The sequence below is a fragment of the Salinarimonas soli genome (genome assembly GCF_008386575.1).
GTDB lineage: Bacteria > Pseudomonadota > Alphaproteobacteria > Rhizobiales > Beijerinckiaceae > Salinarimonas_A > Salinarimonas_A soli.
On sequence record NZ_VUOA01000027.1, the window covers coordinates 1 to 55,470 of the forward strand.

The window sequence follows — 55,470 nt, forward strand, 5'->3', positions numbered from 1 at the left end:
GCCCGGCTCGACCGTGCGACTGACCAGTTCCGGCGGCGACGTCCAAGAGGTGCCGCATGCGTGCCGGGGCGACCCGGACGGGGCCGGACCATCGATCCGGGCCCCCCGTGGACGCCGCTGGGCTTAAGCTCACGGCCGACTGCCCCATCGAGCCCGCGGCGTCCCGCGCCCCCTCGATCCTCTCTCGCCCGCCCTCCGGCAGACGGCCGGACAGGACGGGCCGCCCCCGGGGCGCGATGCGGCGCGTCCGCTCCCCATGGGAGAGGAGAGTCCCCACCCTTCCAATCCGTCATCCCACGCTTTATCTATCTCCCGCCCCGCACACGGAGCGACAGGTTCCCCGCCATGCCCATGGACGCCCGCGAGATCGAGAACATGATCAAGGCCGCGCTGCCCGACGCGACCGTTGAGATCCGGGACCTGGCCGGCGACGGCGACCATTACGCCGCGACGGTCACCTCGTCCGCGTTCAAGGGCAAGAGCCGCGTCCAGCAGCACCAGATGGTCTACGGCGCGCTCCAGGGCCGCATGGGCGGCGTGCTGCATGCCCTTGCGCTGACCACCGTCGCCGCCGACACTTGAGACACGAGACCCGGCGCCTTGACCGCCGCGGCCCCAGGAGAATCCCATGACCGACGCCAAGACCCGCATCGAATCGGAAGTCACCTCCAACGACGTGGTGCTCTTCATGAAGGGCACGCCGCAGTTCCCCATGTGCGGGTTCTCCGGCCAGGTGACGCAGATCCTGAACTATCTCGGCGTGAACTATAAGGGCGTGAACGTCCTCGAGGACGCCGACATCCGCCAGGGCATCAAGGACTACGCCAACTGGCCGACCATCCCGCAGCTCTACGTGAAGGGCGAGTTCGTCGGCGGCTGCGACATCACCCGCGAGATGTTCCAGTCGGGCGAGCTCCAGCAGATGCTCACCGAAAAGGGCATCGCGGTGAAGCAGAGCGCCTGAGGCGGCGGGGAGCCCCTGGCTCCCCTATCATCCCCGGCGGGAGCGCGCTTGTCGCGCGGAGGGGAAGCCGCCTCCGGCCGGGGATGACAGCCCCAACATCCACACCCCCTGCACTCATACCGATTTGCGCCCCCTCCCCGATCGTGGTGCAATCGCGATATCGAGTGATGCCGGCAACGATCCGGTGACGCGTCCAGAACAACAATCGGCGCGTGTTTGGGGGCCTAACCGATGTCCGACGCGACCGTCGTGCCGTTCCGCAGCCGTCAGCCGGCCATCGCGCCGCATCGGCATCCGCGCTACCTCATGGACCAGGTCTACGCCTCCGGCTCGATGCCGATCCCCGCGGACGACCGGCAGAACAAGATCGTCGCGGCCCTGCTCCAGGGCATGGGGCTCGTGCTCATCGACGAGATCCAGCCCGACGGCTCCGCCGTGCGGCTCGGGCCCGGCGAGGCGCGGGTCACCAAGGCGCGCGGGCCCTGGCGGGTGGTGAAGCCCGAGACCGGCGCGGGCGCCGAGGGCGAGCCGGACGGGGCGGCCGCGGGCGCCACCGCTTGAGGCTTGACCGCGCACGATCCGGGGCTAGACCTGTCGTCGAACGGGATACCAGGGCTCGAGGGGAGCGCCGACGTGACGCCTGAGATCGCCAATGTCGTGTGGGCCGGGGGCGCCATGGCGTGGTGCGCTCTGCGCTTTCCCTTCGAGCGCCAGGCGAACCGCGTGCCGGTCGCCCGCTCGGAGCGGTGCGTGCGCGAGGGCGTGCTCCTGGCCGGCGCCATGATCGGCTTCGGCGTCGTGCCCTTCGTCCACGCGGCGTTCGGCGCCTTCCCTTTCGCCAACTACCCCTTCCATCCCCTGGCAGCCTGGCTCGGCATCGCCGTGTTCCTGGGCTCCCTCGCCCTGTTTTATCTCACGCACCGGGAGCTTGGCGCCAATTGGTCGATCTCGCTCGAGGTGCGCGAGCGGCATGCCCTCGTGACCCACGGGGTCTATGCCCGGGTCCGGCACCCGATGTACGCCGCGTTCTGGCTCTGGGCCGTGGCGCAGGCGCTCCTCCTGCCAAACTGGATCGCGGGACCGGCCGGCCTCGTGGGCTTCGCGATCCTGTTCGCGGGCAGGGTCGCCCACGAGGAGCGCCTGATGATCGAGGCCTTCGGCGACGAGTACCGCGCCTACATGGCCCGGTCCTGGCGCCTCATTCCCGGCGTGTACTAGCCGGACGGCGCATCGCCACCGACCCCTCGCCATAGGATCCCCCCGCCGGGCCCGTGATCGCGAACCCCTGGCGGGCCCAGAACGGGGCGGAGCCCGGCACCGCGACGAGGGCGAGCGGCAGGCCCATGGCGTCGGCGACCGCCGCGAGCCGCGCGACCGCCGCCGATCCCGCGCCCCCTCCCCTCGCCTCCGGCATGAGCGCCACGTCGTGGATGTAATAGACCTCGGGCCGAGCCGGCAGGGCGCCGAGGAGCGTGTCGAGAGGGGGCGGATGCAGGCCCCAGGGGTGGCTCAACGCATAGCCCCGGATGCCCGCCCCCAGCACGAGGCAGCCCCGCGGCCACAGCGCCAGCCGCTCGGCGAATACCGCGTCGCCCTCGGGATGCCTGGGATGCACCGCCACCGCGATGCGCGACACGGCGGGGAGGTCGGCGGGGGTCATGGGGCGCCAGGTCACGGCGGCGCCGCCTCGTCCCACGCGACGGGGAGAGGAGAACGACGGGCTCGCGCGTTCACTCCCCGGCGGGCTCCCGCCCGAGCGAGGCGCGGATGAGGCGCAGCGCGTCGGCGCCGCCCCAATCGGCGGCGCCCTTGAGCGTGCCGAGCTCGCAGCCCGCTCCGTCGACGAGGATCGTCGTGGGGAGGCCGACCACGTGGCCCGTGCGCTGGAGCGTCTGGAGGATCTTGGCCTGGGGGTCGGCATAATAGCCGAGGCGGCTCACCCCGTTTTCCTGGAGCCAGGTCTTCGGCCGTTCCAGGTTGCGGGTGTCGATGTTGACCGCCACCACCTCGAAATCCGCGCCGCCGGCATCCGCCTGGAGCTTGTCCAGGGCCGGCATCTCGTGCCGGCATGGCGCGCACCAGGTGGCCCACAGGTTCACGAGCACCGTCTTGCCCTTGAAGTCGGCCAGGGTCACGGGCTTGCCCTGCGGGTCGAGGAAGGCCACCTCGGGAGCGGGCTTCGGGGTCGCGAGAATGGACAAGGCCGCCACCTCGCCCCGGACCAACGGCGCGATTTTCTTCGCGGTCGCCATGGAAGCGCGGCATTCGCCCGCGACGGCGTTGCCGGATACCGGCCCGTTCCCGTATAGGGCGAGCGCGCCCAGGCCAAGGGCACCGAGGGCGACGGCTCCGATGAGGAGCGGCCGGCGGGAGCGGGCGGGCGTGTCGGTCATGGGCAGGAACGGAACAGCCAGATGAGCAATCGGATGTGGGGCGGACGGTTCGCGAGCGGGCCCGCCGCGATCATGGAGGAGATCAACGCCTCCATCGACTTCGACAAGCGCCTCGCGTCCCAGGACATCCGGGGCTCCCTGGCGCATGCCGAGATGCTGGGGAAGACGGGTATCCTCGACAAGAGCGATGTGGAGGCGATCCAGGGCGGGCTCAAGGCCGTCCAGGCCGAAATCGAAGCCGGGAGCTTCACGTTTTCGCGTGCGCTCGAGGACATCCACATGAACGTGGAATCCCGCCTCAAGGACCTCGTGGGACCTGCGGCCGGGCGGCTGCACACGGCGCGCTCGCGCAACGACCAGGTCGCCACCGACATGAAGCTTTGGGTGCGCGACACCATCGACGGCCTCGACGAGCAGCTCGCCGACCTGCAGCTGGCGCTCGCCGAAAAGGCGCTCGAATTCGCGGGCGCCGTGATGCCGGGCTTCACCCATCTGCAATCGGCCCAGCCCGTCACCTTCGGCCACCACCTGCTGGCTTACGTCGAGATGGTCGCCCGCGACCGGGGCCGCCTCGCCGACGCCAGGCGGCGCCTCAACGAGTGCCCGCTGGGCGCCGCGGCGCTCGCCGGCACCTCGTTCCCGATCGATCGCGCCTTCACGGCGGGGCTGCTGGGCTTCGACCGGCCGACCGCGAACTCGCTCGATTCCGTCTCGGACCGCGACTTCGCCCTGGAGACCCTCTCGGCCGCCGCGATCTGCGCCGTGCACCTCTCCCGATTCGCGGAGGAGATCGTGCTGTGGACCTCGGCGCAGTTCGGCTTCGTGCGCCTCTCGGATGCCTTCTCCACCGGCTCGTCCATCATGCCGCAGAAGCGCAACCCGGACGCGGCCGAGCTCGTGCGCGGCAAGTCCGGGCGCATCCTCGGCGCCCTCATGGGGCTCCTCGTGGTGATGAAGGGGCTGCCGCTGACCTATTCCAAGGACATGCAGGAGGACAAGGAGGGCGTGTTCGACGCGCTCCAGAGCCTGTCGCTCTGCATCGCGGCCATGAGCGGCATGGTGCGGGACATGGAGCCCGACGTGAAGCGCCTCAAGCGCTGGGCGGGCGCGGGCTACGCCACCGCCACCGACCTCGCCGACTGGCTGGTGCGCGTGCTGGAGATGCCGTTCCGCGACGCCCACCACGTCACGGGCCGCCTCGTGGGGCTCGCCAGCGCCCGCGACATCGGCCTGGAGAAGCTCACCTTGGCCGAGATGCAGGAGGTCGAGCCCCGCATCACCGACGAGGTCTTCGCGGTGCTCGGCGTCGAGCGCTCGGTCAAGAGCCGCACGAGCTACGGCGGCACCGCGCCGGCCAATGTGCGCGGGCAGGCGAAGCGGTGGATCGGGCGGCTCCAGAAGGAGGCGAAGGCGCGAGGGTGACGGGGGCTCCCGGGCCGGCGCATGGTCGCGGCAGGCCGTTCGGGGACCCAGCGCAAGGATCCGCGGCGAAGCCGCTCCTTACCACATGACGAAGGGCCGTCCATGACCCCCGCCACCAAGGCCACGGCGCTGCTCGTCGCGAACGGGGCCGTGATCGCCACCAACACGATCCTGGCGCGCGGGGCGGCGGAGGCGGGCGTGGCGCCGCTGCTCTACGCATTTGCGAGCGCCTGCGGCGCCGCGCTGGCGCTCGGCGCGTTCCGGGCGACGCGAGGGCCGGTTTCCATCCCGTCGCCCGTCGCTCGGTACGGAGCGCTCGCCGGGCTCCTGTCGGTGGCCGTGCCGCAGGCGCTCATCTACAGCGCCTCGGCCTACGTGAGCGCCGGCATCGCATCGCTCGCCTACGCCTTCCCGACGCCGCTCACCTTCGCGCTCGCCGCCCTCGTCGGCGTGGAGCGGGCGACGCCGGGGCGGGCGGCGGGCATCGGCATCGCGTTCGCCGGCGCCGTGATGCTCGCCGTGTCGCGGACGACGGGGCTGTCGGGCGACGCGCTCTGGGTCGGGCTCGCCATGCTGGCCCCCGTCTCCATCGCCTGCGGCAACATCTACCGCCAGCGCTTCTGGCCGCCGGGCGCGCAGCCCCTCGACCTCGCCTTCGCTATGTCGGCGGGCGGCGCCCTCTGGCTCCTGCTGGCGCTCGTGCCGGCGGGCGGCCTCGCCCTCCCCTCCCCCATCGGCGCGGGCTACCTGGCGCTCGCCGCCCTCGTCGCCACGGGGGGCAACGTGATCTATTTCGAGCTGCAACGCACGGGCGGCATCGTGTCGTTCAGCCAGATCGGCTATGTCGGCGCCGTCCTGGGGCTTCTGGGCGGCGTCGTGCTGCTCGGCGAGCGCTATGCGGCGCTCACCTGGATCGCGGCCGGCGTGATCGCGGCGGGCGTCGCGATCTCCGAGGTGATGAAGCGGCGGGAGGCTTAAGCACCCATGGATCGCCAGCGGCGCTTGCGGCGCGGCAGGGGCTCCATGCGCTCCAGGATGAAGCAGTCCTCGATCTCCCAGCCATGCTCGGGGCGGATTCCCGTCTCGGCCCGGCGGACCCGGCCGTACTCGGTGGAATCGCGCAGGGTGAGCACGGTGGGGCCGATGACCCGCACGCAGGTCCAGTGCGGCTCGTAGCGGGTGTTGGGCGCGTCGTCGTCGCCGAAGCCCACCACCAGGGCCGCGTCCTGGCGGTCGCCCAGCTCGCCCGCGAGCCTGTCCCAGAAAGCCTGCGCCTTGTCGCCGCCTGCCGGGTGCAGGCCGCGCCAGCGCCAGGCCGGCCAGTCATGCTCCTGGGTCCAGCGCAGGGCCGAGGGCAGCATGATCTCCATCTGGGCGCGGTCGGTGCCCTCGCGGATGATCGTGTTGATGTCGGTGGGCAGCTCGCCGGCCATGCGGGCGACGAGCACGGCCGCGTTCGTCTCCGACATGTGCTCGGGGAAGATCAGCGCGAGGGCGTTGGCGATGGTGTAGAGACCGCACAAGCCTTCGTCGTGCTGCTTGAAGCGGATGAGGTCGAGCCGCACCGGTTGATGTCTCCCTGTCTGCGGCGCGCTTAACCCGGCAGGGCCCGGCGCGCAATCTCATGTGAGGGCCCCGATGTGGCGCCCGCGCCTCTCGCGTCCCGCATCGGCTTGTGATTAAGGTGCGGGACGATCCGGAGTGCCGTATGACCCTGCCCCTTTCGCCCGCCGGCCGCGCTCTCATGGTGGCCGGAGCCCTGCTCGTCGCCCTGTCGGCCTGCGGCCGCCGCGGCCCGCTGGAGCCGCCTCCGGTCGCGGCCGTGCCCGCGGCGGCCCCAGGAACGGTCGCGGCCCAGACGCAGGCCGAGGTGGCGGAGGAAGGGCCCGACACGATCCTGCCGAGCGTCTCGCCCACGCCGCCGGCCTCCTCGCGCCAGCAGAAGCGCGGTTTCACCATCCCGAAGGACCCCTTCATCCTCGATCCGCTGCTCTGAGGTCAGCCCGGGCCGCCATGCACCACTTCACCTATCGCGACGGCGTCATGCACGCCGAGAACGTCGATCTCGTGGCGATCGCCGACGAGGTCGGCACGCCGTTCTATTGCTACTCGACGGCCACCTTCGTCCGGCACTACCGCGTCTTCGCCGACGCCTTCGCCGACATGGACGCCCTCGTCTGCTACGCCATGAAGGCGAACTCCAACCAGGCCGTGCTCGCGACGCTGGCGCGCCAGGGCGCCGGCATGGACATCGTCTCCGAGGGCGAGCTGCGCCGGGCCCTCGCGGCGGGCGTGCCCGGCGAGCGGATCGTGTTCTCAGGGGTCGCCAAGACCCGGCCCGAGATGGCGCTCGCCCTCGATGCCGGTATCCTGTGCTTCAACGTGGAATCCGAGCCGGAGCTGGAAGCCCTGTCCGAGGTCGCGGCCTCGAAGGGCGTGCACGCGCCGATCTCGATCCGCGTCAACCCGGACGTGGATGCCAAGACCCACGCCAAGATCTCCACGGGCAAGTCCGAGAACAAGTTCGGGATCCCGATCTCCCGGGCCCGCGAGGTCTACGGCCGGGCGGCGGCCCTGCCGGGCCTGCGGGTCACGGGCGTCGACATGCATATCGGCAGCCAGATCACGGCGCTCGATCCGTTCGACAACGCCACGCAGCTCCTCGTGGAGCTTGCCCGCGACCTCATGGGGGCGGGCCACCGCCTCGATCACATCGATCTCGGCGGCGGCCTAGGCGTCCCCTACCGCGAGGACAACGAGCCGCCGCCGCGCCCCGAGCGTTACGCCGAGGTGATCAAGCGCCACACGCGGGATCTGGGGCTCAAGCTCGTCTTCGAGGTCGGGCGCCTGATCGCCGGCAATGCGGGCGTGCTCGTCACCCGCGTGGTCTACGTGAAGCACGGCGAGGGTCGCACTTTCGTCATCGTGGACGCGGGGATGAACGACCTCATCCGTCCGACGCTCTACGAGGCCTATCACGACATCAGGCCCGTCCTGGAGGCGCGGCTCACGGGCGCGCGGCAGACGGCGGACGTGGTGGGACCCGTGTGCGAGAGCGGCGACTATCTGGCGCTCGGCCGGGACATGCCCGTCGCGGCGCCCGGCGACCTCCTCGCGGTGATGACAGGCGGGGCTTACGGGGCCGTCCAGGCCACGACCTACAATTCCCGGCTCCTCGTGCCCGAGGTGATGGTCGACGGCGACCGCTACGCGCTGGTGCGTCCGCGCCCCTCCTATGATGAGCTCATCGGGCTCGACCGGGTGCCGGACTGGCTCGCCTGAGAGGCTGGCCCGGAAGGGGGGCTAACCCTCCCCTCCCTCGTCCTGAGGTGCCCTGCGGAGCAGGGCCTCGAAGGGCGCTCCAGGGATCTCCCTCCGGCTCACGAATGTGTTGCGTGCTTCGAGACGCGCTCTTCGAGCGCTCCTCAGCATGAGGAGGTGGGAGACCACTGGTTTCCTGTGGTACCCCCTCACGCCCGGCCCCTCTCCCCATGGAAGAGGGGGGCACCCCGGATCCCCGCTCGCCCGCACCCGGGTCTCAGCCGCCGTTCTTCGGCGGCTCCGTGGCCGTGGTGGGCTCGGCGGCAGGCGCGGTCTCGGCCGAGGCGGGCTTCGGATCCTCCTCGAGGCCCCCCTCCAGCTTGCGGACGATCTTCGTCAGCTCCTCGGGCTCGGGGTTCGAATCGCGGGCGTGCTGCCACTGGAAGCGAGCCTCGAGCCGGCGCCCGACCCGCCAATAGGCGTCGCCGAGGTGGTCGTTGACCACGGGATCGCCGGGCTTGAGCTCCACGGCCCGCTCCAGCTCCCGCACGGCGTCCTCGTAGCGTCCGAGCCGGTAATAGCCCCAGCCGAGGCTGTCGATGATCATGCCGTCGCGGGGCGAGAGCTCCACGGCGCGCTTGAGGAGCTTGAAGGCCTCCTCGATGTTCGTGCCCATGTCGACCCAGGAATAGCCGAGATAGTTCAGCACCTGGGCGCGGCCGTTCGCCTGGGACTCGGGCACGAGCTCCAGGGCTTTCTGGAGGTCGGCCTCGGCCTTCGGCCATTGCTTGGCCCGCTCCAGCGCGCTGCCGCGGAAGTAGAACAGCGTCCAGTGGCTGCGGTCGGGGGTGCCGATCTTGTCGATGGCGCGGGTATAGACGTCGGCTGCCTCGGCGTAGAGCTTGCGCGAGCGCAGCACGTTGCCGAGCGCGATGATGGCGTCGACGTCGTCGGGACGCTCGCCGATGAGGCGCTCGAGGTGCCGCGTGGCCTCCTCGCTGCGGCCCATCTGCTCCATGTTGACGCCCATCTGCATCTCGGCATTGGCATAGATGGGCGAGGATTTGGGCACGCGGGCGAAGATCTCGTTGGCGCGGTCGATGCGCTTCAAGCGCTCGAACACGTCGCCGAGCGTCACGAGGGCAAGCGCGTGCTCCGGGTCGAGGTGGAGCGCGAGGCGCAGGTAGATGACGGCCGGCAGCTCGTCGCCTTGGTTGTTGCCCGCCGCGCCAAGGCCGTAGAGCACCTCCGCCGCGCCCTGCTGGACGTCGGTGACGATGGGGTCGAGGGGCTTGTCCGCCTTGAGGCGGGCGATCGCGTCGCGCACGATGGGATGGCGGGGCACCACGCCGTCGAAGGCCTCGTAGGCGGCGAGCGCCGCGTCGGGGCGACCGCGGCGGGCCTCGTTGCGGCCGAAGGCGTCCACGAGGCGCAGGGTGTTGCGCTCGGCCTCGTAGGCGGCCTTCAGGCGCCGGTCGGCCTCGGCGCCGTTGCCGAGGAAGGCCGCGATCAGGCCTGCATGGTAGTCGCGGAAGATGTTGAAGGCGCGCTCGCCCCGCAGCTTGTCGAGCGCCTCGCCCGCCTTCTGGGCGTCACGGGCACCCGCGAAGGACCAGGCTGAGAGGAGCGTCGCGGTGAGATCAGCCGCACGGCCGCGGTTGCCCTTGGAGAGGAAGCCGCGGGCGCTCTGGTAGCGCTTGAGGCGCAGCTCGCGCACGCCAAGCGTCAGGTTCGCGAGGCCGTTGTTGGGATCGCGGGCGAGGATCCGCTCCGCGGCCCGGAACGCCTCCGGCATGGCGCCGTCGGCGAGGAACGACACGAATGCGCGCTCCAGCAGCTCCTTGTTGCGCGGGTCGGCCTTGACGGCCTCGCGATAGAAGGTGGCGGCGGCGCTCGTGTCGCGGGAGGCACCCGCGATATAGGCGGAGAGGAAATTGCCCTCGAGGCTGTCGGCGGGCTGCAGCGGCTCCGACTCGGCGGGGGCGGACGCCTCGCGGGCCGAGAGGGCGGGCGAGGCCAGTACCGTGGCGGCCGAGAGCGCGATGGCGGCGAGGAGGCGCGCAGCCCGCTTGGGGGATGAGGACGACAAGGATCTCGGCTCCGCAATCAATGGGTGCCGGCCCGGCCGGCAACGCCCCTCATTAACCTAATCGGGCCCCGTTCGCCTAGCCGCCCCCCTCGTGAAAGGTTGCCGCAAGGGCCGCGACGGCGCCCGCCCTACTCGGCCGCCACCGACACCGGCGCGCGGGGCGCCACGCCGCGGAAGCCTGCCTCTTCCAGCACCTCGGGCATCGGCCCGCCGGTCGCCCAGTCGAGGAGTTCGACGGTGTGGACGATGGGGATGTCCGTTCCAAGGCCGATCTGTGTCGCGCAGCCGATATTCCCGGTGGCGATGAGATCGGGCCGGGTGCGCTCGATATTGGCAACCTTGCGCGCGCGCAGCTGCCCCGCGATCTCGGGCTGGAGGATGTTGTAGACGCCCGCCGAGCCGCAGCAGATGTGCCCCTCGGGCACGTCCTTCACGGTGAAGCCCGCCTTCTTGAGCAGCGTCTTCGGCTCGGTGCGGATCTGCTGCCCGTGCTGCATGGAGCAGGCCGAGTGGTAGGCGACCGTGAGGTCGATCTCCCGCACGGGGTCCATGAGCTTGAGGCTCGTCATGTACTCGGTGACGTCCTTCACGATGGAGGAGACCCGCTTGGCCTTCTCGGCATAGGCGGCGTCCTCGCGCAGCATGAAGCCGTAATCCTTGATCGTGGTGCCGCAGCCCGACGCCGTGATCACGATCGCGTCAAGGCCCTCGCCGTCCATCTCGCGGATCCAGGCGTCGATGTTGCGCTTGGCGAAGGCGTGGCTCTGCTCGTCGCGCCCCATGTGGTGGACGAGCGCCCCGCAGCAGCCCTCCCCCTTCGGCTGCACCACCTCGATCCCGTGCCGGTTGAGGAGGCGCACGGCGGCCTCGTTGAAGCCGGGCTTGAGGACGGGCTGGGCGCAGCCCGACAGGATGGCGACGCGCGCCCGGCGCGGCCCCTCGGGCCGGAACGTGCCCGGCTTGTCGAAGGGCGAGCGCCCGGGCGAGGAGGATGGCGCCAGCTCCAGCATGGCCTTGAAGCGGTTGCCGACATGGGGGATCTGCCCCACCAAGCCCTTGAACGGCTTGCCCAGGAAGGCTCCGAGGATCGCGAGGCGGAAGCGGTTGGGATAGGGCAGGATCCGGGCCAGGATCTCGCGGACCAGCCGGTCGTGCCAGGGCCGCTTGTGCGTCTCCTCGATATAGGCGCGGGCATGGTCGACGAGGTGCATATAGTGCACCCCCGACGGACAGGTGGTCATGCAGGACAGGCAGGAGAGGCAGCGGTCGATGTGCCGCACGATCTCCGGCGTGGCAGGTTTCCCGCCCTCCAGCATGTCCTTCATGAGGTAGATGCGCCCGCGCGGGCTGTCGAGCTCGTCGCCGAGCAGCAGATAGGTCGGGCAGGTGGCGGTGCAGAACCCGCAATGCACGCAGGTCCGCAGGATTTTCTCGGATTCCTGCATCGCGGCGTGCTGGAGCTGCTCGGGGGCGAAGTTGGTTTTCATCGGTGTGTTCCAGGACCTGAGCGGGCCGTCGTGACGTCGTACGAAGTGTGGAATGACGCGATTATCACCCGCCTCCCCCCTGCCAGGTCCGCACCGCATCCAGGGGCCACAGCAGCATGAGGACGTTGAGGGCGAGCCCGTCCCGCACCGTCCAGCCGACGAAGACCTCCATGGCGAGCGCCAGCCCCACCGTCACCGCGACGGGGAGCCGCGCGGCGAGGAGGAAGCCTGCGGTCATCGCAGCCATGTCGGAGACGGAGTTGAGCACGCTGTCGCCGAAATAGTCGAGGGCGATCGTGGCCTCGCGGTAACGCCCGATCACGGCATCCGTGTTCTCGGTGATCTCCCAGGCCCCCTCGACGACGAGGGCCATGACGAGCCCCCATCCGAAGGGGATGCGCCGGCCGGCGAGGCGGCCGAGGCCCCAGACCGCACCGTAGAACAGGAAGCCGTGGATCACGTGCGAGGGCGTGTACCAGTCGGTGAGGTGCTGCGAGTTCTCCGAGGACTGCACCACGCCGTGCCAGAGCTTCACGACGCCGCATTTGCAGATCGGCTCGCGTCCCATGGCGAGCAGGATCAGCGCCGTCGCGAGGACGACGCCGAACGCCGCGACCGTCCAGCCAAGCCGGGCTGGTGCGGGCAGGTCGGCCTGGCGTGGGGCGGTCTCAGACGCCTGCATGCATCCGCCCCGGATTGAACACGCCCGCCGGATCGAGGCTCGCCTTGATGCCCATGCTCACCCGCATGAGCGGCTCGCTCAGGGGCTGGAACACGTCGACCGCCGCCCGCACCTCCATGGGCGCGCGGATCAGCGTCGCGTGACCGCCAGCGCGCGCCACGGCAGCACGGATGGCGGCCGCGCCCGCGTCGCCCGTGGCGGGGGTGGACAGCCAGATCAGGCCGCCGCTCCAGTCGTAGTACCAGCGCGCGTCGAGGGCGCCCGCGATCGCCTCGACGAGGCCCGGCCCCATGGTCGGCGCGGTCGAGATGCGCCACACCGCGCGGTCGCGGGGCTCCGCGAGCGGCGCCCCGTCGCGGATGCCCCGCCACAGGTCGGCGGCGGCCTCGCCCTCGATGACGTCCGGCGTGCCGAAACCCTTCAGCACGCGGCGCAGCTGGCCCAAGCGATAGTCGATCGCGGTGGAGAAGCCCTCGATCCGGATGAGCGTGCGCTCGCCGGGCAGATGCGCGGCACCCGTCACCTCGAACGGCGAGGCGGCGGCGGTGCAAAGCGCCTCGACGGCGCGGGCGTCGGACAGCCCTGGAAGGCTCAAGGTCGCGATGCGCTCGGGGCGGGGTTGCACCTTGAAGGTGACCTCGGTGAGGAAGCCCAGCGTTCCCCAGGAGCCCGCCATGAGCTTCACGAGGTCGAGGCCGGTGACGTTCTTCATCACCCGTCCGCCGGATTTGATCGCCTCCGCCCGCCCGTTCACGAAGCGCACGCCGATGAGGCTGTCGCGGGCCGCGCCCGAGAGGATCCGCCTCGGCCCCGAGATGTTGCCCGCCGCCACCGCGCCGATGGTGGGCTCGCCCGTGGTGCCGAGGAGCACCCGGTGGTCCATGGGCTCGAAGGAGAGCTCCTGGCCGCGCTCGGCGAGCGTCGCGACGACCTCGCGCAGCGGCGTGCCGGCCCGCGCCCCGATGACGAGCTCGGCGGGCTCGTAGAGCGTGACCCCCGTGAGGCCGGCCGAGGACAGGTTCGCCTCGGCTTGGGCCGGGCGCCCGAGATCGGTCTTGGTGCCCCCGCCCTGGAGGGTCAGCGGCGTGCGCCGCCCGGCGGCGTCGGCGACGACCTGGCAGGCTTCGGGCTCGGTGGTGGGAGTGTGGAGGGTCATGGCCTGCGTCGTTGCCGGGCGGCGTGGAGAACACGCACGATCCGTACGGTGCCCGACGGGCGGATCGTGTAGAAGAGCAGATAGGGCAGGCCCGGAATGACGATCCAGCGCAATCCCGGGAAGGTCGTGGCGCGCTTGCCGCTTTCCGGAAAATCGGCGAGGCCGGCGGCAGCCGCCTCGACCCGCCTTGCGATCCGGTCGGCCGCCGCGGGATCGTTGTCCGCAACGTGCGCCACAATGGCGGCGACCTGGTCGGCCGCGCGCCGGCTGAACTCGACCCTCATGGCAGGCGATAGCGGTCGAACAGAGCCTTCATCTCGTGGTCGGGGACCGGTTCTTCCCGTTCGGCCTCGCGCAAGGCTTCTTCCAGGTCGGCAATCTCCTCGTCCGTCAGGTCGAGGGCCGCCAGATCCTGCTCCTCCATGCGCAGGAGTACCGCCGCCGCGTCGGCCTGTCGTTCCGGCGGCCAGGTCCGAACGCGGTCCAGAATGTCGTCGATCTGCTCCTTTGTCATGTCGACCATCGCGTCCCCCTCACGCCACCCGCCCGTCGAGCGGGAAGACCTTCGCCGGGTTCATGAGCCAGGCCGGGTCGAACACGCCGCGCACGCGCATCTGCTGGTGGAGGTCCTCGTCGGTGAACTGGCAGCGCATGAGGTCGCGCTTCTCGATGCCGACCCCGTGCTCGCCCGTGAGGCAGCCGCCCACCTCGACGCAGAGTCGCAGGATGTCCTCGCCCGCAGCCTCCGCCTTCTCCATCTCGCCGGGCTTGTTGATGTCGAAGAGCACGAGGGGATGCAGGTTGCCGTCGCCGGCGTGGAAGACGTTGGCGACGCCCAGGCCGTAGCCCTTCACGATCTCGTCGATGCGGCTGAGGACGTGGGGCAGCTGGCCGGTCGGGATGGTGCCGTCCATGCAGATATAGTCGGAGATGCGGCCCGTGGCGCCGAAGGCCGACTTGCGCCCCTTCCAGATCGCGGCCGCCTCGGCCTCGGAGGCCGCCACCTTCACGGCGCGCGGGTTGAAGGGCTTCGCGATCTCGACGATGCGGCCGAGCATGTCGTCGATCTCCTCGTCGGACCCCTCCACCTCGATGATGAGCATCGCCTCGACGTCGAGGGGATAGCCGGCATGGGCGAAAGCCTCGCAAATCTTGATCGCGGGGCGGTCCATGTATTCGAGGGCGACGGGGATGATGCCGGCGCCGATGATCGCGGCGACGCAGGCGCCCGCGTCCTCCACCGAGTCGAAGCCCATCAAGGCCGGGCGCGCCCCCTCGGCTGCCCGCAGGATCCGCACCACGGCCTCCGTCACCACGCCGAGCTGCCCTTCCGAGCCGCAGACGAGGCCCAGCAGGTCGTAGCCCTCGCTGTCGAGATGCTCGCCGCCGATCTGCACCACCGTGCCGTCGAGGAGCACCAGGGTGACGCCGAGCAGGTTGTTGGTGGTGACGCCGTATTTCAGGCAATGGGCGCCGCCGGAATTCATCGCGATGTTGCCGGCGATCGTGCAGGCGAGCTGGCTCGACGGGTCGGGGGCGTAGAAAAAGCCCTCGTGCGCCACCGCCTGGCTGATCGCGAGGTTCGTGATCCCGGACTGGACCCGCGCCGTGCGGTTCATGAAGTCCACCGCGATCATCCGGTTCATCTTGGCGACGCCTAGGATGATGGCGTCCTCCTGGGGGATCGCGCCGCCGGCGAGCGACGTGCCGGCGCCCCTGGGCACCACCTTCACGCCGTGCTCGTGGCAGAACCGCAGCACCGCCGAGACCTCCTCGGTGGTCGAGGGCAGCACCACGGCGAGCGGCATGCGCCGGTAGGCGGTGAGCGCGTCGGTCTCGAAGGCGCGGCGCTCGTCCTCGGTGACGATGAGCGCCTCCGGGTGCACCAGCCGGGCAAGGCCCGCGATGATCTCGTCGCGGCGGGCCAGGACGGCCTCGTCGGGAACCGGGAATGCGATCGACATGGCGGAGCCCCTTCCTGGGTTCGATCCCCTTATGTAGTGCGAAAGTTCGCCCCTGTGCAGGCCGCTTGAAGGGGTTAGATTGTTTCCCAATCGGCAATAATGGAGCCGCCTTTGGACCGATTGGGGGATCTCGACGTGTTCGCCCGCGTCGTCGCGATGCGGGGGATGTCGGCGGCCGGGCGCGAGCTCGGCCTCTCGCCCGCCGTGGTCTCGAAGCGGATCCGGCGGCTGGAGGAGCGGCTCGGCGTCCGCCTCCTCCAGCGCACCACCCGGCAGGTGGCGCTCACGGAGGCCGGCCAGGGCTTCTACGAGCGTGTGGTGGCGATCCTGGCCAGCGTCGAGGAGGCGGAGGGCTGGGCGGCGCAAGGGTCCGCGACGGTTCGGGGCACGCTGCGGGTCTCGGCGCCGACCTCGTTCGGACGCCTGCACGTGGCGCCCCACCTCAAGGCGTTCTTCGATCTCCATCCCGGTGTCGGGGTGGAGCTGGTCCTGTCGGATGCCTTCGTCGACATCGTGGGCGAGGGCTTCGACGTGGCGCTGCGCATCGCCGATCTTTCGGATTCGAGCCTCGTCGCAAGGCGACTTGCGCCCAACCACCGGGTCCTGTGCGCCGCGCCCGCCTATCTGGAGCGGGCCGGCACCCCCCTCACGGTGGCCGACCTCGCCTCCCATACGCTGGTCGCCCACAATGCCAGCGAATGGCGCCTGGAGGGGCCCGACGGGCCCGAGACAGTGCGGGTCGGGGGGCCGCTGCGCACCAATTCGAGCGAGGTGGTGCGTGAGGCGGTGCTAGCGGGCCTCGGCGTCGCGCTGCGCTCCACCTGGGACGTAGGCCCCGATCTCAGGGCCGGCCGCCTCGTCCGCGTCCTACCGCGCCACGCCGGTTCCGCTCGCGTCGCGGTGCACGCTGTCTTCCCCAGCCGCCGCCACCTCGAACCGAAGGTCCGCGCCTTCATCGACTTCCTCGGCGGCCTCTACGGCCAGACGCCGCCCTGGGACGAGGGGTTGCGGCTGTAACGCTGCGCCTGCTCCCTTCTCCCGTGGAGAGCGGGGAGCTCCTCAGGCCACGCCCGCCCGCAGCAGGTCCAGCACGTGCACGAGGCCCACGGGCCGCCGGCCGTCGATCACGATCAGCGCTCCCTTCTTCTGGGTCTCGATGATGTCGAGCGCCGCGCCGAGCAGGGTGTCGGGCGGGACGGTGGTGGGCGTGCGGGTCATCACCTCCTCGACGCGGCGCGCCAGGAGATCGCCGCCCATGTGGCGGCGCAGGTCGCCGTCGGTGACGATGCCGGCGAGTTCGCCGCCCTCGTCCACCACGACGACGCAGCCGAAGCCCGTCTCGCTCTGGCGCACGATCGCCTCGGCCATGGGTGTGCCGATCGCCACGAGAGGCAGGCGCTCGCCCGTGTGCATCACGTCCCGCACCTGCTTGAGCAGGGCGCCGAGCTTGCCGCCGGGGTGATAGGTCCGGAACTCGTGGGCCGAGAAGCCCCGGCGCTCCAGGAGCGCCACGGCGAGCGCGTCGCCGAGCGCCAGCTGCATCGTGGTGGAGGTGGTGGGAGCGAGCCCGTTGGGGCAGGCCTCGCGGGCGCGGGGCAGCGCAAGGCACACGTCCGCGGCGCGCCCGAGCGTCGAGGTTTCCGAGGACGTGACGGCGACGAGGCCGACCCGGAAGCGCTTGGCGTAGGCCGTGATGTCGGACAGTTCCGAGGTCTCCCCCGACCAGGAGAGCGCGACGACGACGTCGTCCCGGTGGATCATGCCGAGATCCCCGTGGCTCGCCTCGCCCGGATGGACGAAGTAGGCGGGCGTGCCGGTGGAGGCGAGCGTCGCCGTGAGCTTGCGGCCGACATGGCCCGACTTGCCCATGCCGCTCACGATCACGCGTCCGGTCGCACCGGCGATGAGCTCGACCGCCGCCTCGAACGGGGCCGCGAGCGGGCCCTCCAGGGCGCTCATCAGGGCCGACAGGCCGTCGCGCTCGGTCTCGAGCGTGCGGAGGGCGGAGGCGACGGCCCCGGTGGGCTCGGCCGTCTTGAGCGAGAGCAGCGTCATGCGCGGCGTTTACCACGGCCGATGCGGGGACGCGACCCGGATCGGGAATCGCCCGCATGGGCGTGCCTAGGTTTTGGCCCGCAGCGACGGTCCGCCCCCCCCTCATGCTGAGGAGCCCGCGCCAGCGGGCGTCTCGAAGCACGCAGGACGCTGCCACAGCCGTCCGGAGATCCCTGGAACGCCCTTCGAGGCTCGCTCCGCTCGCGCCTCAGGACGAGGTGGTGGGTGTTCAGAACCACACCCCGAGGCCCCGCCGATCCGGCCCCGTTGACGGGCCGTTAACCGCGCTCGTTGTAGATCCGTTAACCACGCCCGCAAGGGCCCCTATCCTGGACGACGGCGTGATCACCCGGAGGTCGACGACCCTGCCCCCGTGCCTGCGGCTCCTGCTCGGGGCCGGCCTGGTGCTGGGCGCACCAGGAGCCGTCGGGGCGCAGGAGGGAGGCCTCGGCCTGCGGGCGGGAACGGCGCCGACACCGGTCGCATCCGAGCTGCCGCGCGGCGCGGGCCCCGTCCGCAAGGGACGCCCCCCGCAGCTGCGCCGCACCCGTCCCGCCACCAGCGCCGTGACCCGCCCGCCGCTCCGGGGCAGCGTCGCCCGCGACGTGGAGGCCGCCGTGCAGCCCTCCCTCGTGGGCCTGCCGGACCGTCCGGCTCCCGCGGCGCCGTCCCTCCGCCGCAAGGCGCCGGAGGAGGACCCGTGGGCCCCCTTGGGATGGCGGATGGGCGGCCTCACGATCCTCCCGGGGATCGAGCAGTCGATCGGCTACGACACGAACCCGAACCGCGTCGACACGGGCGCGAAGGGCTCGGCCGTCCACCGCACCGAGGCCGAGGTTCGCCTGCGCAGCGACTGGTCCCGGCATGCGCTGACGGGCGCCCTGCGCGGCTCCTACAGCGCCTATCCGGGGGTCGACGGCGCCAACAGGCCCGAGGGAGAGGGTGTGCTCGCCCTGCGTCTCGACGCCCTGCGCGACACCCAGATCGACCTGGAGAGCCGCTTTCGCCTCGACACCCAGCGCCCCGGCAGCCCCGAGCTCGGCGCCGAGGTGCGCAACCGGCCGATCGTCGCGACGCTCGGGGCCTCGGCGGGCGTGACGGAGCGCTTCAACCGGCTGTCGATCGGCCTGCGCGGGAGCGTCGACCGCTTCGTCTACGAGGACGCCCGGCTCACCAGCGGCACGACCCTCGACCAGGGCGACCGCGAGCTGACGCAGGGCACGCTCCGCCTGCGCGGCTCCTACGAGCCCACCCCGGGCCTCATCCCCTTCGTCGAGGCGAGCGTCGACACGCGGGTCCACGACCGGAGCGTCGACCGCTCGGGGCTGCGCCGGGACTCGACAGGCCTCACGGCCCGCGTCGGCACCACCTTCGAGATGACGCGCACGCTCACCGGCGAGGTGGCGGCCGGGTACCAGGCGCGCGACTACGAGGACCCGCGCCTGCGGGAGCTGCGCGGCCCCGTCGGCGAGGCCGCCCTGATCTGGGCCGCGAGCCCCCTCACCACGGTGCGGCTGCGGGGCGCGGCGCTCCTGGAGGAGACCACGATCCCCTCGGCGAGCGGCGCCGTCACGGCGCGGGGGACCCTGGAGGTGCAGCACGACCTGCGGCGGAACCTGAGCGTCACGATCGGCGGGACCCTCGCCGAGACCGACTACGACGGCATCCGCCTGCGGGAGGAGACCCGCGCGGGCAGCGTGCGGGTCGATTACAAGCTCACGCGCTCCGTCGCGCTCCGCGCAAGCTTCACGCACGAGCGGCTCACGAGCACGAGCCCCGGCTCGGACTATACGGCCAACGTCTACCTGGTGGGGCTGCGCTTCCAGCCCTGAGGCGTCGTGGCGCCGCAAAGAGCGCGAGCCGTCACAGGGTCGGGCTCGTCACGCCCTTCATCAGCACGGGTCCCGTGGGCTTCCCCGTGGGCGAGCCCCGCTCGGGCTCAAGGGAGATCGCGAAGACCTGGTTGGCGCCGGGGCGCGGCAGGGAGCGCAGGTCGAGGCGCACGGTCCGGGCGCGGTCGAGCACGCCCACCGAGACGAGTCCCTGGCCCGGATCGGAGATCGTCCAGACTTCCAGCGAGCGTCCCCGGGGCACGTCCACCGCCTGCAGCGGGATGAGCTCCGCCCGCCCGTCCGCGAAGGCGTTCACGACGGCCGCGGGCTCGTTCGCGTTCCCGAGCAGTACCGCGACATAGACCGGACGCTCGACGCGGCCGAGATAGGCCGGCAGCCCCAGGGCGAGCAGCAGAGCCGCGAAGGCGCCCGCCAGACCCGCCGCGCGCCAGAAGGCGAGGCTTCGCCAGAGCGCCTTGAAGGCGTTGACCCGGTCCGTCACCAGGGGAGCCGGGATGGGAGCGGCGGCGGCTTGCGGCGTCGCCGCCGCCGGGGCGGGCGCGTCGAGCCCCGTCTCGATGCGTGCCCACAGGTCGGGCGGGGGTGCGAGGGGCGCCGCGAGCGCGTCGAGCTCGCCGAGCTGCCCGCGCCAGGAGGCGACCGCGCGGCCGAACGCGTCGTCCGTCTCGATGAGGCGCTCGGCTCGCGCGGCCTCGTGGCCCTCGGCGAGGCCGAGGACATATTCGCCCGCCAGGCGGTCGAGATCGGGATCGAGCCGCGTCATCCGAGGCACTCCCGCAGGGTGACGAGGCTCCGGCGGATCCAGGACTTGGCGGTGCCGAGCGGCACCCCCATGCGGCCTGCGAGCTCCCCGTGCGACAGGCCGTGGACATAGGCCAGCACGATGGCTTGGCGACGATCGGTCTCGAGCCGCCCGAGGCAGCGCTTGAGGGCGCCCGCATCGGAGAGCTTCCCCACCAGAACCTCCGGGTCGTCGTCCTCGCTCGCGAGGGCCATAGGCTCGAAATCGTCGACGAGGTCGGTGCGGCTCTCGCCGCGAAGGATGTTGAGGGCCCTGTTGCGCAGGACGGCGTAGATCCAGGTGCGGCCGTCGCCGCGGGTCGGGTCGAAGCTCGCGGCCTTGCGCCAGATCTGGACGAAGGCGTCCTGCACGGCCTCCTCGGCGAGCGCGCGGCGCCGAAGGAGGCGCATGGCGATGCCGAGCATGCGCGCGGCTTCCCGGTCGTAGATCGCCCGCAAGGCCGCGCGATCGCCACCCGCGCAGCGGCGCAGGGTCTCGTTCACATCGAAGGCGATGTCGTCCTGCCCCAGGGCGTGCGTCTGCACGATCGGCTCTCCGCTCCAGGAGAACATACACGCCGGCGCCCCCTTTGGATGACGCCGCGTCAACTTTTTTCGCGGGGGCTGCATCCGCCCGCCCTGCCGACGGGTATCCGCGGCGTCGGCCCCTCAGGGCCACGCTTACGGAGGAACCCCATGAAGCCCGTCACCCTCGCCGCTCTCGCCGCCGGCCTCACCCTCGCAGGCGCCGCACAGGCCCAGACCGTCGCGGCACTCGTCGGCGGCAATACCCTCGCGATCGTCGACGTCGCCAAGCGCAAGGTGGAGCGCACCGTGATGGTGTCCGGCCTGTCCGGCAGCCTCGTCGGCATCGACGTGCGCCCTGCGGACGGGATGCTCTACGGGCTCGCCGAGGACGGCACGGTGGTGACGATCGATCCCTTGAGCGGCAAGGCGACCGCCAAGTCCAAGCTCGAGACCATGCTGGCCCCCGGCATCGCCGCGACGGTCGACTTCAATCCCGCGGCCGACCGGCTGCGCGTCATCGGCGCCGACGGCACCAACCTGCGGGCCAACGTCGACGACGGCAAGGTCACGAAGGACGGGACGCTCAAGTTCGCCGACGGCGACACGATGAAGGACAAGACGCCCAAGGTGGTGGCGGGCGCCTATACCAACTCCACGAAGGGCGCCAAGGAGACGGTGCTCTACGACATCGACGCGGCCGGCGCGCTGCTGCGGCAGGCGCCCCCGAACGACGGCATCCTCAACACGATCGGCATGCTGGGCGTCTCCGCGGAGCGGGCGGCCTTCGACATCGCCCCGGACGGCAACGGCGGCAACGTCGCCTTCCTGATGGCCGGCCAGACCCTCTACCGGGTGGACCTCGCCTCCGGCCGGGCGACCGAGGCTGCCCGCATCGAGGGCGCGGGCGACGTGCGCGACGTCGCCGTGATGCCGAGCGCCATGTGATCCCCCAGGCGGGTGCGAGGAGAGGTCCCCCTGTGGGGGGGACCTCGCTTCAGGCCGCTTAGAGGTAGGGTCGCCGCCAGCTTGACGCCCTCGGGCAAGTTGTCCCGGTGGGCACACAGGAGCCCGCCGCCGTTGCGCGGGGTGAGGCCCGCGATCTCGCCGAGGCAGATTTCACTCCCGGAAAACGGGTCGAGACGATGGATGTCCGGCCCTTTCGCACGTCGCAAAGCCCGTGACGCCTCGCGGCGGGCGAGGTTCCGGGACCAGCACCGCCGGAGCGCGCGGGAGCGCGCCGTCAGAGCCAGGAGCGCCCGTGGCGGGGCGCGGGGACGCCGAGATGCCGTGCCACGGTGGCCCCGATATCGGCGAGGCTGGAACGTCCGCCGAGCGCGCCACGGGGCGTGTCGCGGCCGAAGGCGAGGATGGGCGTGTGCTCGCGGGTATGGTCCGTGCCGCGCCAGGTCGGGTCGTTGCCGTGGTCGGCCGTGACGACCGCAAGATCCCCGGCCCCGAGCACCTCCCAGATCTCGGGAATGCGCGCGTCGAACGCCTCGAGCGCCGCCGCATAGCCCGGCACGTCGCGGCGATGGCCGAATTCCGTGTCGAAGTCGACGAGGTTGACGAAGACGAGGCCGCCGTCGGGCAGGGCGCGGAATGCCTCCAGCGCCGCGTCGAGGCAGGCGTCGTTGCCATGCGGCTTGATCTCCCGACCCGTGGCGCGGTGGGCGAAGATGTCGCCGATCTTGCCCACGGTCGTCACCGCGCGGCCCTCGCGGGCCAGGATATCGAGCAGCGTGTCCTCGGGCGGCGGCGTGGCGTAGTCGCGCCGGTTCGCCGTGCGGGTGAAGCCTGTGCCCTCGTCGCCCACGAAGGGCCGTGCGATGACGCGGCCGATGCGCAGGGGATCGCACAGGCGCCGCGCCGTGAGGCACAGGTCGTAGAGGCGGTCGAGCCCGAACGCCTCCTCATGGGCCGCGATCTGGAGGACGCTGTCGGCGGAGGTGTAGCAGATCGGCCGGCCCGTCCGCACGTGCTCGGCCCCGAACGCCTCGATGATCGCGGTGCCCGAGGCGTGACGGTCGCCGAGGATCCCCGGCAGGCCCGCCTCTCGGATCAGGGCCTCCGTGAGCTCGGGCGGGAAGGCCGGTCGGCTGTCGGGGAAATAGCCCCAGTCGAAGGCGACGGGCAGGCCCAAGATCTCCCAATGGCCCGACGGCGTATCCTTGCCCCGCGACGTCTCGATGCCGTAGCCGTAGGCGGCGGCTGGCTCGCCGATGGGGTCAAGATTCGGCGGCATGCGCCCGGTCGAGGCCTCGCAGGCGCGTCCCAGCCCGAGCGCCACGAGGTTGGGCAGGTGGAGCATGCCCTCCCGCAGGCCGACCCGGTCCCCCTCCCCCCGGGCGCAGGCCTCGGCGATGTGGCCGAGCGTGTCGGCGCCGGTATCCCCATAGGCCGCCGCATCGCTTGCGCCGCCGATGCCGACGGAATCGAGAACGATCAGGATTGCGCGGGGCATGGAAGGCTTCCTTCTTGCGTCATGGCAGGGCCGGTCGCCGGGAGGCGCACGCTGGCGCGGCCGGGTGAGCCGTCGCTTCCCTCCCCCGTCGCGCCGGGGGAGAGGAACCGGATCCGTCGACGAAACGCAACCCTACTCCCTGACCACGCCCGCGTCCGCCGCTTCCAGGTTGAAGGCCGCGGCGAAGAGAGCGCGGGTATAATCCGTCCGCGGGCGGGCGAAGATGTCCTCGGCCGCACCCTCCTCGACGACCTGGCCGTTCTGCATGACGATGACGTGGTTGGCGAGCGCCCGCACCACCTTCAGGTCGTGGCTGATGAACATGTAGGCGAGCCGCCGCCGTCGCTGGAGCTCGCGCAGGAGGTCGACGATCTGCGCCTGGACCGACATGTCGAGGGCCGAGGTCGGCTCGTCGAGCATCACGAATTGCGGCTCCAGGGCCATGGCGCGGGCGATCGCCACGCGCTGGCGCTGGCCGCCGGAGAACTCGTGCGGGTAGCGGTCCATGGCGGCCGGGTCGAGGCCGACATCCTCCAGGGCGCGGGCCACGATCCGCCGGCGCTCGGGATAGGACAGGCCGCGTTGCTGCACGAGCAGCCCCTCCGCCACGATGTCGGCGATGGACATGCGGGGCGAGAGCGAGCCGTAGGGGTCCTGGAACACCACCTGCATGGTCTTGCGCAGGGGGCGGATGGCGTTCGCCTTCAGGGAATCGATGCGGTTGCCGAGGAACACGATGGGTCCCTGCGAGGAGATGAGGCGCAGGATGGCGAGGCCAAGCGTGGTCTTGCCGGAGCCCGACTCGCCCACGACCCCCACGGTCTCGCCCTCGCGGACGCGGATCGAGACACCGTCCACCGCCTTCACGTGGTCGACCGTGCGCTGGAAGAAGCCGCGCTTGATGGGAAACCACACCTTCACGGGGCCCGCCTCCACCACCACGGGAGCCCCCTCCGGCACGGGCTCGGGGCGCCCCTTCGGCTCGGCAGCGAGGAGGCGCTGGGTATAGGCGTGGCGCGGATCGCGGAACACGTCCTCGACGGCGCCCTCCTCGACGATCCGGCCCTTCAGCATCACGCAGACCCGGTCGGCGATCTTGCGCACGATGCCGAGATCATGAGTGATGAAGAGCATCGCCATGCCGAGCCGCGCCTGGAGCTCCTGGAGGAGCTTGAGGATCTGAGCCTGGACGGTGACGTCGAGGGCGGTGGTGGGCTCGTCGACGATGAGGAGCTCGGGCTCGTTGGCGAGCGCCATGGCGATCATCACGCGCTGGCGCTGGCCGCCCGAGAGCTGGTGCGGATAGGCGTCGAGGCGGCTTTCGGCGTTGCGGATGCCGACGAGATCGAGAAGCTCCAGGGTGCGGGTGCGCGCGGCCCGGCCCGTGAGGCCCTTGTGCAGGGAGAGGATCTCGCCGATCTGCCGCTCGATGGGATGGAGCGGATTCAGCGACGTCATGGGCTCCTGGAACACCATGGTGATATCGTCGCCCCGCACCCGGCGCATGTCGTCCTCGGTGGCCCTCACGAGGTCGCGGCCCTTGAACAGCACCTCGCCCGAGGGATGGTGCGCCGCCGGATAGGGCAGGAGCTTCAGGACCGAGAGCGCCGTCACCGACTTGCCCGACCCGGACTCGCCCACGAGCGCCAGGGTTTCCCCTTTGGCGATGTCGAAGGAGACGCGGTCGACGGCAAGCGTGTCCGCGCCGGCCTGGCGGAAGGCGACGGAGAGGTCGCGGACGGAGAGGAGGGGGGTGTCGGTCATCGTGTTGAGCCCTCCACCGTGACAAGACGCGGGTGGTCCAGTTCTCTGGGCAGTCGCAAGCGCGTGTCCTCCGGGACGACGTGATGGCAGTCCATGGCGAGCGCCGTCGCGACGTGGATGGCGTCCATCGGTTTTAGCCGAAGGCGTGCTCTCAACTCTGCCGTGATCCGGAGGATGTCCCGGGTCACGGGAACGACGATGATCGGGCTCGCCGGGGACAGCATGCGCTCGTAACCGGCAACGACGTCGGCGGCTTGAACGTCGATCGGCTTGACGAGCACCTCGGCTAAGGTCAACTCGCTCGTGACGGCCGTCACGGTGCCGTCATCGATGGCTTCGAGCAGCTCGTCGAGCAGCGCGCTCCAGCGATTTGGCCTTTCCCGCGAGTAGATGACGACGTTCGCATCCAGGTACAGACGGGTGCCACGGAAGCTTTCCCACCTCACTCGTCGTCTCGCATCGCGCGGATGTGGTCCACCACCTCCCGCCCGTCGCCATGGACCTTGCGGAGCCGCCCCTCCGGTTCGGCCAGACGGATGAGGGGGCGCTCCCGGCGCTCCGTTTCCAGCCGCTCCCGAACGGACCTGAACTGTTCGATCAGGTCGGCATACGTGCCGCCAAGACCGTTCGACACCGGTTCAGCCTCGGTCGGCTGCTCGACGATGACCGTCGCGGGCCGGGAAGGATCCAGAGAATCCCGCAGATCCTTGGGCAGCTGCTCCACCGGGTAACGCGTCCGCACGATCCTGTTCATCGCCTCGCCTCCTCGCCCCATCCTATCACGCAAACGTCTTCCTGGGATCGAAGGCATCCCGCACCGCCTCGCCCACGAAGATGAGCAGGCTCAGCATGAGGGCGATGACGAAGAAGCCCGTGAGACCGAGCCAGGGCGCCTGGAGGTTGGATTTGCCTTGAGCCAGCAATTCGCCGAGCGAGGGCGAGCCCGGGGGCAGGCCGAAGCCGAGGAAGTCGAGGGAGGTGAGCGTGGTGATGGAGCCATTGAGGATGAATGGCATGAAGGTGAGGGTCGCCACCATGGCGTTGGGCAGGAGGTGGCGGAACATGATGGTGGCGTTTGACAGGCCGAGCGCCCGGGCGGCGCGGACATATTCGAAGTTGCGCGCTCGCAGGAACTCGGCCCGCACCACGCCCACGAGCGAGACCCACGAGAACAGGAGCAGGATGCCGAGCAGCACCCAGAAGCTCGGGGTGATGACGGCCGAGATGATGATGAGGAGGTAGAGCGAGGGGATCGCGTTCCAGATCTCGATGACCCGCTGGAAGATGAGGTCCGTCCAGCCGCCGTAATAGCCCTGCACGGCGCCGGCCAGGACGCCGATGACCGACGAGATGCCCGCCAGGATCAAGCCGAACAGCACCGAGATGCGAAAGCCGTAGATCACGCGGGCCAGCACGTCGCGGCCCTGGTCGTCGGTGCCGAGCCAGTTGTAGTTCCCGAACGAGCGGAAGCGCTCGAGCTTCTCAGGCGTCGGGTCGCACACGTTCGCGTCCTTCGCCCACCAGGTGGGCGGGGCCGGGAAGCCGCCGCAGGCGGGGGCTCCCGCTCCGTCGCGGCGCAGCACCAGGCCCGGATGGTCGCGGTAGATCGTGTCGTAGCGAAAGCGGACCGGCGGCCAGACCGCCCAGCCGTTCTGCTCCAGCTCGTCACGGATCGTCGGGTCGCGGTAATCGGTGCGGGCGAGAAACCCGCCGAACTTCTCCTCCGGGTAGTCGATCACGACGGGAAAGAGCCACTCGCCCTTGTAGTTCGCTACGATCGGCCGGTCGTTGGCGATCACGTCGGCGAACAGGCTCAGGACGAACAGGACTATGAAGATCCAGAACGACCAATAGCCCCGGCGATTGCGCTTGAAGTTGTCGAGGCGCCGCCGGTTGATGGGCGACAGGCCGCGGCGGGCGGGAGGCGGCAGGGCGTCGGCGACGGTCGCGTCCATCTCAGACCTCCCGGGTCTCGAAGTCGATCCGCGGATCGATCCAGACATAGATGAGGTCGGACAGGAGACCGACGAGCAGGCCCACGAGCGAGAAGATGTAGAGGGTGGCGAAGACCACCGGATAGTCCCGGTTCACGATCGATTCGAACGAGAGGAGCCCCAGGCCGTCGAGGGAGAAGATCGTCTCGATGAGGAGGGAGCCCGCGAAAAACGCGCCGATGAACGCGCCCGGGAACCCCGCCACGACGATGAGCATGGCGTTGCGGAACACGTGTCCGTAGAGCACGCCCCGCTCCGACAATCCCTTCATCCGGGCGGTGAGCACGTATTGCTTGCGGATCTCGTCGAGGAAGGAGTTCTTCGTCAGAAGCGTGGACGTCGCGAAGGCGCCGAGCGCCATGGCGGTGATCGGCAGGGCGATGTGCCAGAGATAGTCGGTGACCTGCCGGTACCAGGGAAGGGCCGCGAAGTTCTCCGAGGTGAGGCCCCGCAGGGGAAAGATCTGCCAGAACGAGCCGCCGGCGAAGAGCACGATGAGCAGGATCGCGAAGAGGAAGCTCGGGATCGCGTAGCCGATGATGACGACCCCCGAGGTCCAGACATCGAAGGCGGAGCCGTCCTTCACGGCCTTGCGGATGCCGAGCGGAATCGAGATCGCGTAGGACAGGATCGTCATCCACAGGCCCAGCGTGATCGAGACCGGCAGCTTCTCCTTGATGAGCTGAAGCACCGAGATGTCGCGGAAATAGCTCTTGCCGAAATCGAAGCGGGCGTAATCCCAGATCATTTTCAGGAAGCGCTCATGCGCCGGCCGGTCGAAGCCGAACTGGCGCTCCAGCTGCCGGATGAAGGCCGGGTCGAGCCCTTGCGCGCCGCGATAGGACGAGGTCTCGCCCCCTCCCCCGCCCGCGGGCTGATTGCCGCCGCCTACGAAGTCGCCGCCGCCCCCCGAGACGCGGTTGCTCGAGTCCTGCCCCTGCAGCTGCGCCAGGATGCGCTCGACGGGGCCGCCGGGCGCGAACTGAACGAGTACGAACGAGATGAGCATGATCCCGAACAGGGTCGGGATCATGAGGAGAAGGCGACGGGCGATATAGGCGGCCATGGGGCTCCTGCGGCGTGGCGGTCAGGTGCGGCCGATCCGCTTGGCCTTCTCCGGGTCGTACCACCAGGCCGAGAAGGCCGCACGGCCGTACTTGGGAAGAATTTCGGGCCGCGCATATTGATCCCAATAGGCGATCCAATTCTCGGCCCGGAACCATTGCGGCACCCAGAAGCGCTGCGCCCGCAGCACCCGGTCGAGCGCGCGGGCCGCGATCGTCACCTCCTCGCGGGTCTTGGCCTGGATCACCGCCTCGACGAGGGCATCGACGGCCGGGTGGCTGATGCCCGCGAGGTTGCTGGAGCCGCGGGTCTTGGCCGCGGCGCTGCCCATGTTGTTGCGGATCGCTTCCCCAGGCGCTAGGCCGAAGGAGTAGCGGCGCACCGTCAAGTCGAAGTCGAACTCCTCGACGCGGCGCTGGTACTGGGCCGGATCGACCATGCGGATCGAGGCGTCGATGCCCAGAAGCCGCAGGTTCTTGATGAAGGGATTGGTGTGCGGCTGGAGCGAGCCGTCGTCCTCCAGGAACTCGATGGTGAACGGCTGGCCGTTGGGCTGGCGCATCACGCCGCCCGCGTCGCGCTTGAAGCCCGCCTGGGCCAGAAGCTCGCCCGCCCGGCGCAGAAGCCGGCGATCCTGGCCCGATCCGTCGGAGACGGGCGGCGTCACGGGCTCGCCGAACACCTCCGGATCGAGGCTCGCCCGGAACGGCTCCAGGAGCCGGAGCTCCTCGGGCGAGGGCGGGCCGGAGGCCTTGAGCGGCGAGTTCTCGAACATGGACTGGGTTCGCCGCATCACCGAGAACATGATGTTGGCGTTGGTCCACTCGAAATCGAAGCACTGGATCAGCGCCTCGCGCACGCGCGGATCGGCGAACTTCTCCCGGCGCATGTTGATGAACCAGCCTTGAGCCCCGGACGGGGTCTCGTCGGCGAGCTCCTCGCGGATCACCTTGCCCTCGCGCAGGGCCGGGAAGTCGTAGCGCGTCTTCCAGACCCGGCTCGTGAACTCCTCGCGGATCGTGTAGGCGCCCGACGTGAAGGCCTGGTAGCCCGCCTCCCGGTCGCGGAAATACTCGTAGCGGACCTCGTCGAAATTGTTGAGGCCGACCATCACGGGCAGGTCCTTCGCCCAGAAGTCGGGAACCCGCTCGAAGGTGATGAAGCGACCGACCTCGACGCGCTTCACGCGGTAGGGGCCCGAGCCTAAGGGCGCCTCGAGGGTCGATTCCTCGAAGGGCCGGGTGGCGTAATAGGCCGCCGAGAAGATCGGCATGCCGGCCACCACGAGGGGCGCATCTCGCCCCCGTTTCTCGACGAAGCGCACCGTCACCACGTCGTCGCCCTCCGCCGTGACGCTCTCCAGCGGGCGCAGGAGCTGGACGTAAGCCGGATGGCCCTTGGTCTTCAGGGTCTCCAGGGAGAAGACCACGTCGCGGGCCGTAATCCGCGAGCCGTCGTGGAAGCGCGCCTCGGGGCGGAGCCGGAAGCGGTAGACCCGGCCGTCCGGGCTGATGCGCACGCTCTTCGCCACGAGCCCGTAGAGGGAGTCGGGCTCGTCGAGGGAGGCGGCCATGAGGCTGTCGAAGGTGAGCCCCATGCCGGCGGCGCCGTCGCCCTTCAGCACGTAGATGTTCAGCGTGTTGAAGGTCTGGAAGCTCTGGTTCCCCGTGCCCGAGGAGATCGTGTAGGAGGCGGAGCCGCCCTTCGGGGCCCGCGGGTTCACGTACTCGAAATGCGGGAAGTCGGCGGGGTACTTGAGGTCGCCGAAGGCCGACAGGCCGTGGCTCTCGCGCTCGCCCTCCTGCGCAAGGGCGGGCAGGGCCGGCGTGGCGCCGAGCGCGGCGGCGCCGATCAGGAGCTCGCGGCGGGTCGGACTCATCGCTGGGCTCCCGTCTTGGCGGCCTTGGCCTCATCGTACCACCAGATGGTGGGGAACGAGGACGCGCCGTAGCGCGGCATGGTCTGCGGGTGGCTGAACCGATCCCAGCGGGCCGTGCGCTCCTTGCCATAGGTCCATTGCGGGACGACGTAGTCGTGGTGCAGGAGCACCCGGTCGAGGGCCTTCACGGCCGCCACCTGCTCCTCCCGGTCCTTGGCGAAGATCACGCCCTCGATGAGGGCGTCGATCGCGGGATCCTTGATCCCGGCCACGTTCTGCGAGCCCTGCCGGTCGGCGGCGGCCGAGCCCCACTGGTCGCGCTGCTCGTTGCCGGGCGAGAGCGACTGGGCCCACAGGTTCGTGGTCATGTCGAAATCGAAGCTGCGGATGCGGTTCTGGTACTGGGCCGGATCCATGATCCGCAGGGTCACGGGGATGCCGAGCCGCTCGAGCGCCTGCTTGTAGGTGAGCACGTAGCGCTCCTGGCTCGCGTCGTAGCCCAGGAACTCCACCGTCAACGGCTCGCCCGTCTTGGTGTTGACGAGGCTGCGCCCCTTCTGCTCGTAGCCCGCCGCCTTCAGGAGATCGAAGGCCTGGCGCAGGTTGTTGCGGAAGGCGTCCGGCGTGCCGGCGACGGGGTTGCGGTAGGGCTCGGTGAACACCGTGTCCGGAATCTTGCCCTTGAGGCCCTGCAGGATCTCCAGCTCGCGCCCCTCGGGCAGCCCCGTGGCGGCAAGCTCGGTGCCCTCGAAGAACGAGTCGATGCGCTCGTAGGCGCCGAAGAACAGGTTGCGGTTGATGTCCTCGAAGTCGAAGGCAAGGTTGAAGGCGCGGCGCACCCGCGGATCCTGGAATTTTGGCCGGCGCAGGTTGAAGGCGAAGGCCTGCATGCGGCCCGACGCCCGCTCGTCGAACTCCTCGCGCACCACCCTCCCCTCCCGCACGGCCGGGAAGTCGTAGGCCGTGGCCCAGTTGCGGGCCACGTTCTCGGTCCGGAAGTCGATCTGGTCGCCCTTGAAGGCTTCGAGCAGCACGGTGGCGTCGCGGAAATATTCCGTGCGGACCTCGGCGAAGTTGTTCTTGCCCACGTTCACGTTGAGGTCGCGGGCCCAGTAGTCGGGCACGCGCTCGTAGACCGCGTTGCGCCCGGCCTCGAAGCTCTTGAGGCGGTAGGCGCCCGAGCCCACCGGCGGCTCGAGGCTCGTCTGGGTGACGTCGCGCTTGCGCCCGTCCGGGGTCGAGCCCTCCCAGAAATGCTTCGGCAGGATGGGGATCTGGCCCACGATCTGGGGCAGCTCGCGGTTGTTCCGCTCCGAGAAGCGGAAGGTCACCTCCCGCTCGCCCGTGGCCTCCGCCCGCTCCACGTTCTTGTAGTAGAAGGCGTAGAGGGGGCTGTTGGCCTTGAGGGCCTCGAACGAGAAGATCACGTCGGCGGGGGTGATCGGCTTGCCGTCGTGGAAGCGGGCGGCGGGGTTGATGCGGTAGGTTACGGACGAGAAGTCGGCCGGGTAGCGCACCCCGTCGGCGATGAGCCCGTACTCGCTGAAGGGCTCGTCCGAGGACGGGGTCATGAGGGTGTCGTAGAGCCGCCCCACCCCCGTCTCGATGCTGCCCTTCACACCCGCGACGACGATGTTGAAGTTGTCGAAGGTGCCCTGCGCGCCGAGGCGCACCGTGCCCGCCTTCGGCGCCTTGGGGTTCACGTACTCGAAATGGGGGAAGCCCTCCGGGTATTTCACCTCGCCGAGCAGCGCCAGGCCGTGCCGCCAGGGGCTTTGGGCCGCTTCCTGCGCGCCCGCGGGCAGGGCGAGGCTCAGGCTGAGGGCTGCCAGGCAGGCACGGGCGAGCGGTCGAAGCACGGGCGTCTCCGGATGGGTCGAACGGATATAATGTTCGACCGGCTCTTTGTGACGTCAATGCGGTGCGGCGGCAAAGAAAAAGGCCGGGCACCGGCCCGGCCTTGCGTCATTCGCGCGCGGCGGCGGTCCTCAAGGGGCCGGCAGCGGCGCCGGGCTTTCGGACAGCGAGCGAAGATAGGCGATCACGTCGGCGCGCTCCTGGGGCGACTTGATGCCGGCGAAGGCCATGGCGGTGCCCGGGAGGTAGCCGCGGGGGTTCTCCAGGAAGCCGCTCAGCTCCTCGTAGCCCCACTTCTCGCCCTTGGCGGCCCGCTCCTTGAGGGGCGCCGAATAGCCGAAGCCCTCGGCGTGCGCCTTGGGGCCCGCCACGACGTTGTAGAGGTTCGGGCCGACCCGGTTGGGCCCGCCCTTCTCGAAGGTGTGGCAGGACGCGCACTTCTTGGCCGCCGCGGTGCCGCGGGCGACATCCGCCTTGGCGAGCAGCACGGGCAGGGGCTCGGCCGCCGCGGCGGGCGCGCCGCCACCGCCGCCCGCGCCGGCACCGCCCGCCGCGGCCTCGGCCACCGGCAGGTCATAGCCCGGAACCGCCGGCTTCTTGGGGTGGAACAGGATGCCGGACAGGATATTCAGGCCGAGCGCGAGCATCAGCGCGCCGAACACGGCGCCCATGATCTTGTTGAGCTCGAACGAGTTCATGCAGTCGCTCCCGTCCGCGCGGATCGAAGGCGGACATGCGAGTGGGGAAAGGGGCGATGAGGCGGGGAACCCCGCCGCGCGGTTGCTTAGCCCTAATCCCACGGCTTTGACAATGGCCTAACGCAGCGCGCGTCGTCGCACTTTCGACGGGCCCCTGGCGCTCCCCGTCGCGCTTGCGGGGGAGATCACGCATGAAAACGCCTCCGCCGGGGTCGGCGGAGGCGCGCTCAAGGCCGAACGGCCGCGCTCACTCGCAGGCGTAGCGGTACCCGTCCCGGGCGAGGTAGGTGCCCGTCTGGGGATCGAAGGACCGGTACTTGCGCGAGCAATAGGCGATGTAGTCCGGATCCTGCGTGCGGTGCAGGGGCTGGGCCGCCTGGGAGGAGGCGATGGCGCCCGCAATCAGCGCGCCCGCCGCGAGCCCGCCCACGACGCCCACCGCAACATCGCCGCCGCGGTAATAATGGCGGCGGTAATAGTACTGCACGTCCTGGCGTAGCGGATCGCCCGCCGCGACCTCGGCCCGCACGGCCGCCGCGGCCGGGAGCGGCAGGGCCTGGGCGGAGCCGAGCGACCCGGCGAGGGTGGCGGCGGCGAGAAGAAGGCTCACGGTCTTGCGCATGCGGGTTCCCCGGTTCGGGGCCCGGCACGGCTCCAGCCGTGGGGCCCTGGTTTTGACCGGGCGGACCTTAGCGGTCGGGGCGCGGACGGAGGTGCGCCCGCGCACCCGGGCTCGCATCGGGGTGGACGACGGATCAGCGGGCCAGCACGCGGGCCGCCTCCTTCGTGGTGGAGACCGCGCGCCCGACCTGGGCCACGGCGCCGGAGATGGCCGAGACGTTGCCGGAGATCTGCTGCACGGCGCTCGCGGTGCTCTGCATGCTCGAGGACATCTCCCGGGTGACGGCGCTCTGCTCGTCGACGGCCGCCGCCGTCCCGACCACGTAGTCGCGCATGGATTCCACCGAGGCCCGGATCGCGTCGAGCGAGGACACGACCGAGGTGGCGACGCCCTGCACGCCGTCGATCTCCGAGGCGATCTGCTCCGTGGCGCGGGCCGCCTGGTTGGCGAGGTTCTTCACCTCCTGGGCCACGACCGCGAAGCCCCTGCCCGCCTCGCCCGCGCGGGCCGACTCGATGGTGGCGTTCAGCGCCAGCAGGTTGATCTGGCCCGCGATGTTCTGGATCAGGCCTACGATCCCGCCCATGGCGGTGGCGGCGTCCGACAGCTTCGTGGTGAACTCGCCCGCCGCGCGGGTCTGCTCGAAGGCCGTGTCGGTGGCGCCGCGCGCCTTCGACATGCTCTGCGCGATCTCGGTGATCGAGGCCGCGAGCTCCTCGGAAGCCGCCGCCATGGCCTGCATGTTGCCCGACGTGCTCTGGGCCGAATGGGTCGCCTCGTCCGCCTGCTCGTTGGAGCGGGCGATGGCGTGGTCGATCTCGCCGAAATTGGTATCGATGAGGTGGCGCAGGTCGCGCAGGAGCTTCACCTGCGCGGTGACGTCGGTGGCGAACTTCACGACCTTCATGGGCCGGCCGCTCGCATCGAGGATGGGGTTGTAGGAGGCCTGGATCCAGACCTCGCGCCCGCCCTTGCCGATGCGCTTGTACTGCGCCGCCTGGTACTCGCCCCGGCGCAAGGCCGCCCAGAACGCTCCATATTCGGGGCTCGCCTTGGTGGCGGGCTCGACGAACATGGAATGGTGCTGGCCGACGATCTCGGGGAGCGTATAGCCGAGCGCGTCGAGAAAGTTGGGGTTGGCGTCGAGGATCACGCCGTCGAGGGTGAAGGAGATGACGGCCTGGACCTTGTTGATGGCGGCGATCTGGCCGGCCCGATCCGCGTCGTCGGTCTTCTGCCGGGTGATGTCGGTAGCGAACTTCACCACCTTCACGGGCTTGCCGTCGCGGCCGAGGACCGGGTTGTAGGACGCCTCGATCCAGATCTCCCGCCCGCCCTTGCCGATGCGCTTGTACTGCGAGGCTTGGTACTCGCCCCGGCGGAGCGCCGCCCAGAAAGCCGTATATTCGGGGCTCGCCTTCGTGGCGGGCTCGACGAACATGGAATGGTGCTGGCCCACGATCTCAGGGAGCGTGTAGCCGAGCGTGGTCAGGAAGTTCTGGTTGGCCGTGAGGATGCGGCCCTCCAGGTCAAACTCGATGATCGCCTGCGAGCGATCGAGCGCCGCGAGCTTCGCCTGCATGTCTTCGGTGCGCACGGACTTGAAAGCGAACATGGCCGTCTCCTCGGGCAGTTTCTTGTGGGCTCAATCGGGATCGAAGGGGGATCAGGAACGAGCCGGCGGCGGACGCTCGCGGGAGCGACAGGGCGGGCCGGAGCGGTGGAGCTGCCGCGTGCGCATGGACGGGCTTTCAGTCGTCGGAGCGCCGCAAGGGCGTGCGCCACGTTTTACGTTGATGCATTCTCTCAGTTGACCTGATTAAAAAGAGGTAAACTGACGCTACGTGAGGCCGATAGAAAGCGTATTTGAGCGACCATAACGCCGGACAGACATGATCAATGCCCGACACATCATGTGAATTACAACCCGGTCGAGCACATTGTGGGTATTCGACTCCGACGCCGCCGCCCCATCACCTTACCGGAACCTTATTTTCCGGCGGATACGAGCTGACGTTGCGTGAGCCTGCCGCGACTCATTCGCCGGGGACATCGGCGCGCAGGAACGGGGCCGGCGAGCGCTCGGCTCCAGCCTGGGGGCAGGTGATCGTGGGGTGGGGACGTGCCGGGGAGCGGCCGCCCCGATGCTCCGGGGCGGCCGTCGAGCTCTAGCGGGAGAACTTCTTGTACTTGATGCGGTGGGGGATCGTGGAATCGGTGCCCAGGCGCCGCTTCTTGTCCTCCTCGTAATCCGCGAAGTTGCCCTCGAACCATTCCACATGGCTGTCGCCCTCGAAGGCGAGGATGTGGGTGGCGATGCGGTCGAGGAACCAGCGATCGTGGCTGATGATGACGGCGCAGCCGGCATAGTCCTCCAGCGCCTCCTCCAGCGCCCGCAGGGTGTCGACGTCGAGGTCGTTGGTGGGCTCGTCGAGGAGGAGCACGTTCGCGCCCGATTTCAGGATCTTGGCGAGGTGCACCCGGTTGCGCTCGCCGCCCGAGAGCACGCCCACCTTCTTCTGCTGGTCCGAGCCCTTGAAGTTGAAGGCGGAGCAATAGGCTCGCGCGTTGATCTCGCGCTTGCCCAGATACAGGATCTCGTTGCCGCCCGAGATCTCCTCGTAGAGCGTCGCGCTGGCGTTGAGCGTGTCGCGGGACTGGTCGACATAGCCGAGCTTCACGCTCTCGCCGACGCGGATCGCGCCGTCGTCGGGCTTGTCCTGGCCCGTGATCATCCGGAACAGCGTGGTCTTGCCCGCGCCGTTGGGGCCGATCACGCCCACGATGCCGCCCGGGGGCAGCCGGAAGCTGAGACCGTCGATGAGCAGCTTGTCGCCGAAGGCTTTTTTCAGCCCATCGAACTCGATGACGTTGTTGCCCAGCCGCTCGGCGATCGGAATGATGATCTGCGCCGTCGTCGGGCCCCGGTCGGATGCCTTGGCGACGAGGTCGTCGTAGCGCTGGATGCGCGCCTTGGACTTGGCCTGGCGGGCCTTCGGCGAGGCCTGCACCCATTCGCGCTCGCGCTCGATGGTGCGCTGGCGCGCCTCGTCCTCGCGGCCCTCCTGCGCGAGCCGCTTCTGCTTCTGCTCCAGCCAGGACGAGTAGTTGCCCTGGTAGGGGATGCCCCGGCCGCGGTCGAGCTCCAGGATCCAGCCCGTCACGTTGTCGAGGAAGTAGCGGTCGTGGGTCACGATGAGGATCGCGCCCGGATAGGAGCGAAGGTGCCCCTCGAGCCACGCGGTGGTCTCGGCGTCGAGGTGGTTGGTGGGCTCGTCGAGGAGCAGGAGCTCGGGCTGCTCAAGAAGGAGCCGGCACAGGGCCACGCGGCGGCGCTCGCCGCCCGAGAGCTTGTCCACCGACCAGTCGTCGGGCGGGCAGCGCAGCGCGTCCATGGCCTGGTCGACCTTGGAATCGAGGTCCCACAGGCCCTTCGCCTCGATCTCGTCCTGGAGCCGCGTCATCTCGTCCGCGGTCTCGTCCGAGTAGTTCATGGCGAGCTCGTTGTAGCGGTCGAGGATCGCCCGGCTCGGCGCGACGCCGAGCTCGACGTTCTCGCGCACCGTCTTCGTCTCGTCGAGATTGGGCTCCTGAGGCAGGTAGCCGACCCGCGCGCCCTCCGCCACCCAGGCCTCGCCGGTCCAGTCCTTGTCGGTGCCGGCCATGATGCGCAGCAGCGTCGACTTGCCCGCGCCGTTGACGCCGAGCACGCCGATCTTGGCGTCGGGATAGAAGGAGAGGTGGACGTTCTCCAGAACCTTCCGTCCGCCGGAATAGGTCTTGGAGAGACCACGCATGTGATAGATGAATTCGCGGGCCATGGGGTCCGTTTCCTGAGCGGCTGGAGCTGTCGCGGGATGTGGCCCGTGAGTTACCAGCCGCGGGCGCGCCGGGCAAGTGTTCGCACCCGTGGCGCCGACGGGCGGGCGCCTGCGGCCTCAAGCGCCCGAGAGTGCGAAATCGCGCGCGAGATCGCCCCTCCCACAACCCCCGCTCCGTTCAAAACGGTGGGAACGCCCAGTTTTTCCGCGATCGGGCCCCTTGAAGGCCACCGGGTTCTTATATCTACTCCTCGCAGAACGATAATAATCCAGGGAGGGGCGGGACCGTGCCGAAAGGCGCGACCGCACGGCGATGAGCGACTACATCATCGAGACGGCCGGCCTGACGAAGGAGTTCAAGGGCTTCACCGCCGTGAACGCGGTGGACCTGCGGATCCGCCGCGGCACCATCCATGCGCTGATCGGACCCAACGGAGCGGGCAAGACCACCTGCTTCAACCTGATCACGAAGTTTCTGGAGCCCACACGGGGCACCATCCGCTACAACGGCCGGGACATCACCCGCGCCAAGCCCGCCGACATCGCGCGGCTCGGGATGGTCCGCTCCTTCCAGATCTCGGCGACCTTCCCGCATCTCACGCTCCTGGAGAACGTGCGGGTCGCCCTGCAGCGGCCGCTGGGCACGTCGTTCCATTTCTGGCGGCCTGAATCGTCCCTCCGGGCGCTGGACGAGCGCGCCATGGCGCTCCTCGACGAGGTGGGCCTCACGGCCTATGCCACGCTGCCCGCGGTGGAGCTGTCCTATGGCCGCAAGCGGGCCCTGGAGATCGCGACGACGCTCGCCCTCGATCCCGAGATGCTGCTCCTCGACGAGCCCACCTCCGGCATGGGCCACGAGGACATCGGCCGGGTGGCGGCCCTCATCCGCCGCGTCGCCGCCAACCGCACGGTCCTGATGGTGGAGCACAACCTCTCGGTCGTCTCCGACCTGTCCGACACGATCACCGTGCTGGCCCGGGGCGAGATCCTCGCGGAGGGCACCTACGCGCAGGTCTCGAAGAACCCCGACGTCGTGGACGCCTATATGGGGACCGGTCATGCTTGAGACCCTGGCCTCCGCGCCCGTCCTTCCCTCCACCCGCCGCACCCTCCTCGACGCCCGCGATCTCCATGCCTGGTACGGCGAGAGCCACATCCTGCACGGCATGACCTTCACGATCCCCGAGGGCGAGGTCGTGACGCTGCTCGGGCGCAACGGCGCGGGCAAGACCACCACGATGCGCTCCATCATGGGGCTCCTGCGCAAGCGCGAGGGCTCGCTGGTCTATGACGGCACCGAGACCGTGGGACTGCCGCCGAACCGCATCGCGCGCCTCGGCATCGGCTACGTGCCCGAGGAGCGGGGCATCTTCGCGAGCCTCAATGTCCGCGAGAACCTGGAGCTGCCCCCCGTCGTGAAGCCCGGCGGGCTCACCACGGCGGAGGTCTACGAACTGTTCCCCCGCCTCCTCGAGCGCAAGGGCTCGCAGGGCACGAAGCTGTCGGGCGGCGAGCAGCAGATGCTCGCCATCGCCCGCATCCTGCGCACGGGCGCCAAGCTCCTGCTCCTCGACGAGCCGACCGAGGGCCTCGCCCCCGTGATCGTGCAGCAGATCGGCGAGATCATCCGCACGCTGCGCGCCAAGGGGTTCACGGTCCTGCTCGTCGAGCAGAACTTCCGCTTCGCCGCGACCGTCGCCGACCGCCATTACGTGGTGGAGCACGGGCGCGTCGTCGACGCCATCCTGAACGAGGATGTGCCGGCCAACACGGCCAAGCTGCAGGAGTACCTCGGGGTCTAGGACGACCCTGGGGCCTTGAGAGTATCTGGGCGCCCCGTCCGGCGCCCTAACGATAACAGAGGAGGAACGGATGAACCTGAAGACCTGGCTTCTCGCCGCCACCGCGCTCGGCCTCGCCGGCGCGGCCCATGCCCAGTCGGGCGACGACGTCATCAAGATCGGCGTGCTCAACGACCAGTCGGGCCTCTACGCCGACATCTCGGGCCAGGGCTCGGTGTGGGCCGCCCGCAAGGCCGTCGAGGATTTCGGCGCCGCCGCCAAGGGCATGAAGGTCGAGGTGATCTTCGCCGACCACCAGAACAAGCCCGACGTGGGCTCCAACATCGCCCGCCAGTGGTTCGATCGCGACAACGTCGACCTCATCGTCGACGTGCCGACCTCCTCGGTCGCCCTCGCCGTCAACGACGTGACCCGGCAGAAGAACAAGGTGTTCATCAACTCGGGCGCCGCCACCTCCGACCTCACGGGCAAGGCCTGCTCGCCCAACACGGTCCACTGGACTTACGACACCTGGGCGCTCGCCAACGGCACCGGCAAGGCGGTGGTGCAGTCGGGCGGCAAGACCTGGTTCTTCCTCACCGCCGACTACGCCTTCGGCCACGCCCTCGAGCGCGACACGAAGGCGGTGGTGGAGGCCAATGGCGGCAAGGTGCTCGGCGCCGTGCGCACGCCCTTCCCCGGCACGGACTTCTCGTCGTTCCTGCTCCAGGCCCAGGCCTCCAAGGCGCAGATCATCGGCCTGGCGAATGCCGGCGGCGACACGATCAACTCGGTCAAGCAGGCCGAGGAGTTCGGCATCACGGCCGGCGGGCAGAACCTCGCCGCCCTGCTCATGTTCGTCTCCGACGTTCACGCGCTCGGCCTCAAGACCGCGCAGGGCCTCATCTACACCGACCCGTGGTACTGGGATCAGAACGACAACAACCGCGCCTTCGCCAAGGAATTCGCGGCGGGCAACAAGGGCTCCCATCCGGGCATGACCCATGCGGGCGTCTATGCCGGCGTCCTCCACTACCTCAAGGCCGTCGAGGCCCTGAAGAAGGAGGGCAAGAACGAGAGCGACGGGTCCGTCGTGGTCGCCAAGATGAAGGAGATCCCCACGGACGACCGCCTCTTCGGCAAGGGCACCGTCCGCGCCGACGGCCGCAAGGTCCATCCCATGTATCTGTGGGAGGTGAAGAAGCCGTCCGAGAGCAAGGGCCCCTGGGACTATCTCAAGCTGCGGGCCACGATCCCCGTCGACCAGGCCTTCCGGCCCCTCGACCAGGGCGAGTGCCCGCTCGTGAAGAAGACCTGACGCGCCTCGCGGAGCCCGGCACCCCGCCGGGCTCCGCCCCCTCGACCGACGCCCGCGCCGCGCGCCGCACCGACGAGCCGGGCTCCGCCCCTGACCGCCGAGGATCAACGCCCATCATGTTCGAGCTCATCGGCATCCCGCCCCAGGCCCTGTTCGGCCAGCTCATGCTCGGCCTCATCAACGGCGCGTTCTACGCGTTGCTGAGCCTCGGGCTCGCGGTGATCTTCGGCCTGCTCAACGTCATCAACTTCACCCACGGCGCCCAGTACATGATGGGCGCCTTCGTGGCCTGGATGCTGCTCAACTGGGTCGGCGTGCCCTATTGGGGGGCCCTGATCATCGCGCCGGTGCTCGTCGGCGCCTTCGGGATCGTGCTGGAGCGGCTGTTCCTGTCGCGGCTCTACCACCTCGACCACCTCTACGGCCTTCTCCTCACCTTCGGCCTCGCGCTGATCCTGGAGGGCCTGTTCCGCAGCCAGTTCGGCTCCTCGGGGCTGCCCTACGGCAACCCGCTGCCCGGTGGCACCAATCTCGGCTTCATGTTCCTGCCCTGGTACCGGGCCTGGGTCGTGGGCTTCTCGCTCTTCGTGTGCCTCGCGACCTGGTTCGTGATCGAGCGCACCAAGCTCGGCTCGTACCTGCGCGCCGCCACCGAGCGGCCGGACCTCGTCCAGGCCTTCGGGGTCAACGTGCCGCGCATGATCACGCTCACCTACGGCTTCGGGGTGGGGCTTGCGGCGCTGGCCGGCGTGCTCGCCGCGCCCGCCTACCAGGTCAGCCCGACCATGGGCTCGAACCTCATCATCATCGTCTTCGCCGTGGTGGTGATCGGCGGCATGGGCTCGATCCTGGGCTCCGTGATCACGGGCTTCGGGCTCGGGATCGTGGAGGGGCTCACCAAGGTGTTCTATCCGGAGGCATCGGCCACCGTGATCTTCGTCGTGATGGCGATCGTGCTGCTGGTGCGGCCGGCGGGCCTCTTCGGCACCGCGAAGTAAGACAAGCGAGGGCTCGCCATGCTGAAGACCCAGACCCCGATCCTCGCCGAGAGCCCCGCCGCTCCCCCGAAGGCCGCCTCCACCACCGGGCGCGACCTCATGATCTTCGGCGGGCTGCTGCTGCTCCTCGCGGCAGCGCCTTTGGTGCTCTATCCCGTCTTCCTCATGAAGGTTTTGTGCTTCGCGCTCTTCGCGCTCGCCTTCAACCTGCTCATCGGCTACGTGGGCCTGCTCTCGTTCGGACACGCCATGTTCTTCGGCGGCGCGGCCTATGTCTCGGCCTACACGGTCAAGGCCTGGGGCTGGACGCCCGAGCTCGGCATCCTGGCGGGCACGGCCTGCGCGGGCGTGCTGGGCGCCGTCGTGGGAAGCCTCGCGATCCGCCGACAGGGCATCTACTTCGCCATGGTGACCCTGGCGCTCGCCCAGATGTTCTTCTTCTTCTGCCTCCAGGCCCCCTTCACGGGCGGCGAGGACGGCATCCAGGGGGTCCCGCGCCGGCCGATCCTCGGCCTCATCGACACCACCCGCGACATCAACCTCTATTTCGTGGTGCTCGCGATTTTCGCGCTCGGCTTCCTGGTGATCTACCGCACGATCCACTCCCCGTTCGGGCAGGTGCTCAAGGCCATCCGCGAGAACGAGCCGCGCGCGATCTCCCTCGGCTACCGCACGGACCAGTACAAGCTCCTCGCCTTCGTGATCTCGGCGACGCTCGCTGGGCTTGCCGGCGCCACGAAGGCCGTCGTCTTCCAGCTCGCCTCCCTCACCGACGTCGCCTGGCAGATGTCGGGCGAGGTGGTGCTCATGACCCTCGTCGGGGGTCTCGGCACGGTGTTCGGCCCCATCGTGGGCGCCGCCGTCATCATCACGATGCAGAACTACCTCGCGGGTTTCGGCGAATGGGTGCTCGTGATCCAGGGCGCCATCTTCGTGGTGGTCGTGCTGCTCTTCCGCCGCGGCATCGTGGGCGAGCTCGCGGCCTTCCTGGGCCGGCGGACCTGAGCCCGCCGGCCGGGGCGCCGTTCTGACGAGACCGGGCCGGGAGGCGGCGTTCTCCCGGCCCGGTCCGTCACAGGCGCAGCCCGTCGCCCCCGAGCGACGCGGGCACCGGGCGGACGCGGGAGCGGCCGTTGCGCACCGCATCCTCGATCGCGCCCCGGTCGAGGCCGATGTCGTGCAAGCGGTGATCGTCGAAGGACTCGAGCTGGCGTAGGTCGCGATGGACGCGCATCTCGCGGCGGATCGCTGCCAGGATGCCGCGCAAGGCGGCGAGAACGCGGAACGCGGGCGCGGCAGACGCCGCGCGGAAGGACATGAGCTGGGCCATCGTGATCTCCTGGTTTTCATGGGTTGGGCACAGGCCGCCTGGTGCCGCACGGCCTGGGCATGCGGGACCGTTCGCGAAAGCGGCCTCTCGCGGGGGGCATGCGATGGGTCGGGCGGCCGCCATCCGGCCTGTCGGGTCACGTCGTCGGCGCTCAACAGCGGGCGTCGATGGCGATGAGGGGAGGTTAGGCGCGGGGCTTGAATTAGGGAAATGAATGTTCATTATCTGTGGGATAAGGATCTCTTATCCGTGGAGCCCCGATGAGCCGCAACCTCGACACCGCGCTGCTGCGCGCCTTCGTGGCGGTGGCCGAGACCGCCGGGATGACCTCGGCCGCCAACGTGCTCAATCTCACGCAGGCTGCCGTGAGCCAGCAGATCAAGCGGCTGGAGGATCAGCTCGGCCAGCCGCTCTTCACCCGGGACCGGCGGGGCCTCAGCCTCACGGGCGCCGGGGAGCGGCTCTTTGGCAAGGCCAAGCGCCTGCTTGCCCTCAACGACGAGATCTGGTCGGACATGACGAGCGCGGTGCATGAGGGCCAGGTCCGCCTCGGCATCCCCTACGACCTCGTGACCGCCTATCTGCCGCCCGTGCTGAAGACCTTCGCGCGGGCCTATCCGCGGGTGCGGATCGCCCTGGAATGTCGCTCGTCGCCGCGCCTGCGCGAGGCGCTCGCCGCGGGCGAGATCGACCTCGCGCTCGCCACCGAGCGCGAGGTGGGGCCTGATGGCGAGGCGCTCGTCTCCGACCGGCTGGTCTGGGTCGGGGCGCGGGGCGGCGAGGCGCACGCGCAGCGCCCCCTCCCCGTCTCCATCGGCAGCGAGAGCTGCGCCTTCCGTCCCTCGGTGCTCGACGCCCTGCGGGCGGCGGCGATCGAATGGCGGGCCGTGACCGAGATCAGCAACATGGACGCGATCAACGCCACCGTGGAAACCGACCTCGCCGTCATGACCCTGCTGGCGAGCACCGTTCCGGCGACGCTCGAGGTGCTGCCGCCGGAGGCCGGCCTTCCCGCCCTTCCTGTCTTCTCGATCAATCTCTACCGGCCGCGCACGGGCCTCACCCCCGTGGCGGCGGAGCTGGCGCGGCACATCCGCGATGGCTTCGTGTGCCGCCATCAGCGGCAAGCGGCCTGAGGCCGTGGCCCGTCCCGGCCTGGATTTTGCCCTGGAGCGCTCGCTCCTTGCAGGCGGGCACCGCCTCATCGCAGGCCTCGACGAGGTCGGACGCGGTCCCCTCGCCGGGCCCGTGGTGGCGGCGGCCGTGGTGCTCGACCCCGCGCGCATCCCGGAGGGCCTCGCCGATTCGAAGGCGCTGAGCGCGAATCGGCGGGAGCGAATCGCCGCTGCGATCCTCGAATCGGCCCATGTCGGCATCGGCACGGCCTCGCCCGCCAGCATCGACCGGCTCAACATCCGCGGCGCCACCCTGCGTGCCCTGTGCCGGGCGCTCGCTGCCCTCCCCTGCCGTCCCGATCTCGCCCTCGTCGACGGGCGCGACGTGCCCGATTTTCCTTGCGCCGCCAGGGCCATCGTCCGGGGCGACGCCTCGGTCGCTTCCATCGCGGCGGCCTCCATCGTGGCGAAGGTCGTGCGCGACCGCATGATGGCGCGGCTCGGCGCGCACCTGCCGGCCTTCGGATTCGAGCGCAACGCCGGCTATCCGACGGCCAGCCACCGGGCGGCGCTGCGGGCGGCGGGCCCGACCTCTTTTCATCGCCTGAGCTTCGCCCCCTGCCGCGAAGCGCGCGATCCTTAACGACCGTTAAGGACAAAAGCCCAACGATCTCAACGCATGGGCAAAAGGTGCCGCCCCAGATCGGGACGCGATTTTCTCGCCCCGACAACGCGGTCTTTACCCTAACGGACCATGATCATCCTCGTCAGTTGCGTAACCGGTGAATGGCCATGGGTACCTCGCGTACCGGGGCCGCCGGCGCCGCCCCCCGGATTCAGGTCTCGCGTACCGGGCGGGTCGCGTCGGCGCCTCGGATGGGGATGTCTCCCCTTCCTCTCGACGAAATCATCGTCGGCGATTGCATCGCCGCCCTGGAGCGGCTGCCGCCCCAGAGCGTGGACCTCGTCTTCGCGGATCCACCCTACAACCTTCAGCTCGAGGGCACGCTCGTGCGTCCCGACAACAGCGTGGTCGACGCGGTCGACGACGACTGGGACAAGTTCGCGAGCTTCCAGGCCTACGACGCCTTCACCCGCGCCTGGCTTCTCGCCGTGCGCCGCGTGATGAAGAAGGACGCCACCCTCTGGGTGATCGGCTCCTACCACAACATCTTCCGGGTGGGCGCGAGCCTGCAGGATCTGGGCTACTGGATCCTGAACGACGTGGTGTGGCGCAAGGCCAACCCCATGCCGAACTTCCGGGGCAAGCGCTTCACCAACGCGCATGAGACCCTGATCTGGGCCTCGCGGGGCGCCGATTCCAAGGGCTACACCTTCCACTACGACGCGCTGAAGGCCGGCAACGAGGACCTTCAGATGCGCTCCGACTGGTTCATCCCGCTCTGCACGGGCGAGGAGCGCCTGAAGGACGCGAACGGGCAGAAGGTCCACCCGACCCAGAAGCCCGAGGCGCTGCTCGCCCGCGTGCTTCTCTCCGCCTCCAATCCCGGGGACGTGGTGCTCGACCCGTTCTTCGGCACGGGCACGACAGGAGCGGTGGCGAAGCGCCTCGGCCGGCACTTCATCGGCATCGAGCGCGACTCGACCTACGCGGCCGCGGCCCGCGCGAGAATCGCGGGCGTGACGCCCCTGGAGGGCGATGCCATCGCGGCGGCGCCCGACAAGCGCAGCGAGCCGCGGGTGCCCTTCCTGTCCCTCGTGGAAAGCGGGCTGGTGCGCCCCGGCGAGGCGCTGCTCGACGACCGCCGCCGCCACCGCGCGGTGGTGCGCCCCGACGGCACCCTGGCGCTGGGCCCCGCCATCGGCTCGATCCACAAGATCGGCGCCCTCGCCCAGGGCCTCCCGGCCTGCAACGGCTGGACCTTCTGGCACGCGGAACGGGCCGGCAGCCTCGTCCTCATCGACGACTACCGCGCCAAGATCCGGGCGCAGATGGGTGCGGCGGCCTGAGACTACAATGAAAACCCTCTCCCCCCGGGGAGAGGGTGGAGATCGCTGGATACCCGTCTCAGTCCTTGTAGACCGGACGTCCCACCGGCACCCAGGCGCGGCGGGCGGGCTCGATCAGGACGGGGTGGGCGACGTGGCCGTACCGGGCCGGGATCGCCACGGGGACGATTTCCTCAGGCTGGACCAGCACCTGCCGGTGGCGCGTCTCGTATTGGGCGGGGATCGTGACCCAGCAGCCGATCCGGCGGCCATAGGGGTCGAGGCTCACCTGCCAGACCCGGCGCTCCGGAGCGACCACCACGGTCTCGGTCACGGTCTCGTAGCGGGCCGGGATCACGTGGGTCAGGGTGCGCGGCGCGCGGGTCATGACGCGCTCGTGATAGGTACCGTAGACCGGCGGATGGACCGCCTCGCGATAGCAGGTCACGCAAGGCGCGCCGCCCGCGAGCGCCGCGGAGGCCGACAGGGCAAGGCCGGCCAGAGCCGGAACGACGAGACGCAACATGGGACGAACTCCAAAGGAGGCGCCCGTCGAGCGGCGCCGTTGCCTTCGACGAAACGGGAGAACGCCTGTGCTTTCAAGCGGAAGCGGGGGTTAAGGTAAAGTTCGCGCGCCCCCTCAGCTCCGGTTGGGCCGCCGCCCCTCCGAGAGCCAGGCTGCCAGCAACGCCCCGAGCAGCAGCGCGAGACCGAGGAAGCCGAGCGCCAGCGGCAGCACGGAGACGCCCCGCACGATCGCCGTGTCGCTCGGCCGGATGCCGATCCAGTCGCCGCCCGCGAGCCGCGTCCCCGAGCGGACCGACTGGATGCGCGGCACGACCACGTCGTCGCCCGTCGCCGCCACCCGGCGCACCGAACCGCCGGTCGCCTCGGCGAGCGGGCGCAGGGCCTCGGTGTCGCTGAACACGTTGGCGAGCTCGCGGGGATTGGGCGGGCCGATGCTCACGAAAGCCACCAGGTCGCCCGAGCGCAGGGTGTGGAGCCCCAGCTCGCGGGCAGGCACCTGGGCCGTGAACAGGCCCGGCGTCTCGGGCTCCAGGGCGACGGTGCGCTCGGCGCCGCTCGGCGCCGTGACCCGCACGGGCGCGGCCTCGTCGGCCATGGTCTGGCGCTCGATGCGGATGTCGCGGTTGGCGGCGCTCGCACGCAGGGCCTCCTCTTCCAGCCCCGGCTCCTTCATGAGCCAGTGCGCGAGGCGGCGCAGGAGATCGAGATGCGGCCCGCCCTCCCGGAAGCCCCGCGCCCAGAGCCAGGCATGGTCCGAGAGCAGCAGGGCCACCCGGCCCTTGTCCTCGCGCCGCAGCACCAGGAGGGGCCTGTCGCCCGCGCCCTGCATCACCGTGGTCCCGTTGCGCACCTCGGTCCCGAGCAGGCGCAGCCACTCGCCCCAGGCGGGCGGGCTCTGCTCGGAGCCCGGCAGGGCGCGGCTGACGGGGTGGCGCTGACCCATGGCGGTGATGCCGGGGCGGTACGGCTCCTCGATGATCCGCCCGTCGGGCGAGCCGGGGATGATCGGCGACAACCGGGTGCGGGCGAGGCTCGCGGGCGAGGCGAATTCAGGCCCCGCCGCCACGAGCACCGCGCCGCCCTCGCGCACGTAGCGCACGATGTTGTCGAAATAGGTCGCCGGCAGGACGCTCTGGTTGGCGTAGCGGTCGAAGATGATGAGGTCGAACTCCTTGATCTTCTGCTGGAACAGCTCCCGGGTCGGGAAGGCGATCAGGGACAATTCGTTGATGGGGGTGCCGTCCTGCTTCTCGGGCGGGCGCAGGATGGTGAAGTGGACGAGATCGACGTTCGCGTCGGACTTCAGGAGGTTGCGCCAGGTGCGCTCGCCCGCGTGGGGCTCGCCCGAGACGAGAAGCACCCGCAGCTTCTCCCGGATGCCCTCGATGGTGACCACCGCCCGGTTGTTGGCGGCGGTGAGCTCCTCGGGCAGCGGATCGACCTCGATTTCCACCACGTTCGGCCCGCCGTGATCGACCCGCACGGGAATCGAGAACGGCCGGTCGGCCTGGACGGTGCGCCGGGCGATCACCTGGCCGTCGCGGCGCACCTGGATCTGGGCCTGGCCCGTGCCGTTGCGCTCGTCGACCTGCGCCGTGATGGTCTGGTCGCGGCCCACGATGCCGAAGCGCGGCGCGCGCAGGAGCACGATGCGGCGGTCGCGCTCGTTGGGGCGCCCGGTGACGAGGGCGTGGACGGGGCCCTTGAGCGAGAGCTGCGCGGCGTTCGCAGGGATGTCGTGGACGACGCCGTCGGTGACGAGGATCGCGCCCGCGACCCGCTCGGGCGCCACGTCGGCAAGGCCGTTGGCGAGCGCCCCGAACAGGCGCGTGCCGTCGTCGCCCTCCCCGTCGCCGGCCTCGATGAAGCGGGGCTCGACGTTGGTCATGGCGCCGAGCCGCCTCTGCAGCTCGCCCCTCACCCGGTCGGTCATGGCGGCGCGGTCGCCCAGGGTCTGCGAGGTGGAGCGGTCGATGACCACTGCCACCACGTCCTTCACGGGTTCGCGCTCCTCCTGGATGAGCGAGGGATTGGCGAGCGCCAGCAGGATGAGCACCAGGGCCACGGCCCGCAGGAGCGCCACGGGCCCGCGGGTGACGACCGCGAACACGGCGAGCACGGCCACGACGGCGGCGAGCCCCCACAGGACGTATTCGGGCACCAGCGGCGAGAACGAGACGGACAGCACGGGGCTCTTCTCCTGGCCGGTGCCCCTCGCGGGGCCTCCGGCATGTGGTCTGGTCTGGCGCGCGGCGGGGCCCCGCCGCGCCTAAGGGTCACTGCCCGAGGCGCTCCAGGAGGGCGGGGACGTGGACCTGGTCGGCCTTGTAGTTGCCCGTGAGCACGTACATCACGAGGTTGACGCCGCCGCGGAAGGCCATCTCGCGCTGGCGCGGATCGCCGCCGGACACGGGGTAGAGCGCCATGCCGCGCCGATCGACGGCCCAGGCCGCCGCAAGATCGTTGCCCGTGATGACGATGGGCGAGACGCCGTCGCCGGCCCGCGCCGGACGCTGCTCGCCTTCCGCCACGGGGGGCAGCGCCTCGATCCAGGTCTGGCTCGAGGCGTAGCGGCCCGGGAAGGTGTCGAGGATGTAGAACGACTTCGTGAGCACGTGATCGCGCGGGACGGGCTCCAGCTCGGGCACGTCGAGGGTCATGAGCATGCGGCGCAGCTGCTGCGCCTCCGGAGAGGCCCCGCCCCGCCCCGCCGTCAGCGCGTCGCGGGTGTCGAAGATCACCGTCCCGCCGCCCTTCATGAAGGAGTCGAGCCGCCGCAGCGCCGCCTCGCCGGGCAGGGGGCGGTTGGGGACGATGGGCCAGTAGAGGAGCGGGTAGAAGGCGAGCTCGTCGCGCGCGAGGTCGACGCCGACGGGCTCGCCGGGCTCGAGCGCGGTCTTGGACTGGAGGAACTGGGTCAGGCCGGTGAGGCCCGCCCGGCTGATCCCGTCCACGGTCTCGTCCCCCGTCACCACGTAGGCGAGCCGCGTCACGAGCGCCGCCTCGACCGCCTCCCGGGTCAGGGGCGGCGGGGGCGGGTTGGGAGCCTGCGCGCGGGCGGGATCCACGGGCCAGGACGCCGCGACCACCGCCAGGGCCAAAGCCGCCGCCGTGGCGGCCCGGCGCCCTCTGCCGGTCAACCGCGCCAGATGCCCGCCGAGCCACAGCGTCGCCAGGGTGTCGGCGAGGAAGAGCAGCAGCGCGATCAGGAACAGGGGCCCGCGCAGATCCACCGTCTCGGCCCGGGAGAGGGGCGCGATGCGGCCATTGAGGGGCGCGAGATCGAGCGGCGCCAAGCGGTCGCCGGGAATGAGCGCGTTCACGGCGAGGCTCGCATCGATGGGCCCGTAGAAGCCGGGCGGGTTCTCGTGGGTGGCGCGTTGAGCGAAGGACCGCGTCACGGGGCGTGCGCTCGGCGGCGGGCTCACGAAGGCGCCGAATCCGTCGAGGGTGCGCTGGGGCGCCACCGTCTGGTCGCCCTGGGGATCGCCCTCCGCGGGGCGGGTCGCAGGCGAGCCCGCGAAGGCGACCGTTCGGCGCAGCATGTCGACGAAGAGGCCGGACAAGGGCAGGTTCGACCACGTCGCATCCGCCGTCACGTGGTAGAGGACGACGAGCCCCTCCCCGCGTTTCGCCGCGGTCACGATGGGCGTGCCGTCCTGGAGCGAGGCCCAGGTGCGCTGCGCCAGATCCCCGTCGGGCTCGGCCAGAATCTGGCGGCGGACGCCGAGATCCTGCGGGACGGGAAGGCCGAAGAAGGGGCTCTCCCGGGTGAAAGGCGCGAACGTGCGCGGCGCGTCCCAGGCGAGCGTGCCGCCGAGGCTGCGTCCGCCCCGCCGCAGGCGCACGGGAACGAGGTCGTCGTTGCCGGCGGCAAGCCGCGAGCCGGCGAAGCGCACCAGGAGCCCGCCCTCCTCGACGAAGCGCGTGACCCGCTCCGTGGTGGGGCGGTCCAGCGAGCCCACGTCGGCGAGGATCAGCACCGAGACCTGCTCGTCGAGCAGCTGGCCGATGGCCTCGCTCGCCCCGCCCCGCGCCTCGCGCAGCTCCGCATAGGGCGAGAGGGCGCGGGTGAGATAGTAGGTCGGCGCCAGGAGGGGCTGGGCCTGATCGATGCTGCCCCCCGATGCGATGCCGATCCGCTTGCGCCGGCCGCGATCGTCGAGAAGCGTCACGGCACCCGCCGAGCCCTCGCCGAGGATCTCGATGCGGGCGATGGCATTGCGCACCTCGATCGGGAGATCGAAGCGGGTCTCCGTCTCGACCGCCCCCGCCTCGAAGGAGAAGGGCGCGTCGGCGAGCGGCAAGCCCTTCAGGTCGACGGCGCGGACGGTGCCCGCGTCGCGTCCGTTCGGCTCGGGCCGCAGAACCCGGACCGCGATGCCGGCGCCCGTCTCGGCGCCCGCGAGCGCCAGGGCCGGGGCGCGGTCGGACTTGAAGATCGTCGGCGCGCGGCCGTTCAGCGCGCGGGCGAGGCCTTCCACGAAGGCCTGGCCGTCCGCTCCCGCCGTGCCGTCGCTGATCCACAGGGTCTCGGCCGCGGGATTGGCGGCGAGGAAGCGTTCGATGGCCGGCAGCGCGCGGACGCGGTCGGCGAGATGGGGCTGCGGTCGCACCGCCCGCAGGGCCTCGATGGCCGCGCCGGGTGCCAGGAGGCGCGCCTCGGCCAGGGGCTCGGCGGTGGGCACGAGGGCGATGGAGCGTCCGTCGCGGGCCGCGGCCTCGGCCCGCTCGATCGCCACCGCGCCGCGCTCGCGCCAGTCGTGGGCCGCCGTGAACCCGTTGTCGATGACGAGGAGGAGGGGCGCGCGCCCGTCCGCGCCGAGCGGGGGCGTCGGGTTCCAGACGGGCCCGGCGGCGGCCAGGATCAGGAGCGCCGCGAGCAGCAGCCGGATGGCGAGAAGCCACCAGGGCGTGCGGGCCGGCGTCTCGCGCCGGGGCATCAGGTCGGCAAGGATCTTGAGCGGCGGGAACGCGATCCGCTGCGGCGCGGGAGGGGTGACGCGCAGGAGAAGCCAGATCGCGGGCAGAGCGATCAGGGCCCCGAGCACGAGCGGCGCGGCGAAGCTCAACGGCAGACCCAGCATGGTCAGGCTCCTGCCCCGCTCAACGACGGCGCCGTTCCCCGCGCCTGCGTCACGAGCGTGATAACGCGCAGGGCCGGTTCGGTTGCCGGACGGTCGGTCCGATGGATGGTAAGGGTCCAGCCGCGGCGGCGGGCGACCTCGTCGAGCTCGGCCCGGTGGCGCGCGATCCGGGCCCGGTAATCTTCGCCCCAGGCGCCCGCGTCGCCGATGCGAAGCTGGATCCCGTCCTCAAGATCCTCCAGCAAGGCCTGGCCCTGGAAGGGAAACGTCTCCTCGACGGGATCGACGATCATCACGAGGTGGCCGCGCGCGCCCCGGCTCGACAGCGCCTGGATCGCGGCGGCGATCCCAGGGATCGGGGAGAGAAAGTCGGAGATGATCACGGCCTCGTCGGTCGGCCCGAGCGGGGCCTGCGGGGGCAGGTCGTTGACGAGCCCCTCCCGATCGCCCGCGATGGCCTCGGCCAGGCGCTCGGCGATGCGCCGGGAGGCGCGCGGCGGGGTGAGGTCGAGATGGCCGACGCGCTCGCCCGCCTCGACGAAGCCCTGCGCCAGGGACAGGCCGAGCACCAGGGCCCGTTCAACTTTAGGCGCGTGGGCGAGGCTTGAGGCAAAGCCCATGGACGCCGAACGGTCGATCCAGAGCCAGACGCTCTGGGACGCCTCCCATTCGCGCTCACGGACATAGAGCCGGTCGTCTCGCGCCGAGCGCCGCCAGTCGACCCGGTGGGCCGATTCGCCGGCCACGAAGGGACGGAACTGCCAGAAGCTCTCGCCGGGTCCCGCCCGCCGGCGCCCGTGGATGCCATGCTGGAGGGTCGCGGCGACGCGCCTGGCTTCGAGGACGAGACGCGGGAGGCGGTCGGCGAGGCTGAGCGCCGAATCCACCGCCTCGCGCCCCGCGACCCGCCTGTCGGGGCCGAGGACGTCGAGCTTCGCCATCGCTCAGGCGCCGAGCCGGCCGACGAGCCTGCGCACGAGGCCCGGAACGGTCTCGCCGTCGGCCCGCGCCGAGAAGGTGAGCGCCATACGGTGCTTGAGCACCGGCTCGGCAAGCGCCGCCACGTCGTCGAGGGAGGGCGCGAGCCGCCCCTCGATGAGGGCGCGGGCGCGCACCGCCGTCATCAGAGCCTGGCCTGCGCGGGGGCCCGGCCCCCACAGGAGCTTGCTCGTCACCTCGGCATGGCCCTCGCCCGGGCGCGCCGAGCGGACGAGGTCGAGGATCGCCTCCACGACGCTGTCGCCCACCGGCAGCCGGCGCGTGAGGCGCTGGGCCGTCATGAGGTCGTCGGCGCTCATCACCGCGCTCGGCCGGGTTTCCTCGACGCCCGTGGTCTCGAGCAGGATGCGCCGCTCCGCGAGGCGGTCCGGGTAGGACACGTCGATCTCCAGGAGGAAGCGGTCGAGCTGCGCCTCGGGCAGGGGATAGGTGCCCTCCTGCTCGATGGGGTTCTGGGTCGCGAGCACGTGGAAGGGCTTGGGCAGGTCGTGCCGCTCGCCGCCCATGGAGATGTGCTGCTCCTGCATGGCCTGGAGGAGCGCCGACTGGGTGCGGGGCGAGGCGCGGTTGATCTCGTCCGCCATCAGGAGCTGGGCGAAGATCGGCCCCTTCACGAAGCGGAAGGACCGGCGTCGGTCGGCGCCCTCGTCGAGGATCTCGGAGCCCAGGATGTCGGAGGGCATGAGGTCGGGGGTGAACTGGACGCGCCGTGCGTCGAGCCCCAGCACGGTGCCGAGCGTCTCGACGAGCTTCGTCTTCGCCAAGCCCGGCACGCCGACCAGGAGGCCGTGGCCGCCGGCCAGGATCGTGACGAGCGCGAGGTCGACGACCTTCTCCTGCCCGAAGATGACGCCATGGATCGCCTCGCGCGCCCGCCCGATCGTCTCGAGCGTCGTCTCTGCGGTCCTGACGATCGCCTCGTCCATAGCCATGGGTGCGCCGAGCGTGCTCGCGGTCATGCGACCTTACCTTTCGCCGAAACAGCCCCCCGTTCCGATAGTGGGCCTGGATCGGGGCGCCGCGCAAGCGGGATCATGTGCCGCAGGGGCAGGCGGGCCCGTCGGCGGGGCCGGCGCGGCTGGACGGCGCGCCGATCGCTCGTGCTATGATCGCTCCATGGTCGACATCTCGAAACAGGACCCGAACGGGTTGAGCCGGCTCGCGGAATCGCTCGGCGCGATCGCGAAGACCAAGGGCATCCCACCGGTGGAGCGCTGGAATCCCGATTTCTGCGGCGACATCGACATGCGCATCGCCGCGGACGGCACCTGGTTCTATGGCGGCACGCCCATCGGGCGCCCGGCCTTGGTGCGCCTGTTCTCAACCATCCTGCGCAAGGACCCCGACCGCTACGTGCTCGTCACCCCCGTGGAGCGGGTGGGCATCGTCGTGGAGGACGCGCCGTTCGTGGCGGTCCAGATGGCCGTCGAGGGCGAGGGCGCGAGCCGCACCATCGCCATGCGCACCAATGTGGACGACGTGATCGCCGTCGGGGCCGATCACCCGTTGCGCTTCGAGCGCGACGATCACGATGGCGTGAAGCCCTATGTCAGGGTCCGCCACGACCTGTGGGCGCGGGTCACCCGCGCGCTGACCTACGACCTCGTGGGCTTGGGCGAGGAGCGTGACGGCGTGTTCGGGCTCGCCGCGGGGGGCACGTTCTTCCCCATCGCGCCCGCCTCGGAGCTCGGGTCCGAGGCGTGAGCGACGAGGCGCCTGGGATGCCGGCCATCGCCCGCCTCGCCTCCCGCCTGCGCGCCGAGCCGCCGGGGCCGGGCGGCGCGGGAGGCGATCCGGGGGGCGACCATGTCCTCGACGCGGCCTGGACGCGCCAGCCCGGCGTCGCGGCGCCCAAGCCTGCGGCCGTGCTGGTGGGCCTCGTGAACCGTCCCGAACCCACGGTCATCCTCACCCGGCGCTCGACGGCCCTGCGCCGCCACTCGGGGCAGATCGCGTTCCCGGGCGGCCGGATGGACCCGTCCGACCCCTCCCCCCTCGCGGCCGCCCTGCGGGAAGCCGAGGAGGAGATCGGGCTCGACCGGGCCCTCGTGCGCCCGCTCGGCTATCTCGACGCCTATCTCTCGGGCAGCGGCTATCTCGTGGTGCCGGTGGTGGCGCAGGTGGAGCCGGGCTTCGAGCTGCGCCTCAACCCGTTCGAGGTGGACGAGGCGTTCGAGGTGCCGCTGGCCTTCCTCATGGACGAGTCGAACCACGAGTTGCACGCCCGCGAGTGGAATGGCCGCATCCGCCAGTACCATGCGATGCCCTATGAGCGTCACTATATCTGGGGCGTGACCGCGGGCATCTTGCGCAACCTGTTCGAGAGATACCACCAACCATGACCCGGATCGCGCTCGGCGAAGCGCTCCTGTTCCTCGCGCCGTTCCTGCTCTTTGCCGGCTACCTGGTCATCCGCCGCCGCAGCCCGTTCCAGGTCGCCGCCTGGGAGGGCTCGGTCTCCTGGCTCGTCGTGGCCGGGCTCGCCCTGGCGGTTGGCGCCTTCGTCGTCACGGGGATCACCGCCGAGCGCGAGACCGGCGCCTATGTGCCCTCGCACCTGGAGAACGGCCAGGTGGTGCCCGGACAGTTCCGGTGACCGCGCCGGAGGCCCGCGACCGGCTCCTCCGGCTTCTCGCCCGGCCTGGCGTCGCGCGCCTGCTCGCGGCTTTGAACGGGGACGGCGAGGAGACCCGAATCGTGGGCGGGGCGGTACGCAACGCGCTCCTCGGCCATCCCGACACGGACGTGGACTTCACCACCACCGCGCTCCCGCAGCGCATCCGCGCGCTCGCCGAGGCCGCGGGCCTCAAGGCGGTGCCCACCGGCGTGGAACACGGCACGCTGACCCTGATCGTCGGCGGCGAGCCCTTCGAGGTGACGAGCCTGCGCGAGGACGTGGAAACCGACGGGCGCCACGCGGTCGTGCGCTTCGGCCGCGACTTCACGGCGGACGCCCTGCGCCGGGACTTCACCATCAACGCCCTGTCGCTCGGGGCGGACGGCACCCTCCACGATCCCGTGGGCGGCGTCGACGACCTGCGGGCCCGGCGGGTCCGCTTCATCGGCGATCCGGACCGGCGCATCGCCGAGGATCATCTGCGGGTCCTCCGCTTCTTCCGCTTCCACGCGCAATATGGCGAGGGCCCCCTCGACCGCCCGGGCTTCGAGGCGGCGATCCGGGGGCGGGACCTGCTGGGACGGCTCTCCCGCGAGCGGATCCGGGCCGAGATCCTGAAGCTGATGAGCGCGCCGCGCGCCGTCGAGGTGGTGGCCGAGGTGGCCGGCGCGGGCATCCTGGCGCGGCTCCTCGGGGCCGTCGGCGACCTCGGACGGCTGGCGCGCGCCACGCCGGACGGGACCTTGGCTCTCGCGGGCTACGCCGTGCTCGTGGAGGAGGACGCGAGCCGCCTGGCCGAGCTCCTGCGCCTGTCGAACGACGAATCGGCGCGGCTTGCGGCCTATGCGAGGGCCTGCGCGCGCCTGCGCTCCCTCCCCGACCCGGTCGAGGAGGCGGAGATCCGGCGGCTCGTGGCCGTGCACGGGGTGCGGGCCGTCTCGGACGCGCTCAT

The 55,470-nt window shown here is 70.6% G+C and carries 54 protein-coding genes (1 of these 54 only partly in view); 23 read left to right on the forward strand and 31 right to left on the reverse strand.

Annotated features, from left to right (window positions below):
* Positions 1-345: 345 nt before the first annotated feature.
* The 4 genes from F0L46_RS14510 to F0L46_RS14525 all read left to right on the forward strand — a co-directional run bounded on the left by F0L46_RS14510 (position 346) and on the right by F0L46_RS14525 (position 2,182).
* On the forward strand, positions 346-582 hold the full coding sequence (locus F0L46_RS14510) for a BolA family protein (protein ID WP_149818746.1): 237 nt from the start codon (positions 346-348) through the stop codon (positions 580-582).
* A 46-nt stretch (positions 583-628) separates the two neighbouring features.
* Positions 629-964 (forward strand): Grx4 family monothiol glutaredoxin, encoded by a 336-nt coding sequence (gene grxD, locus F0L46_RS14515; RefSeq protein ID WP_149818748.1) that lies wholly within the window; start codon positions 629-631, stop codon positions 962-964.
* 231 nt (positions 965-1,195) lie between these two features.
* A complete protein-coding gene (locus tag F0L46_RS14520) occupies positions 1,196-1,525 on the forward strand; it encodes a hypothetical protein (RefSeq protein WP_149818750.1) in 330 nt (109 codons plus the stop codon).
* Between the two features lie 114 nt (positions 1,526-1,639).
* Positions 1,640-2,182, forward strand: a complete 543-nt coding sequence (locus F0L46_RS14525) for a protein-S-isoprenylcysteine O-methyltransferase (RefSeq protein WP_149819025.1) — start codon at positions 1,640-1,642, stop codon at positions 2,180-2,182.
* Here the strand turns inward: F0L46_RS14525 and F0L46_RS14530 are convergent.
* A complete protein-coding gene (locus F0L46_RS14530) occupies positions 2,163-2,639 on the reverse strand; it encodes a GNAT family N-acetyltransferase (protein WP_240540000.1) in 477 nt (158 codons plus the stop codon). The two genes, F0L46_RS14525 and F0L46_RS14530, sit on opposite strands and share 20 nt — an antisense overlap.
* 55 nt (positions 2,640-2,694) lie before the next feature.
* Complete coding sequence (gene tlpA / locus F0L46_RS14535; RefSeq protein WP_149818752.1) at positions 2,695-3,357, reverse strand: thiol:disulfide interchange protein TlpA; 663 nt, start codon at positions 3,355-3,357, stop codon at positions 2,695-2,697.
* A 21-nt stretch (positions 3,358-3,378) separates the two neighbouring features.
* Between tlpA and argH the strand changes: the two genes are divergently transcribed.
* Positions 3,379-4,779, forward strand: coding sequence for an argininosuccinate lyase (gene argH / locus F0L46_RS14540; RefSeq protein ID WP_149818754.1), 1,401 nt, complete (start codon positions 3,379-3,381; stop codon positions 4,777-4,779).
* 102 nt (positions 4,780-4,881) lie between these two features.
* Entirely contained in the window at positions 4,882-5,757 is an 876-nt protein-coding gene (locus F0L46_RS14545) for an EamA family transporter (RefSeq protein ID WP_149818756.1), read from the forward strand.
* On the opposite strand, the gene F0L46_RS14550 is transcribed toward F0L46_RS14545, so the two are convergent.
* The gene (locus F0L46_RS14550) at positions 5,754-6,344 is read right to left on the reverse strand and encodes a hypothetical protein (protein ID WP_149818758.1); all 591 of its coding nucleotides are present in this window, start codon (positions 6,342-6,344) and stop codon (positions 5,754-5,756) included. The two genes, F0L46_RS14545 and F0L46_RS14550, sit on opposite strands and share 4 nt — an antisense overlap.
* 143 nt (positions 6,345-6,487) lie before the next feature.
* On the opposite strand from F0L46_RS14550, the gene lptM reads away from it, so the two are divergent.
* Positions 6,488-6,775, forward strand: coding sequence for an LPS translocon maturation chaperone LptM (gene lptM / locus F0L46_RS14555; RefSeq protein WP_149818760.1), 288 nt, complete (start codon positions 6,488-6,490; stop codon positions 6,773-6,775).
* Positions 6,776-6,792: 17 nt separating this feature from the next.
* Positions 6,793-8,061 (forward strand): diaminopimelate decarboxylase, encoded by a 1,269-nt coding sequence (lysA, locus tag F0L46_RS14560; RefSeq protein ID WP_149818763.1) that lies wholly within the window; start codon positions 6,793-6,795, stop codon positions 8,059-8,061.
* A 256-nt stretch (positions 8,062-8,317) separates the two neighbouring features.
* Here lysA and F0L46_RS14565 read toward each other — a convergent pair whose 3' ends face one another.
* The 7 genes from F0L46_RS14565 to F0L46_RS14595 form a co-directional block, all read right to left on the reverse strand.
* Positions 8,318-10,129: a tetratricopeptide repeat protein gene (locus F0L46_RS14565; protein ID WP_149818765.1), complete on the reverse strand. Its 1,812-nt coding sequence runs from the start codon at positions 10,127-10,129 to the stop codon at positions 8,318-8,320.
* Between the two features lie 128 nt (positions 10,130-10,257).
* Positions 10,258-11,616 (reverse strand): glycolate oxidase subunit GlcF, encoded by a 1,359-nt coding sequence (glcF, locus tag F0L46_RS14570; RefSeq protein WP_149818767.1) that lies wholly within the window; start codon positions 11,614-11,616, stop codon positions 10,258-10,260.
* A 64-nt stretch (positions 11,617-11,680) separates the two neighbouring features.
* The gene (locus F0L46_RS14575; RefSeq protein ID WP_149818769.1) at positions 11,681-12,298 is read right to left on the reverse strand and encodes a DUF2585 domain-containing protein; all 618 of its coding nucleotides are present in this window, start codon (positions 12,296-12,298) and stop codon (positions 11,681-11,683) included.
* Positions 12,285-13,454, reverse strand: coding sequence for a glycolate oxidase subunit GlcE (glcE, locus tag F0L46_RS14580; RefSeq protein ID WP_149818771.1), 1,170 nt, complete (start codon positions 13,452-13,454; stop codon positions 12,285-12,287). Before glcE ends, F0L46_RS14575 begins: the two co-directional genes overlap by 14 nt.
* A complete protein-coding gene (locus tag F0L46_RS14585; protein WP_149818773.1) occupies positions 13,451-13,738 on the reverse strand; it encodes a type II toxin-antitoxin system RelE/ParE family toxin in 288 nt (95 codons plus the stop codon). Before F0L46_RS14585 ends, glcE begins: the two co-directional genes overlap by 4 nt.
* Positions 13,735-13,977 (reverse strand): hypothetical protein, encoded by a 243-nt coding sequence (locus F0L46_RS14590; RefSeq protein WP_149818775.1) that lies wholly within the window; start codon positions 13,975-13,977, stop codon positions 13,735-13,737. The genes F0L46_RS14585 and F0L46_RS14590 overlap by 4 nt, the downstream gene beginning before the upstream one ends.
* 10 nt (positions 13,978-13,987) lie before the next feature.
* A complete protein-coding gene (locus F0L46_RS14595) occupies positions 13,988-15,418 on the reverse strand; it encodes an FAD-linked oxidase C-terminal domain-containing protein (protein WP_149818777.1) in 1,431 nt (476 codons plus the stop codon).
* 111 nt (positions 15,419-15,529) lie between these two features.
* Here F0L46_RS14595 and F0L46_RS14600 point away from each other — a divergent pair, with 111 nt between their 5' ends.
* A complete protein-coding gene (locus F0L46_RS14600) occupies positions 15,530-16,435 on the forward strand; it encodes a LysR family transcriptional regulator (RefSeq protein ID WP_149818779.1) in 906 nt (301 codons plus the stop codon).
* A 42-nt stretch (positions 16,436-16,477) separates the two neighbouring features.
* On the opposite strand, the gene F0L46_RS14605 is transcribed toward F0L46_RS14600, so the two are convergent.
* On the reverse strand, positions 16,478-17,473 hold the full coding sequence (locus F0L46_RS14605) for a KpsF/GutQ family sugar-phosphate isomerase (protein ID WP_149818781.1): 996 nt from the start codon (positions 17,471-17,473) through the stop codon (positions 16,478-16,480).
* A gap of 341 nt (positions 17,474-17,814) precedes the next feature.
* Here F0L46_RS14605 and F0L46_RS14610 point away from each other — a divergent pair, with 341 nt between their 5' ends.
* The gene (locus F0L46_RS14610; RefSeq protein ID WP_188311971.1) at positions 17,815-19,305 is read left to right on the forward strand and encodes an outer membrane beta-barrel protein; all 1,491 of its coding nucleotides are present in this window, start codon (positions 17,815-17,817) and stop codon (positions 19,303-19,305) included.
* Between the two features lie 31 nt (positions 19,306-19,336).
* Here F0L46_RS14610 and F0L46_RS14615 read toward each other — a convergent pair whose 3' ends face one another.
* The gene (locus F0L46_RS14615) at positions 19,337-20,089 is read right to left on the reverse strand and encodes an anti-sigma factor (protein ID WP_149818786.1); all 753 of its coding nucleotides are present in this window, start codon (positions 20,087-20,089) and stop codon (positions 19,337-19,339) included.
* Entirely contained in the window at positions 20,086-20,652 is a 567-nt protein-coding gene (locus F0L46_RS14620) for a sigma-70 family RNA polymerase sigma factor (protein ID WP_240540001.1), read from the reverse strand. The genes F0L46_RS14615 and F0L46_RS14620 overlap by 4 nt, the downstream gene beginning before the upstream one ends.
* A gap of 150 nt (positions 20,653-20,802) precedes the next feature.
* On the opposite strand from F0L46_RS14620, the gene F0L46_RS14625 reads away from it, so the two are divergent.
* A complete protein-coding gene (locus F0L46_RS14625; protein WP_149818791.1) occupies positions 20,803-21,579 on the forward strand; it encodes a DUF4394 domain-containing protein in 777 nt (258 codons plus the stop codon).
* A gap of 295 nt (positions 21,580-21,874) precedes the next feature.
* On the opposite strand, the gene F0L46_RS14630 is transcribed toward F0L46_RS14625, so the two are convergent.
* The 12 genes from F0L46_RS14630 to ettA form a co-directional block, all read right to left on the reverse strand.
* Positions 21,875-23,095 carry a phosphopentomutase gene (locus F0L46_RS14630; RefSeq protein WP_149818798.1) on the reverse strand — a complete coding sequence of 407 codons (1,221 nt, stop codon included), beginning with the start codon at positions 23,093-23,095 and terminating at the stop codon, positions 21,875-21,877.
* Between the two features lie 132 nt (positions 23,096-23,227).
* A complete protein-coding gene (locus F0L46_RS14635; protein WP_149818800.1) occupies positions 23,228-24,859 on the reverse strand; it encodes an ABC transporter ATP-binding protein in 1,632 nt (543 codons plus the stop codon).
* Complete coding sequence (locus F0L46_RS14640; RefSeq protein WP_149818802.1) at positions 24,856-25,305, reverse strand: type II toxin-antitoxin system VapC family toxin; 450 nt, start codon at positions 25,303-25,305, stop codon at positions 24,856-24,858. Before F0L46_RS14640 ends, F0L46_RS14635 begins: the two co-directional genes overlap by 4 nt.
* Complete coding sequence (locus tag F0L46_RS14645) at positions 25,302-25,613, reverse strand: hypothetical protein (protein WP_149818804.1); 312 nt, start codon at positions 25,611-25,613, stop codon at positions 25,302-25,304. Before F0L46_RS14645 ends, F0L46_RS14640 begins: the two co-directional genes overlap by 4 nt.
* Positions 25,614-25,638: 25 nt before the next feature.
* Positions 25,639-26,814: an ABC transporter permease gene (locus F0L46_RS14650; protein ID WP_188311972.1), complete on the reverse strand. Its 1,176-nt coding sequence runs from the start codon at positions 26,812-26,814 to the stop codon at positions 25,639-25,641.
* A gap of 1 nt (position 26,815) precedes the next feature.
* On the reverse strand, positions 26,816-27,919 hold the full coding sequence (locus F0L46_RS14655; protein ID WP_149818808.1) for a microcin C ABC transporter permease YejB: 1,104 nt from the start codon (positions 27,917-27,919) through the stop codon (positions 26,816-26,818).
* Positions 27,920-27,940: 21 nt separating this feature from the next.
* Positions 27,941-29,797 carry an extracellular solute-binding protein gene (locus F0L46_RS14660; RefSeq protein WP_149818810.1) on the reverse strand — a complete coding sequence of 619 codons (1,857 nt, stop codon included), beginning with the start codon at positions 29,795-29,797 and terminating at the stop codon, positions 27,941-27,943.
* The gene (locus F0L46_RS14665) at positions 29,794-31,656 is read right to left on the reverse strand and encodes an extracellular solute-binding protein (protein WP_149818812.1); all 1,863 of its coding nucleotides are present in this window, start codon (positions 31,654-31,656) and stop codon (positions 29,794-29,796) included. Before F0L46_RS14665 ends, F0L46_RS14660 begins: the two co-directional genes overlap by 4 nt.
* 129 nt (positions 31,657-31,785) lie before the next feature.
* Positions 31,786-32,352: a c-type cytochrome gene (locus F0L46_RS14670; protein WP_149818814.1), complete on the reverse strand. Its 567-nt coding sequence runs from the start codon at positions 32,350-32,352 to the stop codon at positions 31,786-31,788.
* Positions 32,353-32,599: 247 nt separating this feature from the next.
* Entirely contained in the window at positions 32,600-32,974 is a 375-nt protein-coding gene (locus F0L46_RS14675; RefSeq protein WP_149818816.1) for a BA14K family protein, read from the reverse strand.
* Positions 32,975-33,107: 133 nt separating this feature from the next.
* Positions 33,108-34,589 (reverse strand): methyl-accepting chemotaxis protein, encoded by a 1,482-nt coding sequence (locus F0L46_RS14680; RefSeq protein WP_149818818.1) that lies wholly within the window; start codon positions 34,587-34,589, stop codon positions 33,108-33,110.
* A gap of 553 nt (positions 34,590-35,142) precedes the next feature.
* Positions 35,143-36,795 carry an energy-dependent translational throttle protein EttA gene (ettA, locus tag F0L46_RS14685; RefSeq protein ID WP_149818820.1) on the reverse strand — a complete coding sequence of 551 codons (1,653 nt, stop codon included), beginning with the start codon at positions 36,793-36,795 and terminating at the stop codon, positions 35,143-35,145.
* Positions 36,796-37,108: 313 nt separating this feature from the next.
* Between ettA and F0L46_RS14690 the strand changes: the two genes are divergently transcribed.
* The 5 genes from F0L46_RS14690 (at position 37,109) to F0L46_RS14710 (ending at position 41,897) form a co-directional block, all read left to right on the forward strand.
* Positions 37,109-37,861 (forward strand): ABC transporter ATP-binding protein, encoded by a 753-nt coding sequence (locus F0L46_RS14690; RefSeq protein ID WP_149818822.1) that lies wholly within the window; start codon positions 37,109-37,111, stop codon positions 37,859-37,861.
* Positions 37,854-38,597: an ABC transporter ATP-binding protein gene (locus F0L46_RS14695; RefSeq protein ID WP_149818824.1), complete on the forward strand. Its 744-nt coding sequence runs from the start codon at positions 37,854-37,856 to the stop codon at positions 38,595-38,597. The genes F0L46_RS14690 and F0L46_RS14695 overlap by 8 nt, the downstream gene beginning before the upstream one ends.
* Before the next feature lie 70 nt (positions 38,598-38,667).
* Positions 38,668-39,894, forward strand: a complete 1,227-nt coding sequence (locus F0L46_RS14700; protein WP_149818826.1) for an ABC transporter substrate-binding protein — start codon at positions 38,668-38,670, stop codon at positions 39,892-39,894.
* 116 nt (positions 39,895-40,010) lie between these two features.
* Entirely contained in the window at positions 40,011-40,892 is an 882-nt protein-coding gene (locus F0L46_RS14705) for a branched-chain amino acid ABC transporter permease (protein ID WP_149818828.1), read from the forward strand.
* Positions 40,893-40,910: 18 nt separating this feature from the next.
* On the forward strand, positions 40,911-41,897 hold the full coding sequence (locus F0L46_RS14710) for a branched-chain amino acid ABC transporter permease (RefSeq protein ID WP_149818830.1): 987 nt from the start codon (positions 40,911-40,913) through the stop codon (positions 41,895-41,897).
* A 67-nt stretch (positions 41,898-41,964) separates the two neighbouring features.
* On the opposite strand, the gene F0L46_RS26215 is transcribed toward F0L46_RS14710, so the two are convergent.
* A complete protein-coding gene (locus F0L46_RS26215) occupies positions 41,965-42,222 on the reverse strand; it encodes a DUF1127 domain-containing protein (protein ID WP_188311973.1) in 258 nt (85 codons plus the stop codon).
* 260 nt (positions 42,223-42,482) lie between these two features.
* On the opposite strand from F0L46_RS26215, the gene F0L46_RS14720 reads away from it, so the two are divergent.
* From F0L46_RS14720 to F0L46_RS14730, 3 genes are all read left to right on the forward strand, one after another.
* Positions 42,483-43,358: a LysR family transcriptional regulator gene (locus F0L46_RS14720; protein ID WP_149818834.1), complete on the forward strand. Its 876-nt coding sequence runs from the start codon at positions 42,483-42,485 to the stop codon at positions 43,356-43,358.
* Positions 43,321-43,980 (forward strand): ribonuclease HII, encoded by a 660-nt coding sequence (gene rnhB, locus F0L46_RS14725; RefSeq protein ID WP_149818836.1) that lies wholly within the window; start codon positions 43,321-43,323, stop codon positions 43,978-43,980. The genes F0L46_RS14720 and rnhB overlap by 38 nt, the downstream gene beginning before the upstream one ends.
* A gap of 149 nt (positions 43,981-44,129) precedes the next feature.
* Positions 44,130-45,308, forward strand: coding sequence for a site-specific DNA-methyltransferase (locus F0L46_RS14730; RefSeq protein ID WP_149818838.1), 1,179 nt, complete (start codon positions 44,130-44,132; stop codon positions 45,306-45,308).
* 58 nt (positions 45,309-45,366) lie between these two features.
* Here F0L46_RS14730 and F0L46_RS14735 read toward each other — a convergent pair whose 3' ends face one another.
* The 5 genes from F0L46_RS14735 to F0L46_RS14755 form a co-directional block, all read right to left on the reverse strand.
* Positions 45,367-45,813, reverse strand: a complete 447-nt coding sequence (locus F0L46_RS14735; protein WP_149818840.1) for a hypothetical protein — start codon at positions 45,811-45,813, stop codon at positions 45,367-45,369.
* 114 nt (positions 45,814-45,927) lie between these two features.
* Entirely contained in the window at positions 45,928-48,003 is a 2,076-nt protein-coding gene (locus F0L46_RS14740; RefSeq protein WP_149818842.1) for a hypothetical protein, read from the reverse strand.
* 88 nt (positions 48,004-48,091) lie between these two features.
* Positions 48,092-50,902 carry a DUF4159 domain-containing protein gene (locus F0L46_RS14745; protein ID WP_149818844.1) on the reverse strand — a complete coding sequence of 937 codons (2,811 nt, stop codon included), beginning with the start codon at positions 50,900-50,902 and terminating at the stop codon, positions 48,092-48,094.
* Between the two features lie 2 nt (positions 50,903-50,904).
* Positions 50,905-51,843: a DUF58 domain-containing protein gene (locus tag F0L46_RS14750; RefSeq protein ID WP_149818846.1), complete on the reverse strand. Its 939-nt coding sequence runs from the start codon at positions 51,841-51,843 to the stop codon at positions 50,905-50,907.
* A gap of 3 nt (positions 51,844-51,846) precedes the next feature.
* Complete coding sequence (locus F0L46_RS14755; protein WP_149818848.1) at positions 51,847-52,860, reverse strand: AAA family ATPase; 1,014 nt, start codon at positions 52,858-52,860, stop codon at positions 51,847-51,849.
* A gap of 157 nt (positions 52,861-53,017) precedes the next feature.
* Between F0L46_RS14755 and F0L46_RS14760 the strand changes: the two genes are divergently transcribed.
* The 4 genes in view from F0L46_RS14760 to F0L46_RS14775 are tightly spaced (at most 17 nt apart) and all read left to right on the forward strand, a layout consistent with a single transcriptional unit that may run on beyond the window.
* A complete protein-coding gene (locus F0L46_RS14760) occupies positions 53,018-53,605 on the forward strand; it encodes a DUF1285 domain-containing protein (protein WP_149818850.1) in 588 nt (195 codons plus the stop codon).
* Positions 53,606-53,622: 17 nt separating this feature from the next.
* Positions 53,623-54,243 (forward strand): CoA pyrophosphatase, encoded by a 621-nt coding sequence (locus F0L46_RS14765; protein ID WP_149818852.1) that lies wholly within the window; start codon positions 53,623-53,625, stop codon positions 54,241-54,243.
* Entirely contained in the window at positions 54,240-54,497 is a 258-nt protein-coding gene (locus F0L46_RS14770) for a DUF6111 family protein (RefSeq protein WP_149818854.1), read from the forward strand. The genes F0L46_RS14765 and F0L46_RS14770 overlap by 4 nt, the downstream gene beginning before the upstream one ends.
* Positions 54,494-55,470 carry the 5' portion of a CCA tRNA nucleotidyltransferase gene (locus tag F0L46_RS14775; RefSeq protein ID WP_149818856.1) on the forward strand. Its footprint extends 259 nt past the window's final position, so only the first 977 of its 1,236 coding nucleotides appear in the window; it begins with the start codon at positions 54,494-54,496; its stop codon lies beyond the right edge, outside the window. The genes F0L46_RS14770 and F0L46_RS14775 overlap by 4 nt, the downstream gene beginning before the upstream one ends.

Coding starts and splice junctions, on each gene's coding strand:
- F0L46_RS14510 (WP_149818746.1), top strand. CDS start 346: ATGCCCATGGACGCCCGCGAGATCGAGAACATGATCAAGGCCGCGCTG.
- grxD (WP_149818748.1), top strand. CDS start 629: ATGACCGACGCCAAGACCCGCATCGAATCGGAAGTCACCTCCAACGAC.
- F0L46_RS14520 (WP_149818750.1), top strand. CDS start 1,196: ATGTCCGACGCGACCGTCGTGCCGTTCCGCAGCCGTCAGCCGGCCATC.
- F0L46_RS14525 (WP_149819025.1), top strand. CDS start 1,640: ATGGCGTGGTGCGCTCTGCGCTTTCCCTTCGAGCGCCAGGCGAACCGC.
- tlpA (WP_149818752.1), bottom strand. CDS start 3,357: ATGACCGACACGCCCGCCCGCTCCCGCCGGCCGCTCCTCATCGGAGCC.
- argH (WP_149818754.1), top strand. CDS start 3,379: ATGAGCAATCGGATGTGGGGCGGACGGTTCGCGAGCGGGCCCGCCGCG.
- F0L46_RS14545 (WP_149818756.1), top strand. CDS start 4,882: ATGACCCCCGCCACCAAGGCCACGGCGCTGCTCGTCGCGAACGGGGCC.
- lptM (WP_149818760.1), top strand. CDS start 6,488: ATGACCCTGCCCCTTTCGCCCGCCGGCCGCGCTCTCATGGTGGCCGGA.
- lysA (WP_149818763.1), top strand. CDS start 6,793: ATGCACCACTTCACCTATCGCGACGGCGTCATGCACGCCGAGAACGTC.
- glcF (WP_149818767.1), bottom strand. CDS start 11,616: ATGAAAACCAACTTCGCCCCCGAGCAGCTCCAGCACGCCGCGATGCAG.
- F0L46_RS14575 (WP_149818769.1), bottom strand. CDS start 12,298: ATGCAGGCGTCTGAGACCGCCCCACGCCAGGCCGACCTGCCCGCACCA.
- glcE (WP_149818771.1), bottom strand. CDS start 13,454: ATGACCCTCCACACTCCCACCACCGAGCCCGAAGCCTGCCAGGTCGTC.
- F0L46_RS14585 (WP_149818773.1), bottom strand. CDS start 13,738: ATGAGGGTCGAGTTCAGCCGGCGCGCGGCCGACCAGGTCGCCGCCATT.
- F0L46_RS14590 (WP_149818775.1), bottom strand. CDS start 13,977: ATGGTCGACATGACAAAGGAGCAGATCGACGACATTCTGGACCGCGTT.
- F0L46_RS14595 (WP_149818777.1), bottom strand. CDS start 15,418: ATGTCGATCGCATTCCCGGTTCCCGACGAGGCCGTCCTGGCCCGCCGC.
- F0L46_RS14605 (WP_149818781.1), bottom strand. CDS start 17,473: ATGACGCTGCTCTCGCTCAAGACGGCCGAGCCCACCGGGGCCGTCGCC.
- F0L46_RS14615 (WP_149818786.1), bottom strand. CDS start 20,089: ATGACGCGGCTCGATCCCGATCTCGACCGCCTGGCGGGCGAATATGTC.
- F0L46_RS14625 (WP_149818791.1), top strand. CDS start 20,803: ATGAAGCCCGTCACCCTCGCCGCTCTCGCCGCCGGCCTCACCCTCGCA.
- F0L46_RS14630 (WP_149818798.1), bottom strand. CDS start 23,095: ATGCCCCGCGCAATCCTGATCGTTCTCGATTCCGTCGGCATCGGCGGC.
- F0L46_RS14635 (WP_149818800.1), bottom strand. CDS start 24,859: ATGACCGACACCCCCCTCCTCTCCGTCCGCGACCTCTCCGTCGCCTTC.
- F0L46_RS14645 (WP_149818804.1), bottom strand. CDS start 25,613: ATGAACAGGATCGTGCGGACGCGTTACCCGGTGGAGCAGCTGCCCAAG.
- F0L46_RS14650 (WP_188311972.1), bottom strand. CDS start 26,814: ATGGACGCGACCGTCGCCGACGCCCTGCCGCCTCCCGCCCGCCGCGGC.
- F0L46_RS14655 (WP_149818808.1), bottom strand. CDS start 27,919: ATGGCCGCCTATATCGCCCGTCGCCTTCTCCTCATGATCCCGACCCTG.
- F0L46_RS14660 (WP_149818810.1), bottom strand. CDS start 29,797: ATGAGTCCGACCCGCCGCGAGCTCCTGATCGGCGCCGCCGCGCTCGGC.
- F0L46_RS14670 (WP_149818814.1), bottom strand. CDS start 32,352: ATGAACTCGTTCGAGCTCAACAAGATCATGGGCGCCGTGTTCGGCGCG.
- F0L46_RS14675 (WP_149818816.1), bottom strand. CDS start 32,974: ATGCGCAAGACCGTGAGCCTTCTTCTCGCCGCCGCCACCCTCGCCGGG.
- F0L46_RS14680 (WP_149818818.1), bottom strand. CDS start 34,589: ATGTTCGCTTTCAAGTCCGTGCGCACCGAAGACATGCAGGCGAAGCTC.
- ettA (WP_149818820.1), bottom strand. CDS start 36,795: ATGGCCCGCGAATTCATCTATCACATGCGTGGTCTCTCCAAGACCTAT.
- F0L46_RS14690 (WP_149818822.1), top strand. CDS start 37,109: ATGAGCGACTACATCATCGAGACGGCCGGCCTGACGAAGGAGTTCAAG.
- F0L46_RS14695 (WP_149818824.1), top strand. CDS start 37,854: ATGCTTGAGACCCTGGCCTCCGCGCCCGTCCTTCCCTCCACCCGCCGC.
- F0L46_RS14700 (WP_149818826.1), top strand. CDS start 38,668: ATGAACCTGAAGACCTGGCTTCTCGCCGCCACCGCGCTCGGCCTCGCC.
- F0L46_RS14705 (WP_149818828.1), top strand. CDS start 40,011: ATGTTCGAGCTCATCGGCATCCCGCCCCAGGCCCTGTTCGGCCAGCTC.
- F0L46_RS14710 (WP_149818830.1), top strand. CDS start 40,911: ATGCTGAAGACCCAGACCCCGATCCTCGCCGAGAGCCCCGCCGCTCCC.
- F0L46_RS26215 (WP_188311973.1), bottom strand. CDS start 42,222: ATGGCCCAGCTCATGTCCTTCCGCGCGGCGTCTGCCGCGCCCGCGTTC.
- F0L46_RS14720 (WP_149818834.1), top strand. CDS start 42,483: ATGAGCCGCAACCTCGACACCGCGCTGCTGCGCGCCTTCGTGGCGGTG.
- rnhB (WP_149818836.1), top strand. CDS start 43,321: ATGGCTTCGTGTGCCGCCATCAGCGGCAAGCGGCCTGAGGCCGTGGCC.
- F0L46_RS14730 (WP_149818838.1), top strand. CDS start 44,130: ATGGGTACCTCGCGTACCGGGGCCGCCGGCGCCGCCCCCCGGATTCAG.
- F0L46_RS14735 (WP_149818840.1), bottom strand. CDS start 45,813: ATGTTGCGTCTCGTCGTTCCGGCTCTGGCCGGCCTTGCCCTGTCGGCC.
- F0L46_RS14745 (WP_149818844.1), bottom strand. CDS start 50,902: ATGCTGGGTCTGCCGTTGAGCTTCGCCGCGCCGCTCGTGCTCGGGGCC.
- F0L46_RS14750 (WP_149818846.1), bottom strand. CDS start 51,843: ATGGCGAAGCTCGACGTCCTCGGCCCCGACAGGCGGGTCGCGGGGCGC.
- F0L46_RS14755 (WP_149818848.1), bottom strand. CDS start 52,860: ATGACCGCGAGCACGCTCGGCGCACCCATGGCTATGGACGAGGCGATC.
- F0L46_RS14760 (WP_149818850.1), top strand. CDS start 53,018: ATGGTCGACATCTCGAAACAGGACCCGAACGGGTTGAGCCGGCTCGCG.
- F0L46_RS14765 (WP_149818852.1), top strand. CDS start 53,623: ATGCCGGCCATCGCCCGCCTCGCCTCCCGCCTGCGCGCCGAGCCGCCG.
- F0L46_RS14770 (WP_149818854.1), top strand. CDS start 54,240: ATGACCCGGATCGCGCTCGGCGAAGCGCTCCTGTTCCTCGCGCCGTTC.